This is a genomic window from Neotamlana sargassicola, from assembly GCF_020523965.1.
GTDB classification, from domain to species: Bacteria; Bacteroidota; Bacteroidia; order Flavobacteriales; family Flavobacteriaceae; genus Neotamlana; species Neotamlana sargassicola.
The window spans coordinates 1-57,671 of record NZ_JAJAPX010000006.1; the positions used below are offsets into that span (position 1 = coordinate 1).

Sequence of the window (57,671 nt, forward strand, 5' to 3'; positions counted from 1 at the left end):
CTACTGACCTTAATAATTGGTTAGCTTCTAATGCTGGGGCTAGTGCTTCTGATGACTGTGCTTCTATTACTTGGTCCAACGACTTTAATGCACTTTCTGATGACTGTGGATTAACTGGTGCTGCTACGGTAACCTTTACCGCTACAGATGCCTGCGGAAACTCCGTTTCAACTACCGCTACCTTTACCGTTGAAGATACTACAGCGCCGACATTGCCAACAGCTCCTGAAGATGTTACTTACGAATGTATCGATGAAGTTCCTAGCCCAGAATATTTAACGGCTAGCGATGCTTGTTCTGGTGAATATAATTCAATTGGTGTTGATACCGTTGATGATTCAGATTCTTGTAACATCATTATAACAAGAACTTGGACGTTTACGGATAGTTGTAACAATACAAGTTCTACTTCTCAAATAATTACTGTAAAAGATACAACAGGCCCTGTATTAGATTTACCTGATAATGTTTCAGCAGAATGTAGCGATGACTTAACACCAATCGCATTCGGAACTGCAACGGCAACGGATAATTGCGACCCTAACCCTGAAGTAACTTACAATGATGTTATAACAAATGGTGCTTGCAAAGGTACTTACACAATAACAAGAACTTGGACTGCTACAGACGCTTGTGGAAATATTTCAACCGCCGACCAAACAATTTCTACCTCAGATTCAACACCTCCAGTGTTTGATCAAGTTAACTTACCTGGCGATGTAGTTGTTGAATGCGATGCTGTTCCTCAAGCAATTACTTTAACTGCAACCGATAATTGTGGTAATGCAATTGTAACTGTAAACGATGAAATTACACAAGGTAACTGCGATCAAAATTATATTATTACAAGAACTTATACAGCTACAGACGATTGTGGATTAACAAACACACATATTCAAACTATAACTGTGCAAGATACTACTGCTCCAGAGTTTGTAGAAGCCTTACCGCTTGCAAATATTGTTGTAGAATGTGATGCTGTTCCTATGGCAGAAACATTAACTGCAACAGATACTTGTGGTTCAGCAACGGTTTCTGTTAGTGATGTAAGAACAGATGGAGATTGCTTAAACAGTTATACCATTGCAAGAACTTGGACTGCAACAGATGAATGTGGATTAACTACATCATTTACTCAAAACATACTAGTTCAAGATACAACGGCTCCAACGTTTAATGAAACAATGCCTAGAGATATAACTGTAGAGTGTGATGCTGTTCCTGATGCAGAAACAATTACAGCGTCGGATAATTGTGGAGACGCCACTGTAACTGTAACTGATACTAGAACAGATGGTAATTGTATTTCAAACTACACCATTAGTCGCGTTTGGACTGCAACTGATGAATGTGGATTAACCACAACTCATACTCAGACTATAACTGTGCAAGATACAACAGCTCCTGTTCCAGCTTCAACATACGATGAAGTACTAGATGTTAGCTGTACAGATATTCCTGATACGCCATCTCTTTCTTTTGAAGATAATTGTTCAGAAAATATTACTGTGTCTTTTGAAGAGGTAAGCACTTTTGTAGAAAATGTGTTCGAAGATTATCAAATTACAAGAACATGGACAGTAATGGACGAATGTGCTAACCAAGCCACCTATACACAAACCTTAAATGTAACTTTAGATGAAATTTATTCTGAAGTAGTTGCTGAAGACATCTGTTACAATAATGGCGCTATAAATTTAAACGATCAATTATCTAGCTCAATTAACACTAATGGTAATTGGGAAATTATTGAAGGTGATTTAAATGCCACATTAACAGGTAATATATTTGACCCAACAATGCTTGAGTTAAGCGAAGATTTCTTACCAGAAAGCGGTGGGATTGATTATAGATTTAGATACACAACAACAGATCAAGGTTGTTTAAGCATCATTGAAGTTGTTATGAATGTTCATGCCGACTGCGTGGTTTTACCTTGTGGAGAAAATGACATCAACATATCTAAAGCTATAACTCCTAATGGAGACGGAATTAATGATACATTCGATATTGAAGGCATTGATTTATGCGGATTCGTTGCAGAAGTAAAAATATTTAACCGTTGGGGGGCTTTAGTATACGAATCTAACAATTACACTTTAGGTAGTATAAAAACTAGTGGTGCTCAAGGTGATTGGGACGGTAGTTCTCCTAAGTCATCCGTTGGTAACGCAGGAAAATTACCTAACGGAACATATTATTACATTATTAAATTAAGAGATAGCGGATTAAATCCTTTAACCGGCCCTATTTATTTAGGAACTAAATAAAAAACCTTAACCTATGAAACTTTTAAAATTAAACATAATCGCAATTGCTTTGTTTAGCTGTACAATAGGTGTAGCGCAACAATTACCGCAGTTTACTCAATATATGTACAATACCATTTCTATTAACCCCGCTTATGCTGGTAGTAGAGAAGCATTAAGTATTGTAGGCTTACATCGCAGCCAATGGGTTGGGTTTAAAGGTGGACCAATTACACAAACCCTTTCTATTCATACGCCTTTAAGAAACGATAGAATTGGTTTAGGTTTATCTTTTATTGAAGATGATTTAGGACCACAAAATTTTTCATACCTATACGCCGATTTTTCATACGCAATACCAACAGGGCGTGAAGGTAAATTAGCCTTTGGTATAAAGGGAGGTTTTACCCAATTTAGCTTCGACTCAGATTTTAGATTAGAGAATTCTAACCTAACAGACCCTTTAATTTATGGAACTGAAGACAGGTGGACACCAAATGTTGGAGCTGGTATATATTGGAGTACGAATAGAATATACGCTGGACTATCTGCTCCTAGAATATTAACTCACGATTTTAGTAATAGAAATAACGATGTTGAAGCCTTAGAACGTATAAGCTATTACTTTACACTAGGTGGTGTTATCGATTTAAGCCGATCTGTAAAGTTTAAGCCTGCTGGATTAATTAAAGCAACAAATGGCGCTCCTTTGTCTTACGACTTAACAGCTAATTTTCTGTTTTTCGAGAAATTTTGGCTAGGTGGCTCTTATAGAATAAATAATGAAACTGCAGCCATTGGTGGTATTGTCGATTTTCAAGTTTCAAGACAATTACGCGTGGGTTATGCCTATGAAAAACCAATTTCTGAAATAGCAGATTTTACCACGGGAACCCATGAAATTTTATTGATTTATGAATTTAAGTTCTTAAATTCTAAATTAAAATCTCCAAGATATTTCTAATATAAGATTCTATGAAACATAAAAATCACATATTAGTTATTGTTTTCGTATTAATCTGTTCCACGTTATTCGCACAACAAGGAAGACAAAAGCGTGCAGATACTTTATTTAACAAGTTTTCATTTGTAAAAGCAGCAAAAGTTTACAGAGAACTTATACAAAAAAACTATAATAGAGATTATGCGACACGAAAACTTGCAGATTGCTATGCCTATTTAAGAGATCCTAGAAATGCTGCTCGTTACTATAAAAATGTCGTAAAACAAAAAAACGTACCTATAGAATATTACTATAAATACGCCCAATCCTTAAGAGGAATTAAAAAGTATGACGAATCTCAAGATTGGTTAAAGCGTTATAAAGATTCAGGAGGAGTTGTAAATGCAAATGATTTTTCTAAGGATATTAACTTTATTACCAGCGTTTTTGGTGCCGAACAACAATATTTTTTAGATCGTTTTCGATTTAACTCTAAGTTTAGCGATTTTGGCGCTTTCGAGCAAGATGGAAAAGTATATTTTACTTCTGCTAGAGATGAAGGCAGCGCAGTAAAACGAATTTACGGTTGGAATGAGCAGCCGTTCCTAGATATTTACGAAGCAGATGTAAAATCTAAAAAAAATGTAGATTATTCAGCTAAGATAAAAGGAGACGTTAACACCATTTTTCATGATGGCCCAATAACTTTAACCAAAGACGGAAAAACCATGTATTTTTCAAGAAATAACTTTAATAAAAACGTTGAAGTTAAAGATAATACAGGGCTTACAAACATGAAAATTTATCGTGCAACTTTGGTAGATGGAGAATGGACTAATATTGAAGATTTATCTATTAATGGCGATAATTTCTCAACTCAACATCCTGCATTAAATGCGGACGACTCTAAATTATATTTCGCTTCAGATAGACCAGGTACAAACGGAGGATCAGATATTTGGGTAGTTGATATTTTCCCCGATGGGACTTTACGCAACTTAAAAAATATGGGCAAAGTGGTAAACACAGAAAGTGCAGAAGGTTTTCCGTTTATTAATAACGAAAACGTTTTATTCTTTTCATCAGATGGACATACAGGACTTGGTTTATTAGATATTTTTGCCACTTTAAAGGATGAAGACAATAATGATGAAATTGTTGGTGTAATTAATGTCGGCGTTCCAGTTAACTCTAATGCAGACGACTTTTCCTTTAGTATGAATCCTGATGGTATTACTGGATATTTTGCTTCAAACCGTCGTGGTGGTAGAGGAAGCGATGATATTTATGCTTACCATAGAGTTCCTATTTTACATGTGGAAGGTGTTGTAACAGATGCCATAAATGGCAATCCAGTTGTTGGTGCTAATATTAAATTATTTGATGAAAAAGGTAATGAAATTGCTTTTATGGAAACCGATGAAAACGGTTACTATCAAATAAATATAGATAGAAACCAAGATTTTAAAATTATTGCTAATCAAGACAAATATATTGATGACTACAGAACCTTTACATCAAAAAAGATTCAAACAGAGCTAACATCAATAACTGCAAATTTACTTTTAAATCCCGTGCCTAATGTTGCTAAGTTAGCCGACCTAAACACCAATAACTTAGGTTACGAAACTTCAGAATCTATTATTAATTCAGATTCTACTAACGTTAAGGGAGCTAAATTAAAACCAATATATTTCGATTTTGAAAAATATAATATTCTTAAAGAATACGCTCTTGAATTAGATAAGATTGTTAAATTAATGACAGTATATTATCCTGATATGGTTATTAAAATAGAATCACATACCGATTCTCGAGGAACTACATTGTACAACGATGTGTTATCTCAAAACAGAGCAAAATCAACTTATGATTACCTAGTTTCAAAAGGAGTTAACCCTAATAATATATTAGAATATAAAGGTTACGGCGAACGCAGACTTATTAATGAATGTGCCGATGGTGTATCCTGTAGTAAAGCGAAACACCAACTAAACCGACGTACAGAGTTTGTTGTTGTAAAAATGGAATAAAATCTCTAGAACTTTTTAATAAATAAGACCCCATGAATACAAAATACTATATTTTTTGCCATTTTGCGTTGTTACTTAGCTTAGTAACATTTGCACAAACTGGTAAACAGAAAAAAGCAGATATACTATTTAATAAATTTTCATACTCGAAAGCTGCAGACGCTTATCACGATTTAATAAACAAAAAAAAGGATACTGTTTACGCATCGAAAAAATTAGGAGACACGTATTCTTTTTTAAGAAATCCAGACAGTGCTGTTGTATTTTATAAAAAAGCCATTGCTTCCCAAGAAAACATCGATCCAATTTATTATTATAAATATGCTCAAGCTTTAAGAGGGGTTGAAAATTATGATGAAGCACAAATTTGGCTTAAAAAATATTCCGAAATTAGTGACAGTTTAAAAACCGAACTGCCCTTAAACGACTCAAACTTTTTAGAGAATATTTCATCGGAAAAACCGGTTTATTTTTTAAATGACGTTAAAATAAATACCGAATTTAGTGACTTTGGCGCATACGAATTTAACGGTATAATTTACTTCGCTTCTTCTAGAGACCAAGGTGTACTTACTAAGAAAAAATACGGTTGGAATAACGAACCTTTCTTGGATATATATGTTACAGAAAGTATTACAGATAGTACTGTAAACCATAAAAACAAACTTAAGGGTAAAGTAAATTCAGTTTTTCATGATGGGCCTTTAACCATTACAAACGATGGAAAAACCATGTATTTTTCCAGAAATGACTTTATAAAAAACAAGCGAGGTAAAGATGAATTAGGTAGTACTAACCTTAAAATTTACAAAGCCTCTTTGGTTGATAATAAATGGACAAACGTTGAAGAATTGCCATTTAATAGCTCCCTTTTTTCTAATGGTCATCCGGCTTTAAATGCCGATAATACTAAACTTTATTTTACTTCAGACAGACCTGGAGGATTTGGTGGCTCTGACATTTATTATGTTGTTATAGGTGAAAATGAAGCCATAAGCGAACCTATTAATGCCGGAAACATTATAAATACTCAACAAAACGAAAGTTTTCCTTTTTTAAATTCTGAAGATGTACTTTACTTCTCATCAGATGGTCATTTAGGTTTAGGGCTATTAGATATTTTTGAAACCAAAACCGATGCAAATAACCATGTTATTGATGTAGTTAATTTAGGGTTACCTATTAACTCTAGTAAAGATGATTTTTCATACTTTATTAATTCTGATAACTTAACCGGATATTTTTCTTCTAACAGAAACGGTGGTGTGGGAAGCGATGATATTTACGCCTTTAACAAACTTCCAGAACTTTTCGTTACAGGGACTATTGTTGACATTGAAACAAAAGAGCCAATAAAAGATAGTAAAATTGTGTTGGTTACTCCAACTGGAGAAGAATTGGCTACTGCTATTTCTGACGAAAACGGTTATTATGAAATTAAACTAGACAGAGATAATAATTATGGGTTAAAAATATTTAAAGATGGCTACATAGATTTAACCTCATTAATTTCAACTAGAAATTTAGATAAAACCCTATCCAAAATCACCGAAAATATTGAGTTAAACCCTAAACTTATTGAAACCATTCAAGATGCCGAATTCTTCCCTATTTATTTCGATTATAACAAATCGAATATTAGAAAAGACGGATCTAATGAGTTAGATAGAATTGTGAATTACATGGTGAATAAATACCCTGAAATGGTAATAAAAATTGCATCGTATACAGATTCTAGAGGATCGAATAAGTTCAATTTAAAATTATCTGAAGAGCGCGCTATTGCAACTTTTAAATATTTAGTTGATCGTGGTGTTAGTCCTTCTAGAATACTTAACTATAAAGGTTATGGAGAAGATAACCTAACTAACAATTGTGACGATTCTACAAAATGTTCTGAAGATGAGCATCAAAAAAACAGAAGAACCGAGTTTATTATTATTAGAAATTAGAACGCAAACTTTAATACACTTAAAAAAAGCCTTGATTTCTCAAGGCTTTTCTATTTACTTTATTTGTTGTATTAACTCGTTAAGCGGTATTTTAAATTGTTCTCCTGAACTCATATTTTTTAAAGCATAAGTTTCAGATGCTATTTCCTGGTCTCCAACAATAACAACAAATGGTATGTTTCGCTTATCGGCATGCGCCATTTGTTTTTTCATTTTAGCAGCATCGGGATATAATTCTGCGTTTATGCCTGCTTCTCTTAATTTTTTGATGGCCTTTAAGCTAAATAAAGCTTCTTTATCTCCAAAGTTTATAAATAATACTTCAACGTTTTTATTTACAGTTTCTGGGAATAAATTCAACTCTTCTAAAACCAAATAAATTCTATCTAAACCAAAGCTTATACCTACACCACTAGTATCTGGTTTACCAAAAATATTAGTTAAATCGTCGTAACGACCACCACCACCAATAGATCCCATTTTTACACCTTCTGGAGCAGATACTTCAAAAATGGCGCCTGTATAGTAATTAAGCCCTCGAGCTAAAGTTACATCTAACTGTAATTTGGCTGTAGCTAAACCTAATTCTTTAATGGCTGCATCAATAAAACTTAATTCCTCAATACCTTTTTTTCCATCTTCTGATGCTTCTAAAATACCTTTTAAGCTTTCAATTTGAGACTCAAAATCACCAGATAAACTAAATAAAGGTTGTAGTTTTTCTATGCCACTAGCAGAAATTCCTTTACTCAACATTTCTTCCTTCACCTTCTCCTCTCCTATTTTATCGAGCTTATCTAAAGCCACGGTAAAATCGATTAACTTATCGCTAGCTCCTATAACTTCGGCTATACCAGAAAGAATTTTTCGGTTATTAATTTTTATAGTAACTCCGTTAAGTTTTAAGGCTGTAAACACGGTATCGTATAATTGTATAAACTCTACCTCTTGCCATAAACTTGTACTACCTACAACATCGGCATCGCATTGATAAAACTCTCTAAAACGGCCTTTTTGAGGTCTGTCGGCACGCCAAACTGGTTGAATTTGGTATCGCTTAAATGGAAACTCTATGTCGTTTTGGTGTTGCACTACGTATCGTGCAAATGGTACGGTTAAATCGTAACGAAGTGCTTTTTCAGTTAAATAAGTATCTTTAATATATTCCTTAATCTTGTCTTGAAATTCTTTAACATTACCATCAACATTATAAGTACCATCTTCTAAAGACGTTATGTTTCCAACTTTCTCTTCAAGCAATTCTTTTTTTAACTCTTGATAATCTATATTCTTTAAAAAATCACCTGAATTTAAGATTTTAAAAATCAATCTATCTCCTTCATCACCATATTTCCCCATTAAGGTTTCAGAGTTTTCAAAACTTGGTGTTTCAATAGGCTGAAATCCAAAGGTTTCGAAAGCACCTTTTATTGTACTAAATATATAGTTGCGTTTTGCAACTTGCTCTGGGTTAAAATCTCTTGTTCCTTTTGGTATACTTGGTTTTTGAGCCATTTTATAATTTTAATTTATCTGCGCAAAACTGCACTAAACACGACAAAAATAAATAATTACCTTCGTTGGTACTAATTTATAAGCTTATTAAAATAATTGTACAATTCGCCTTTTGTAATAATGGCGCCTTGTTCTATCATACTAAATTTATCAGCATTTTTATCTTCTGTATAATCTTTATCTGCTTGTAAAAACTCTACGCTATCATGCATCAAATTTTCTCGCAACCAATCGTAGCCTTCTTGTGTTGTAATATCAATTTCTTCGTTTTTTACATTAACAACAATAGCATGCATTTTGTCTTCCTTTAAATAAAATAAATACATGTGCTGCGGTGCAAAATGCTCCAAATACTCGGCTTTATTTAAAACGCCTTCCCATATTAAATCGCTAAACACATCTAATTCAGTTTCGGCTAATTCCGGTTTATTAACTTTTAAATTTTCCCACTCATCTGCAGTTATTGATTGTGTTGCTAAAAAATTTATAAACTCTTTATGCAACTCCTCGAATTGTTCTTTTGTAAGTCTTCTATATTTCATTGTAATCCTTTAAAAATTAAATTTCGTTTAGTTTTTTATAGCATTATAAGCCTCAAAAGGTCTGTCTGTTGCAATTATATCTATACCTTTTTTAGACCAAACCCTGTATAATGAATCGTTTTTTGCGCTCGCTTGTTTATCTAGGTTTCCTAATGTTCCTAAAATTGTTTTGATACCATAATCGTGTATTTTACTGTATAACGTATTTGGCGACAAACGTGTTCCTGTAAAGGCTAGCATATTTTGGGTAGGGATTCCTGAGTGTATTAACCAATCGAGTTCTTTTTCGTTTCTTGCTGAAACTGATAAAAGTAATTCTGGAGCTTCTTTGTAAGCAGCTGTGGCTTGATCTAAATTGTAAGTTATAATAATCGCAATATCTTCAGCTTTAATTTCCTTTATTTGATTTACTACTTTTTTTACTGAAACACCCCGTTTTATATCGACTGTTAAAATTACATTATTAGTTTTTGCCCACTGTAAAACATCTTTAAATAACGGAATTTTGAAAGATGTTTCATTTCCAAAATCATCTTTTAAATTATACTGTAAAAGTTCTTTATAAGTAAAATTTGATACTTTACCGTTTCCTGTTGATGTTCTGTTTATGGCATTATCATGCATTAAAACTAAAACACTATCTTTAGTTAGTGCAACATCTATTTCGTATATCGCACCTTTAATACTGTCGTTTATAAACTGAATTGTTTCTAAACAATTTTCAGGATAATTTTTTATGTTTTTTCCGCCGCGGTGAACACTTACTAAAGTTGAAGCTTCCGTAGAATAAGAAAACTTACTTAATAAAACAGATGGTTTAGTTTTTTCTGGTTGTTCTTCTTGTTTTGGTGCTTGTTTACATGATACACTAACAAGCAGAAATAAAACGAATAAATATTTCATATATAAAAAAATTGCGCCCCTGAATTAGGAGCGCAAATTTAAGAATATATAAGCTATTATTTTAGAAAATATAACGTAAACCTACTTGCATTTGCCATCTAGAAGCTAAACTAGAATCGTAGCCAAAAGTACTTGTACTTGCATCGCCATCAAAAGTGTAAGTTGGTGTGTTGGTATCATCAACCGTAACACCTAAAATTTGTACGTTGTTTGGTTGTTGAATTAATCCCCAATCTGAACTTAATAAATTACCAATATTTAAAATATCTAAACTAAATTGAATGGTATTTGTTTTATCATTAGATACCTTAATTTTATAATCTTGAAGAAATTTTAAGTCCCATTTTCCTCTCCAAGGCGCTAAAGCTCCATAACGCTCTGCATATTCACCACGACGGTCGCTTAAATAATCGTCTTGTTGAATGTAACTTTCAAAAGCAGCAGCATCGGCAGCATCGGCAAAATTCATTTGCGTAACCTCGGTTGCGGTTGGAATATAAATTAAATCGTTTAAAGAAGAACCGTCTCCATTAATATCGCCACCGTATGTGTAGTTAAAACGTCCGCCTTGAGCATACTCAAAAAATGTAGATATAGTTGTAGACCACTTATCGTTTCCGTAATTCCATTTTTTACTTGCAACACCAATAAAACGGTGTGTATCTCCATATTTAGAATACGCTAAAACATCATCATTAACATTTCCTAAAGCAGGGTTAGCAGCAAATGCATCACCTGTAATTTCAGCTTCAATAGAGTTTACATCTTTAGAGTTTAAATAGTTGTATGCTAACATAGTATAAAGCCCGTTGCTAAAGTTTTTCTGTGCTTTTAACGACACATTCCAAATTCTACCTTCATCAGAATTCGACATAACATAAGCGTTTGCATTAGCAGGAAAAGGCACATCTACTTGAACATAATCTGCAGCAGTATAAGTGGCTCTGTTATCTACACCTTCTAAAGTTCCTGTTGGTTCTATTAATCCCCAATTTTGAACATGAGCTGCATTTATATCTTTTGTATAAGATACATCGGCAGTTAATACAATACCATTTTCTAGTTTTTTATCTACACCTAAATTTGTTCTCCAAACTTGTGGGAACTTATAATCTGGATCTACAGCTTGGTGGAACCACCAGTTTGGGTTACCAATTTGGTTACCTAACCATACAAATGGGAAACGACCTGTAAATAAACCAGAACCACCACGTAATTGAAAGGTTTCATCGCCATTTACATCGTAATTAAAACCAACTCTTGGAGATATTAACCACTTATTGCTTGGCATTTCGGTATTATCGATATATTGTATTTCACCTGTATTTGGATTTACATACGGAGTACCCGGAGCATAATCTGTTGTACCGTCGATAACGTCTTGTGCTTTATCTGAAGAATCAAAAAATAATGGCTTATCAAAACGAACACCATATGTTAATTTAAACTTATCCGAAGCGTTCCACTCGTCTTGCATATAAAAAGATAATTGCCCTACGTTGGTTTCTGCAAGTGCCCAAGAATCGTTAGCATTGTTTGAAGCAAAAGTAGCTTCGGCAGCGGTAATAGCATCAGCAATTAAACCGTTATCCACAGCCGCTAAAAAATCTGCTACAGAAGCAAATGCACCAAATGCACCTACATAACCTCTGGCATCGCCATAACCGTAAGCTCCTAAGTTAAAAGAGTTATCAAATTCAAACTTCTCGAAGGAAACGCCTACTGTAAATGTATGATCGCCTTTGTAGAAATTTAAATTATCGGTAAATTGAAATACTTTTTGATCTAACTTATTATTAATAGAGAATGGCTCGTGACCAGCTATAATGTAGTTTGACCCATCTTGTTGTATGGTAATTGCAGGTGCTGGCGAAGAAAACGGCGTTCTAAAATCATCGAAATGTGTATAACCAACTTGTAATTTATTTGAAGATGATTCTGATAATGTTGAGTTTAATTCAACCTGAACAGATTTAATGTTGTTATTAATTTCGTAGCCAGAATTTTCAAACTGTAATGTTGATGCATTTGGGCCTCTAAAACCCAATGCTGTTGGGTGTGCTGGGTTTCCTTTTGATGCATTTAAAAAATTATAAATTACCGCTAACCTATGATCATCGTTAATATTCCAATCTATTTTAAAAATACCTTTTGTTGATTCTGATGCATAAGTAAACCCTTGATAAGCACCTGTATTATAACCAATTGAACCTAAGGCATCTTGCACTAAGATTAAATCGGATTCTGTAACACGAGACTCATTAATAGCTCCAGAGCCGGTATTTGGTACCCAGCCATTCGTTCCTAAATCGTCACGCTCATCACTTTCAAAATTAGCAAAAAAGAACAATTTGTTTTTAATAATTGGCCCTCCAATACTTACACCATATTGTGTTTGGTTTAAATCTGGACGAATAACTTCGTCTCCCTTAATTTTTTTACCTGTCATGCTTTCATTTCTATAAAAACCATAAACCGTTCCATGAAACTCATTGGTTCCACTCTTTGTAACGGCGTTTACAGAAGCACCTGTAAAACCAGATTGCGTAACATCGTAAGGCGCAGTAGATACAGAAATTTGATCGATAGCGTCTAATGAAATAGGTTGCGCTCCGGTTTGTCCTCCAGGAGTTGGAGAATCTAACCCAAATGGGTTATTAAAAATAGCTCCATCCAAAGAAAAGTTATTAAATTGATCGTTTCTACCTCCAAACGAATTACCACTTGCAGTAGGTTCTAATCGTGTAAAATCTGAAGCTGAACGCGAAATAGTTGGTAAACGCGTAATTTCACGACGTCCAACACTAGTTTCTGCACCCGTGCGATCGCTGCCAAAAGTACCAGTTCCTTGTCCGCCTTGAATAACAACTGCATCTAGCTGCTCACTATCGGACGCCATAACAATATCTAAATTTTGCGTTTTACCTAATGTTAAATAAACATCGTTAAAAGTTTGTTCCTTATAACCAACAAAACTTACTGTAATTGCATACGGCCCACCAACACGCAGGTTGAGTAAATTAAAACGGCCATCAAAATTTGTTGCTGCTCCGTACTTTGTACCTGTTGGCGTGTGTATAGCTACAACATTGGCTCCAGGAAGTGGTACGGAGGCGTCGTCTAAAATAAGTCCTTTAATGTTTGATGTAGTTACCTGCGAAAAGGTGAAAACACTAAAACATAAAAAAGAAAATAAAATTAATGTTTTTTTCATGAGTTAATTTTTAAAGTTAGTTTAAGCTTTTATTATGCACGCATAATTATTATTGACGTAAATTTAAGACAAAAAAAAGCCACTCGAAAGAGTGGCTTTACAATATTTAAAAGTTTTATTAACTTTTTGTTAACTATGCTTGAGCAATTACCTCAAAAGGTAAATCAACTATTACATCTCTATGTAAACGTACAGTAGCATTATACTTACCTAAACGTTTAACAGTAGTAACTGTAATGAATTTTTTCTCAATACTTTGACCTTCTTTTTCTAAAGCTTCAGCAACATCAATGTTATTTACCGAACCAAAAAGTTTATCACCAGCACCTACTTTAGCAGCAATTTTTACTTCTAGAGCTTTTAATGCTTCAGCAATAGCATTTGCATCATCAACAATTTTCTTTTCCTTAAAAGCTCTTTGCTTTAAGTTCTCAGCTAATACTTTTTTAGCAGATACAGTTGCTAAAATAGCTTTTCCTGTAGGAATTAAAAAGTTTCTACCGTAACCGTTCTTTACTGTTACAACATCGTCTTTAAATCCTAAATTATCAACGTCTTGTTTTAATATAAGTTCCATTGTTATCGGTATTTTATTTTAATAAATCTGCTACGTAAGGCATTAAAGCTAAATGACGCGCTCTTTTTACAGCAACAGATACTTTTCTTTGATATTTTAACGAAGTTCCAGTTAAACGACGAGGTAAAATTTTGCCTTGTTCGTTTACAAACTTTAATAAGAAATCTGGATCTTTATAATCAATATATTTAATACCAGATTTTTTGAAACGACAATATTTCTTTTGCTTGTTTGTTTCAATATTTAATGGTGTTAAATATCTAATTTCACCATCTTTTTTTCCTTTAGACTGTTGTTCTATAGATGTTGCCATGATTTACGCTTTTACTTTAAGTTTTTCTCTTCTACGTTCTGCCCAAGCCACTGCATGCTTGTCTAATTTTACAGTTAAATAACGCATAAAACGCTCATCACGTCTAAACTCAATTTCTAAAGCGTTAATAACTTCTCCTGGTACAGTGTACTCAAATAAATGGTAAAAGCCACTTTTTTTGTTTTGAATTGGGTAAGCTAATTTTTTTAAGCCCCAATCTTCTTTCGATATCATCTTAGCACCGTTGGAAACAAGAAAATCTTCGTATTTCTTTACTGTTTCCTTTATCTGATCTTCAGATAAAACGGGATTTAAGATGAAAACAGTTTCATAATGATTCATAAAAAATTTATTTAAAATTTAAAATTGGCTGCAAAAATATATAATATTTGTATATTAGACAACTATTCTCTCTTTATTATTGTAAAATAGAACAGTTCCCAATTGTTAAAAATTTGTTAAAAAACACATTTCACCGATGATTTTTGGTTTTTAGCGGAATTTATTGTAATATTGTCGATATCTTAACCGAAATAATTTAAAATGTTATGACTTTAAACTGTGTAGTAGTAGATGATTCAGCAATACAACGTCTTTCTATAGTAAAGCTTGTTGAAAATCATCCTTCCCTTAACTTAATCGCAGAGTACAGTAGTGCTCTAGAGACAAAAAATGGTTTAAATACGCATCAAGTAGATTTAATTTTTCTGGACATTGAAATGCCCGTATTAAATGGATTTGAGCTTTTAGACGTATTAAACAAAAAACCACAAATTATTTTTGTAACCGGTAAAACCGAATATGCTTTTAAAGCATTTAATTACGATGCTACCGATTATTTACACAAACCTATTACTAGAGAACGTTTTAACACCTCTGTAGACAAGGCTATTGAGCAGCATAGGTTAACCTTAGATTTTAACGAAGAAGAAGGTGAACACATTTTTGTAAAAAGTAACCTTAAAAAACGTAAAGTTTATATTAAAGACATTAAGTGGATTGAAGCTCTTGGGGACTATGTTAAGCTTGTTACAGAAGAAAACAGCTTAGTGGTTTTATCTACTATGAAGTCGTTTGAAGCTGAATTACCAGAAGGTAAGTTTTTAAGAATACACAAATCATATATTGTTAATTTAGATAAAATTGACAGATTTAACAGTAAAAATGTTGAAGTTGGTGCTTACGAAATTCCGTTAAGCAGAAACAAAAAAACGCAACTTGTTGATGCTTTAAATAATATTTAAACATCCAAGAAAAAAAAGGGTAAATTAAATTCCTTTTATAACTCTAGTATTAAAAAAAACACTTGACCCCAAATCAATTTATTTTTTTTTGAATTAAAAGTTATCGACATTTAAAATTACTCTAACCGACCTAAAATCTTTAACACTAAAGAAGCTATTATTAATTTTTGTAATAGCTTCTTTTGTTTTTTGCAAAGACTGCTCTTTTGGAATTTTTATTAAAATATTTTTGTGAAACTGGTTTCTAATACGAGCTACTGGCGGTGCTTCTGGCCCCAAAACATTATTTTTAAAAACCTGCCTTAATGATTTTGCTAACCATATTGATGCAGTCTCTACTCTATTATAATCTTTATGCTTTAATGTAATTTTTATTTGCTTATAAACCGGTGGATATTTAAAATTGAAACGTTCGTCCATTTGTTCCTTAAACATCTCCACATAATTATTGGTAGAAACCTGTTGCAAAATTTTATGATGCGGATTATAAGTTTGTATTAATACCTTACCTCGTTCTTTAGTTCGCCCTGCCCTACCTGCCACTTGTTGCATAAGTTGGAAACTACGCTCGTGCGCCCTAAAGTCTGGAAAATTAAGCATACTATCTGCATTCATTATGCCTACTAGTTTTATATTTCTAAAATCTAAACCCTTGGTTAGCATTTGTGTACCAACTAAAATATCTATTTCTTGTTGCTCAAGAGCCGTTATTATTTTTTGATAACCATATTTACCACGTGTGGTATCTAAATCCATTCTGGCGACTTTATGGTTTGGAAATAACACCTCGACCTCCTTTTCAATTTGTTGGGTACCCAAACCTTTACTGTCTAAATCTTGACTACCGCAGGCCATACAATCTTGAATCATAACAGTATTGTAACCACAATAATGGCAACGTAATTGATTTCTGTATTGATGATAAGTTAAACTTACATCGCAGTTTGGGCATTGAGGTGAATTACCACAAGTGTTGCACTCAATAATTGGAGAATAGCCACGACGATTTTGAAATAATATTACTTGGTAACCTTCGCTTAAAGCTTCAGTCATTTCTTCGATTAATCGGTCACTAAAATGACCTTTCATTCGCTTTTTTTTATGCTTATCTTTTAAATCTACTAATTCAATGTCTGGCATTAACACATTGTTATACCTATGCATTAATTCAACTAAACCATACTTATTTTGTTTCGCATTAAAATAGCTTTCTAAACTCGGTGTTGCCGACCCTAAAAGCACTTTCGCTTTATGTAAATTGGCTAAAACTATACTTGTATCTCTGGCTTGATAACGAGGTGCCGGATCGAATTGTTTAAAAGATTGCTCGTGTTCTTCATCTACAATTATTAATCCTAGGTTAATAAAAGGCATAAAAATAGAAGAACGTGCCCCTAATATTATTTGTGCTTTTTTTGAATTACTTAAAACGTTATTCCAAACCTCTACACGTTCGTGTGTTGAGTATTTTGAATGAAAAACTGCTACTTGCTCTCCGAAATAATTTTGTAATCTATTTACCAATTGTGTCGTTAGCGCGATTTCTGGAAGTAAATACAAAACTTGCTGTTTTTTACTTAATGCATCCTCTATTAATTTAACATAAATTTCGGTTTTACCAGACGATGTTACACCGTGTAATAATGTTACATTTTGAGTTTTAAATGATTCTAAAATTTCATTATATGCCTTATTTTGATGCGTATTAAGCTGTTTACTATCCTCTGTTTGTTCTCCCGAATAGCTAACCCGATCTGTTTGTATATGGTATTCTTCAAAAATTTCTTTATCTATTAAAGTTTTAATAATTCCCGAAGACGCATTTATTGCATTTGATAATTCTGAAACTTTAACTGGCTTCTTAGTTTTTGCAGCTAAAGAAAACAAGCTTAAAACAACTTCCTTTTGCTTATGTGCTCTTCCTAAATCTTCTAACAAGCCTTGAAGTGCTTCATCTGAATTATAATTTGAATGCAATCTTACATAACGAACTAGTTTAGGTATATATTTTTCGTAAACCTCTTCTTCAACAATAATAGCTTCTTTTTCTATTAAAGACTTAATTACAGGAAGTACATTTTTTTTGTTTAAAATATTTGAAACATCATGTATTTTTAATGATGATTGATGATGAAGTGCTTCGTAAATTAAGAACTCATCATCTTTTAAAACAGTTTCATTAATTACTTTTTTTGTGTTTTTAGTAATTAATGTCTCACTTTCTAAAATAAACGCACTTGGTAAAGCAGCTCGCATTATATCGCCTAAAGTACACATATAATATTTTGCCATCCATTGCCAAAGCTGTAATTGTGATGGTGTTACAATAGGGAAATCGTCAAGAATTTGATGAATTTCTTTTGCTTCGTAAGCAATTGGAGCTAGGTTGTGTATGCTAGAAACAATACCCGTGTAAATTTTGCTTTTACCAAAAGGCACAGCAACGCGCATACCAGGTTTTAAAAACTTGGCTTCAGCTTCTGATACACTATAGGTAAACAGCTTTTGTAAAGGAATTGGAATTATAACATCAATGAAATTATGCATAAATCAAAGGTAAACTGTTTGCCTAAAAAACCGAATTAAAATATATCGTTTTTTTATATTAAATAAAAAAAGACTGCATAAAACGCAGTCTTTTTTCTTTAAATATCTTAATTCTAAACCCTTTAATATTTATACCCGAAAACCAGAAATGTGGGATGTAAAAAGTAAACTTAATCTTCACAGTTAGCTTCCAGAGCATCGATATACTCTTGAATTTCTTCTTCATTTAGTGAACAAGATCCTTTAAGGCTTTTAAGTTCACTTATTAATTCATCGCAAGTATAGTCATCATCATTATCATTTAATTGATATAATTTATTTAAGCAACTAATACTATCTAAGGTGTCTTTTGCAGCTTCGGCCTCAGAACAATTTGTAAAAACTAGCATAACTAGTGCAATAATTGATACAGTAATTTTTTTTCTCATGATTGTTTATTTTTTAAGCAAATTAATTATTAAATAAACTATCAATTATTACACTTTTTTATAATCCTTACTATACAGAACTTTTAATAAAGTACATGACAACTTAAAGTGAGATTTATTTCAATCCTTCTCTTTAAATTATAAACTTATACTCCTATATTTTTTTAACTTTTTAAAAGATGCCACGCAACACTAAATAAATATAGTTGTTTAAAATAAAAGCATAGATAAAACAATTTCAACTTTTTGGTTTTTGAAAATTCGGACTAACTTAAGTTATTAATTAATAGCGATATAAATATAAATATTTACATTATATACATCATGTCGCATTAACGATTTTATCTTACCTTTTGTAGATTGAAAAGCTTAAAACAACTAAGAATTAAAGTTAATAACCTATAAAACCAGAGCAGAACAATAGCTTCCCATTTTTTTAAACCAAACATTTAAACTTTTTTTTATTTATAATTTTTTAGACACCTCAACTAGTTAGTTTTCTTTAACTTATTTAATGTTGCATTTAGCTCGTAACCAAGAAGTAAAATATTTGCATTAAGCCATAAATAAAACACTAGAATTAATAAGGCACCAATAGAACCGTAGAGCTTGTTATACTGACTGAAGTTTTCAATATAAATTCCAAATAAAAAGGAGGTAACAATAATTAATATTGTTGTAAACAATGCACCAATGGAGAAAAATTTAGATTGTTTTCCCTCATGAGTTCCAAAATAATATAAGGTTGATGTTGCAATATATACCATAAAAACAAAGAAGGCATATTTTACCACATTTGCCCAAAACACACCATTTACATCGACCTCTAACCTACTACCTTTCAAAGCATCAACCAAACCTTGTACCACATATAATTGAAAATATCCTAAAACGGCAATTGTTAGTATTAGTAAAAAGGCTAAAATTAAAGCAATTCCTAAGGCATAGATATATTGTCGAAATACATTTCGAGTAAGTTGTTCATGGTACGAATTTTCGAAACCCGAAAACACCGCGTTTACTCCATTTGCCATAAGTAACAGCGATAACACAAACACTGAAGATAGTAGACCACCTCGTTGAGAATTATCGATGTTTTCAAAAATATTAGTAAAGAAAAAATCGGAAGTAGTTGGCGGTAAAAACGATTCTAAAAAGCGTAAAAATTCTATTTTAAAATCATCTATTGGTATATACGGAATAATAATTAGTACAAATAGTAAAAACGGGAATAACGCCGTAAAAAAACTAAATGCAATAGCACTTGCACGCGTTGTTAAAGCTCCTTTTACAATGCCTGTTATATATAGCTCTAATAAATCGTAAAACGAAAGCCCAACTAAACCCGGTAGTTTAATTTTTTTTAAAAACCCAACCAAGACATTTACAATAGGAATTTTATTTAGTCTGTCTTCTATAGGTTTACTCATCAATTCTCGACATTAATTTATTACAAAGTTAATAAAAGTAAGCCATGAATTGTTTCTAAAAAAAATTGAAATTATAACCTAATATTATTTTACGGCTTTTAAGCTTAAATCCATATTATAAACCGAATGTGTTAAGGCACCACTAGAAATATAATTTACACCGCACTCTGCATAAAACCTAATTGTTGCTTCGTTAATATTACCAGAAGATTCGGTTAAACACTGGTTACCAATAAGTTTTACTGCTTTACGAGTATCTTCATAATCGAAGTTATCAAGTAGTATACGGTAAATACCATCGTTTTGTAAAATTTCTTCAACTTCGGTTAAGTTTCTGGCTTCAACCATAATTTGTAAATCTTTACCTGTTTCTTTAAGGTAATTTTTTGTCATTTCAACAGCCTTGGTAATTCCTCCAGCAAAATCAATATGATTATCTTTAAGCATAATCATATCGTATAAAGCAAACCTATGGTTTTCACCTCCACCAATTTTAACCGCCCACTTTTCTAAAATGCGAATGCCTGGTGTGGTTTTACGTGTATCTAGAATTTTAGTACCTGTACCTTCTATTAAATCTACAAACATTTTTGTTTTTGTCGCAATGGCACTCATACGTTGCATGGCGTTTAAAACAGTACGTTCTGCTTTTAATATAGATTGCGAAGATCCTTCGACGTACATAACCACATCTCCAAATGATACTGGTGTACCATCTTCTATTTTTACATCGAGCCTTAAATTTTTATCGACATAGGCAAATACCTTTTTCGCAAAATTAACACCACCAATTATGCCTTTGTCTTTTACTAAAAGCTTTGCGCGTCCTCTTGCATTATCAGGAATACAAGCCAATGAACTATGATCGCCGTCACCAACATCTTCTCTAATAGCATTAGCAATTATCATTTTAACTTCTGTATCGAACTGCTCTTGTGTAATCATTTGTACTTTTTGGGTTAGTTTTGAACAAAAATAAAAAAATGATCGACTTTATTAAATTTTAGTTTTATGAATTTGCTATTTATGATGAATTTAAATTCATTATTCATAATTTCGCACTACAAATTTTACCTTTATGACGATTAAACTTTTGTGTATTGGAAAAACAGACAATAAATCTTTAATTTCATTAATTACTGAATATGAGAAACGACTGTCCTTTTACGTTAAGTTTACTTTTGAAATTATACCGGACATTAAAAATTCGAAAAATTTAAGTGAAGCCCAACAAAAGCAAAAGGAAGGTGAACTTATTTTAGGTAAAATAAATACTACTGATGCTTTAATATTACTTGACGAAAATGGTAAACAACACGATTCGATTGCTTTTTCTAATTATTTACAAAAGCATATGAATTCTGGTATAAAGCAGCTTGTATTTGTTATTGGTGGCCCTTACGGATTTTCTGAAGATGTTTATAAAAAATCAAATGGGAAAATATCACTTTCTAAAATGACATTTTCCCATCAAATGATTCGTTTATTTTTTATTGAACAACTATATAGAGGTTTTACTATTTTACGTAACGAACCCTATCATCATCGTTAATATACCTTAAAAATTTCTTTTCGCTTTTTTAATTGACGCTCTAAATCGCTAATGGTTTCGCGAATAGAAACCTCGAAGTTGTGCGTATTTGAGGTTGCAAAAAGTCGAGGGCCGGGTAAACTTAACTCAATATTGCAAATTTTACCATTTTCGAAGTCTTTTTCATCTTTTTTAAAATGAACTTCTGCGCTTATTAAAAATTCAAATTTATTAAACAAACTGGCTAATTTGTTTCTAGTAAATTCTGATAACGATTCACTCGTTTTTAAGTCTACATACTGAATATTTACTGTCATAATCTTATAAAATTTAGTTTTTAATTTAGCCTAAAAGTAAAAGATTATTTTCTTAAAATTTCTGATAAAAGTCATAAAACATGGTTAATATTTTACGAGCTAAATTTTGCCTTCACGTTGCAATTTTAAAAATATGGCTTGTAACTCGCCACGTTTTACTGGTTTAATGATATAATCTGAAATATCTGCAATATTTTTAGCTTTTTCGATATCTGCTGGGTCTACAGAAGAAGAGACCATGTAAATTAATATTTTTTTACCAACCTTAGGTTTAATTTTCACATACTCTTCCATAAACTGAAAACCATCCATGATTGGCATGTTTATGTCTAAAAAAATGATATCCGGCAACTTACTGTCGTCATCAATATTATTTATTAAAAAATTATAAGCTTCTTCACCGTCATAAAAAGCCATGATATTTTTTTCTACACTTATCTTTTTTAGAGCTTGAAGTGTAGTAAATTGATAAATTTCATCATCATCAACAATACAAATGTTTACGGTTTTCTTCATTTATTATATTTAAGTTTGTGCATTGTAAAAATTAATTACAAATGTAGTGCCTTCATTAACAGTACTTGATACCATAATAGAGCCTCCCATACTTTCTATTTGAGCCTTGGTCATGAACAAACCAATACCTTTTGCATCTGGATGTTTATGAAAAACTTGGTTTAAACCAAATATTTTATTGCCATGACGTCTTAAATCTATTCCCAACCCGTTATCTTCAATAATTAGCTTTAAATTACCATTGGTATTTAATTCACTAGTTATTTTTATTTCAGGTATTCGATCTGGAGACCTATATTTAATAGCATTCTCAACTAAATTAAGTAAAATACTTTCAAAATACTGTTTGTTATATAAAATTTTATTCTGTTGCTTAAAATCACTTTTTATAATAACTTGATTTTCAGATATCTGAGATGACAACAATTGCTTTACCTGATGAAGCATTTCATCGAAAAATACAAGTTCTTGCTTAACTTCTGTGTTTTTAAGTTTTAATGCATCAACCAAAGTGTTTAATGTTAATGTTAAATGATTAATTACAATATTGAATTTATCGAAAACTAAATCTTTTTCTTCCTTTGTTTCTGTATCGTAATAAACATCTAGCAATGAGTTTAAGTTACTTACGGGGGCTCTTAGATTATGAGATGTAATTTGAGCAAAATCTGAAAGCTGTGTGTTTTGAACAGTTAAGCGCTCCGCTAAAACTTCTAGTCGTTTATTTATTTTTAAAATACGATTTTGCTCTTTAACTTGAGCTGTAACATCTTGCATAGTACCCCGCACAAGATCTAATTCTCCTTTCTCATTAAGAATAACTTCTCCTTGAATAATGACGTCTTTTACTTTACCTGAAGTTGTTATAACTCTATGTTGTAAGCTTTCAATGGCAATAGATTTATCTTTTATAGTTTTTTCAAATTTCCTTAAAATTTTATCTCGGTCGAGTGGGTGAACAAATTTTGGCAAAAAATAATTTAAAAAAGATATTTCTTCAGGAGGGCTTGTAACTTCTAAAATATTAAATAAGCCTTGAGATAAAACCATTTCATCTTTTGGCACATGTATTACCCAATTACCCATTACACCCAAATTTTCTGCACTACTTAATATTCTATTTTGCTCAAGTAATTTGCTTTCTATTTCTTTTTGCTGTGTAATATCTTGACAAGTTCCTTTTATGCAATTAATTTCCCCGTCGTTCGAGTCAACTTTTCCTTTGATTAAAATATGCTTTAAAATTCCCTTTTTAGTAATAATTCTATGCTGTAATGGTTTTTCGAAAAGGTTATTTTTTACAACTTCGTCTAAACGTTGTTTAACTTTTACATAATCTTTTGGGTGTACAAAACTTAAGTAATACTCTAATGTTATTGCATCAAGTGTTTCGTTTATATCCAATATTTTTTTAATACCATTGGACCAGGTTAAAGTATTGTCTATAAAGTTCCAATTAAAATTACCTATTAAAGCCAAATTTTCGGCATAATTAAGCATTTCATTTTTCTGTTCTATTAATTTTTGGGTTTCATATTGCTTCGTTACATCTTGGCATGTTCCTTTCATAAATTTTATTTCCCCTTTGGTATTAGTAACAACCTCGCCAAATAAATGAATAATTTTTACATTCTTATTTTCTGTAATAATGCGATGCTCGATAACCTCTCCAAAAGTTTTATGTTGAAATATTTGCGCCATTCTGCTTGTTACATAATCTTTATCATCTGGATGAACAAATTTATTAAGGTACACCTCAAAAGACTTTTCTTTTAAAGGTTTTTTTAATTCTAATATTTTATCTTTTCCAGAAGACCATGTTAAGTCATTAGTCTCAACATTCCAATGCCAATTCCCCATTAAGGCAAGACCTTCGGCATAACTAAGCATTTCATTTTTTTGCTTAATTAAAATTTCTGTTCTTTTATGACTTGTAATATCTTGTGCTGCGCCTTTTAATATTAAAACCTCGTTGTTTTCGTCGGTTATAACTTCGCCTATTACACTTATAACTTTTGTTTTGCCTTTGGTAGTTAAAACCCGAACTTCAATAGACTCACCAAAATATTTTTTAGAAATTGTTTCTTGAACATATTCTGCAAAATGTAATTTATCGTCTGGATGAATAAAATTCTCGAAATAATACTCAAAAGTCGGATTATCTATTGGTTTATCTATTTCTAAAATATTATTAAATCCCTGCGACCATACAACCGAATTTGTTTGCACATTCCATTGCCAATTACCTAATAAGGCAAGGTTTTCTGCATAACTCAACATACTATTTTTTTCAATAATATCTTCGGCTAATTTTTTCTGCTTGGTAACATCTTGAGTTGTACCATGTATTTGAATTAATTTATGTTTTTTGTTTGTAATTAACTTTCCCTTAGAATGAACCGTTTTAATTTTCCCTTTTGGTGTTATAACTCTGTAGACCAATGTGCCTGAGAACTTTTTTAAACGTATAGCGTTTTCGATATTTAGTGCAAAATATTCTCTGTCGTCTGGATGAATAAGGTTAAAGTAAAAGCCGTCTGGAATCGTTTTTATCGATTTTTTTAAATCAAAAATTTTATACATGTTGTTAGACCATTGTGTTGTTTTATTTAACACATCCCATTGCCAATGCCCAACCATTGCTAAATCTTCGGCAAAATTTAGCATATCGTTTTTCTTAGTTAGCTCTAATTCTAATTCCTTTTCTTTGGTAACGTTTTGCATGGTACCTTTAACCAATTCAATGTTACCATTAACATCGAATACAACTTTTCCTTTAGTTTCTACAATTATAGTATTGCCTTTTGCTGTAATTACCCGATAAATTATTACTTTTTCTTTCTTTTTTGTTTTGGATAGTTTGTTTATTTCTAATAACACATATTCAAGATCGTCTGGGTGAACAAATTTTAAGTAATAATCTGCATCTATAACTTTGGGCACGGTAGCTTTATCTAGTTCTAATAAGTTATATAACCCATCCGACCAATAAAACACATCGGCTTTAGCACTCCATTGCCAGTTCCCAATTTTAGCCAGATCTTCTGCAAAAGTTAGCATCTCTTGTTTTTTCTCAATCTCTTGCGCTATTTCTCTTGCTTTAGTTACATCTTGACTTGTGCCCTTTATGACGATTATACGTCCGTCGCTATTTTTTATTAATTCCCCTTTAGATTGTAATATTTTTATTGCACCTGTGTTACTTATAACTTTATATTCTTTAACATCGCCGTAAGATTTGGTTTTAAAAATATTTACAAATTCATTTTCTACATATTCTTTGTATTCCGGGTGAATAAAAGAATAATAATATTTTAATGTAATTGGAAAACCGGCTTCTTCAAAATCCAACAACTTATACATACCATTAGACCATTTTATGATATTGGTTTCTAGGTTGTACTCCCAACTTCCCATTTTAGCTAAATTTTCAGCAAAATTTAGCATTCTATTCTTATCTAAAATTTCCTGTTCTGCCTTTTTTTGGCTGGTAATATCGCGTATGGCAGCAGATACCAACTTTCCCTCTTCGGTTTGTATTGGGCTTAAGCTTATTTGTATTGGAAAAACTTCTCCATTTTTCTTCTTTCCAAATAGATCTTTATTTTGAAGATATTGTTTATGTTTAGGTTGTTTATGATATCCATCTCGTAAACTTTTGTGATGCCCCAAAAACCTATCTGGAACTAAAATCTCAACTGGTTTACCTTCTATTTCGTGAGGCTCATATCCAAATAGTTTTACAGCTTCTTTATTTACAATTTGTATTACACCGCTAACATTGGCTATTATCATGGCATCTGGAGCAGATTCTAGTAAACCTTTAAACTTTAATTCTGCAACACGTTGCTGGGTAATATCTTGGCAAGTACCTATAATCTCTGTTATACTTGAGTCTTCATTTGTTACAACCTCTCCTAAAACACGAATATATTTTAAATCGCCTTTTGGTGTTAAAACACGATGTACTAACTCTTCTCCAAATTGTTTTTCTGCAAGAGTTTTTTCAAAATGTTTATTTAATTTCTCACGATCTTCTTCAACAGTTAAATTAATTACGGTGTTAATAGAAATATCTTCAACACCTCTGCTCATTCCCATGATATTGTACAGGTTATCAGACCAGACAACCTGTCCTCCGGGAATTTTAATGCTAAAATGGCCTAACTTAGCAATTTTTTGTGCTTCATTTAATTTTTCATTTTGCTTTTGAGTCTTTAAATTTTCCTCTTTTATATGCGTTACATCTTGAAAACAACCATATAGCCTTATGCATTTATCGTTAAAAAACTCGCCTTGGCCAATATCTCGAATCCAAATTACCTCGCCAGTATAGGTTTCAACTTGAAGCTCAATATCAAATGATGTTTTATTTACAATAACTTCTTTTACAGCCTCTTCTAAACGTTTTTTATAATTATCGCTAAGAAAATTAAAGGTGTCTTTTCCTTTGGGATTGTAATTATCAGGTAGTTTTAATATTTCTTTTGCAACAGAATTTAGGGTGTAATTATCTGTAACTAAATCAAGTTCCCAAATACCTATTTTAGAAATTTTATTGGTACTATCCAATATTTTTTTTACCCTATCACTTTCTTTTTTTAGTTTGTATTGGTCTGTAATGTCGCCTGTAAACATTAATAATCCTCCAATGCTGTCGTCTTCATTATACCAAGGTCTAACATCCCAATAAATCCATTGTACTGTCCCATCATGCCTTACAAACGGTGCCTCATCGCAAACATCTATTGCTCCATTTAAACAAGCCTTATGCTTTTCTTTCCAATCGTCTCCTATTTCTGGAAAAACATCATAATGCGATCTTCCTATTATAATTTCATTTTCTTTTCTGTAGTCTTTACACCATTTGTTCGATACGGCAATATATACCATGTTTGTATCTAGCATGGCAATAGATACAGGAGCTTGTTCTACAATAAGCTTATGGTAATTTTTAATTAGGTTGGCTGTTTGATTCATTATTCTCTCATTAATTCATCATTGTAATTTATTCTTTGCTTGAAGCTAAATAAATTTCATTTTCATTTTATCTTTGATCTATAAATACAAATCTTAAGGTGAGAGAAAATCTTAAATAATTTATAGAATTGGGACTTGTATTGTAGTAAATATAGTTATTTTATATCAAAAAAACACGAAACCTTATGAAACTTGTTTTTGCAACCAACAATAAAAACAAAATTATTGAAGTTAAAAAATTACTTCCTAAGCATTTAACCATTTTGAGTTTAGAAGATATTGGATGTTTTGAAGACATTCCTGAAACTAAAAACACTATCGAGGGAAATGCCAAACAAAAAGCAAGTTATATAAAAAACAAGTATGGATACAACTGTTTTGCAGACGATACAGGCCTCGAAGTTAACGCATTAAATGGCGAACCAGGTGTGTTTTCTGCCAGATATGCTGGGTTACAAAAAAACGCAGACGACAACATGAATAAATTACTCACTAATTTATCTAAAAACAAAAACAGAAATGCCCAGTTTAAAACAGTTATTGCATTAGCTGTAGATGATACTATTTTTACATTTGAAGGCATTTGTAAAGGCATAATTACACACTCTAAAACGGGAGATAACGGCTTTGGATACGACCCCATTTTTAAGCCCGAAAATTTTGACGAAACTTTTGCCCAAATGGATTTAAAACTCAAAAATGAAATAGGACATCGCGGTAAAGCAACAAAAAAACTTATTACATACCTTAACAATAAACTATTAGCCTCGAATAAATAATGAATAATGTTGTTGCGAATTAAGCAATATTGTTTTAATTTTAATTTATGACTGAAGAAGCTATAGAAAAAGAAAATATTGCCATTACAAAAGCTTACAAAGAGTTGTTAAAAGTTAGTTACACTACACTAACAGACGACGACAAAAAACTAATACGTAAAGCTTTCGAAATTGCCGTAGATGGCCATAAAAACCAACGCCGAAAATCGGGTGAAGCATATATTTTTCATCCTATAGCCGTAGCAAAAATTGTAGCTCAAGAAATTGGGTTAGATGCCACCTCCATTGCTTCTGCTCTGCTTCATGATGTTGTTGAAGACAGTCCAGATTACGAAATTGAAGACATCCAAAAACTATTTGGCAAAACTGTAGCAACGATTGTTGCTGGATTAACAAAAATTTCTTCCCTTAGTAAGGAACAAGATATGGATGTTTCGCTACAGGCCGAGAACTTTCGTAAAATGTTACTTACGCTTAACGACGATGTACGTGTAATAATTATAAAAATTGCCGATAGGTTGCATAATATGCAAACCATGGACTCCATGAGAGCCGACAAGCAAATTAAAATTGCCTCGGAAACCTTATACATCTATGCGCCTCTTGCACATCGAATTGGGCTTTACAATATTAAAACCGAACTTGAAGATTTAGGGTTAAAATATACCGAGCCCGACACCTACAAAGACATTTTAGATAAAATAAAAGAAAGCAAGGAAGAACAAGATTTATATATTGAACAATTTAGTGAAGTAATCGAGAATTCATTAAATAAAGAAAACTTAAACTACACTATTAAAGGTCGACCGAAATCTATTTTTTCTATCAGAAGAAAAATGTTGAACCAAGGTGTATCGTTCGAAGAAGTTTACGATAAATTCGCTATTAGAATAATTTACCAATGCGATACAGATCCGAAAACCGAAAAATTCATTGCTTGGAAAATATACTCTATTGTGACCGACCACTTTAGACCAAACCCGACCCGATTACGCGATTGGATTTCCTCACCCAAAAGCACAGGTTACGAAGCCTTACATATTACAGTAATGGGACCAAAAGGGCGTTGGGTAGAAGTACAAATACGAAGTAATCGCATGAACGAAATTGCAGAAAAAGGTTATGCGGCACATTATAAATACAAACAAGCCAACGAAAAAGAAGATAATCTAGAAAGTTGGATAAACCGCTTACAAGAAGCCTTAGAAAGTCCAGAATTAAATGCAGTAGATTTTGTTGAGCAGTTTAAACTTAACCTTTACTCCAAAGAAATTTTCGTTTTTACACCCAAAGGTGAATTAAAGTCCTTACCCAAAGGAGCAACCGCTCTCGATTTTGCATTTAGCATTCATACCGAAGTGGGTATGCGTACTCGTGGTGCCAAAGTAAATGGTAAACTAGTAACGTTAAGCCATGGTTTAAAAAGCGGCGACCAGGTTGATATACTTACTTCAGACAACTCTAAACCAAATTCTAACTGGCTCGACTATGCCACAACAGCGCGAGCACGAGCCAAAATTAAATCTGCCCTACGAGAAGATAAAAAGCAAATAGGAGAAGATGGTAAAGAAATTTTAAGGCGTAAACTAAAACACCTTAAAATTAATCTTGATGAAGAAACGGTAAACGATTTAGTGCGTTTTTTCGATTTAAAAACAAGTTTAGACTTATTTTATAGAGTTGGTATGGGTTCCATAGATAATGGAATGATAAAAAACTTTGCATCGTCACGAAGCAATAGTTTTATGACCTATATTAAAAACAAAATATCTAGAAAAACCCCGATAAAAAAAGAAGAACTAGATAAACCTGAAATCACAGTAAATTACGATTCTATAGTTTTTGGTAAAGAAGAAGAAAAACTAGAATATAAATTATCTAATTGTTGTAACCCTATTCCAGGAGATTCTGTATTTGGTTTTTTAACAGTAAACGAAGGTATAAAAGTACATAAATACAATTGCCCAAATGCGGTAAGCTTGCAATCGAACTACGCCTATCGCATAATGCAAGCCAAATGGATAGATTCAACCCAACAAGAATTTTTAGTTAAAATTATTATTACAGGTATTGACCATATTGGTTTAGTAAACGATATTACCAAAATAATTTCAGAAAACATGCATGTTAATATGCAAAGTATAAGTTTTAAAAGTAACGATGGCTTATTTTCAGGAAAAGTAAGCGTAATTGTTAAAAATAACACAATAATTAAAACACTTCTTCAAAAACTTAAAAAAATTAATGGTATAGATAAGGTTACAAGAGTATAAAAGTGTAAATTTGCCACGATATTATGGAGACAACAGCAGATAAGAACCAAGAAATAGTAAAAAGCGTTTTTACAAACTTTTTAGAAAAAAAAGGACACCGTAAAACACCAGAGCGTTACGCTATACTTCAAGAAATTTACAACAATAACGAGCATTTCGATATAGAGTCTTTGTATTTAAATATGAAGAATAAGAAATATCGGGTATCTCGCGCTACACTTTATAATACCATAGAGTTGCTTTTAGAGTGCGGTTTAGTAAGAAAGCATCAATTTGGGCAAAACCAATCGCAATACGAAAAGTCGTATTTCGATAAACAACACGATCATGTTATTTTAACCGATACAGGTGAAGTTATTGAGTTTTGCGACCCAAGAATTCAATCTATAAAAAAAACAATCGAAGAAGTTTTCGATATCGAAATAAATAACCACTCACTTTATTTTTACGGAAACAGAAAACCTAATACAAACAACTAACTTTTTACAATGGCAGTAGATTTACTACTAGGACTTCAATGGGGAGACGAAGGCAAAGGAAAAATTGTTGATGTGCTTACCCAAAATTACAATATTATTGCACGTTTTCAAGGTGGCCCAAATGCAGGACACACATTAGTTTTTAACGGCAAAAAGCACGTTTTACACACCATTCCTTCAGGAATTTTTCACGATAATGCTATCAACCTTGTTGGTAACGGTGTAGTTATCGATCCTGTAATTTTTAAAGGGGAATTAGATAAACTTGACGAGCATAACATCGATTACAAAAAATCGTTACTTATTTCTAGAAAGGCTCACATCATTTTACCTACTCACCGCCTGTTGGACGCCGCAAGCGAAGCCTCTAAGGGAAAAGCTAAAATTGGATCTACCCTAAAAGGAATTGGCCCAACATATATGGATAAAACCGGACGTAACGGTATTCGTGTAGGAGATTTAGAACTTAGCGATTGGAAAGAACGTTATCGTAATTTGGCCGACAAGCACGAATCGATGATTGCCTATTACGACGTTGATATAGAATATGATTTAAAAGAATTAGAAGACGCTTTTTTTAAAGCTATCGATGTTTTGAAATCTTTAACCTTTATAGATTCTGAAGAGTATATTTACCAAGCCCAAAAAGAGGGTCAATCTATTTTAGCCGAAGGAGCTCAAGGTTCTCTTCTAGATATCGATTTTGGCACATACCCATTTGTAACCTCTAGCAACACAACCGCTGCAGGTGCTTGTACTGGTTTAGGGGTTGCTCCAAACAAAATTGGTGATGTATTTGGCATTTTTAAAGCTTACACTACCCGTGTAGGTTCTGGCCCCTTCCCTACCGAGTTATTCGATGAAGATGGCGAAACAATGGGACGTGTTGGTAACGAATTTGGAGCAACCACAGGTCGTCGTCGTCGTTGTGGATGGTTAGACTTGGTCGCTTTAAAATACGCATGTCAAGTAAATGGTGTTACCCAATTAATGATGATGAAAGGCGATGTGCTTTCAGGTTTTAAAACCCTTAAAGTTTGTACCGCCTATAAATATAAAGGTGAAGAAATTGCACATTTACCATATAATATTGAGCCTGAAAATGTTGAGCCTATTTACACAGAATTTAAAGGCTGGAATGAAGATTTAACTGGCATGTCTGAAGCATCACAACTTCCAAGCGAGTTAAACGATTATATTGCATTTTTAGAAAAAGAATTAGAAATTCCAATTACTATTGTTTCTGTTGGTCCAGATAGAAAACAAACTATATTTAGAAATTAAATATTTAATAAAATTTCTTCTAAACGCTTCAATATAAATTTGGAGCGTTTTTTATTTACAAGCAATTAAACATCATATTTATCGTTATTTTTGCGACAAACTTTTAATATTTTGAAGACACTACAAGTTCTATTTTTAGCGTTCGTTTTTAATTTTATTTCTGTTTCAAACACATTTTCTCAAGAAAACAAAAAAATTAAAATTGAATACGCCGGTAAATTAACTATTGATGAAGCCAACTACCCAGGTGCTAAAATTTTAACACGCGATGATGCCCAACAAGTTCAAATATATCATCAAGGAACACACATGTGGTGCGACAAAGCCATTCATTACAGTAAAGAAGATTTTATTGAAGCTTATGGTAACGTAAAACTAATTCAAGGTGATACTATTAATATGACTTCAAAATATATAGAATATAGTGGTTTAACCGAATTGGCATTTGCTCATGGCGAAGTGGTGTTAAAAGACCCTAATTCAACTATTTCATCAGATACTTTGTATTACGATAAACTCAATCAACAGGCTTTTTATAGAACTGGTGGTACGGTAGTAAAAGATTCATCAGGAACTATTACCAGTAAAATTGGACGCTATTTTATGGATATGAAAAAGTACCAGTTTGTAGAAGATGTGGTTTTAGTAAACGACAGTACAACCATAAACTCAAATTACTTCGATTTTTATTCCGATTCTGGTCATGCTTACCTTTTTGGTCCTTCAACCATAACAAACCCAGAAAGTAAAACCTATTGCGAAAAGGGTTTTTACGATACCGAGAATAAAATTGGATACACAGTTAAAAATTCTAAAATTAACTACGACAACCGTATTGTGGAAGGCGATAGTTTATATTTCGACAACAAAATAAGTTTCGCATCGGCAACTAATAATATAAAAATTACCGACACACTAAACAACAGCATAATTAAAGGCCATTATGCCGAAGTATATAAAGCAAAAGACTCAGTATTTATTACTAAACGAGCTTTAGCCATTTCGGTACAAGAAAATGATTCTATTTATATGCATGCCGATAAAATTATGGTTACTGGCAAACCCGAAAACCGAATTATAAACGCCTATTATAATGCTAAAATATTTAAGTCCGACATTAGTGGAAAGGCCGATTCTATTTACTCCAACCAAAAAACTGGGTTAACTAAATTAATTAATATTTCTAAGTTAAATTCCAACGATAAATTTTCAACAAAACGGAAACCTATTTTATGGAATTATGAAAACCAAATGACTGGAGACACCATTCATTTAATATCAAATAACCAAACCGAAAAACTCGATTCGCTATTGGTGTTTAATAATGCCTTTGTTATTAGTCAAGATACAGTAAGTAAAACAGGTTTTAATCAAATTAAAGGACTTAGTCTAGTTGGGTTATTTAATGAAGAAAACCAACTACGCCAAGTCGATATTACCAAAAACGCAGAGTCTATTATTTGGGCTAGAGACGAGCAACAAGCGCTTATTGGTATAGATAAGGCAAAATCGGGCAGTATTTCCATGCTTTTTGCAAATGGAGATATTGAAGAATATACCAGATTTAATCAAGTTGATGGCACTTTGTCACCTGAATCAAAATCACCCGAAAAAGAGCGTATTCTTAAAGATTTTGACTGGAGAGAAGACGAAAGACCACTGAGTGTTGATGATTTATTTAAGGACGATCCTTCTCTTGAATTACCAATTATTAAAGGTTTAGAAGATTATATTCCGCAAGATGTATTTTTTGATGATGAGATGCTAGCCCGTGTTGAAATGGCCGGATATATGTCGCCCGAGTTAATACTTAAAGAAATCGAATCTGAAAAGAAAAGTTTAAGTATGAATTTACTCGTATTTCCAAACGCATTTGAAAATCCCAAATGGCAAAAAATTAAAGTAAAAATTAAGCCAAATACTCTAGACTCTCCTAACGGAAATATGGAAGCCGACGAAATTATTTGGGATGGAAAAAACAATGAAAAAGGTCAAATTGTTCAGTATATTTCTTCCCCTGTTAAAAACTTAACTTTTTCCATTTGGCTTAAAGGCTCTGGAACCATAAATTTATCTGCCCAAAAAACAGGAAAACCATGGACAACTTATAAGACAGTAGAAATTAAACTGGTAAATTCCTGGAAAAAATATAGTTTTACTACGGAAATTTCAGACAAAGGAAATCAATTTAAATTTTTAATCTATAATATTGAAGCCGACGACAAAATTTTCATTTGGGGGTCATCGGTATTAAATTCAAAAAATTAAATGCTGAATTATTTCCAAAAATACCAAGCACAAACTTCACCGCATCCTTTAGGCTTAGAAATTTCGCATGCCAAAGGTTCTTATATTTATGATATTGAAAACAATGCGCATTTAGATTTTGTTGCGGGTGTTTCGGCTACACCATTAGGGCATAATCACCCCAAAGTAGTTGAAGCTATTAAAACGCAATTAGACAAATATATGCACGTCATGGTTTATGGCGAATACGTGCAAAAACCCGCTGTAGAGCTTGCTAAATTATTAGCAGAAAATCTTCCAGAACCATTAGAACAAACCTATTTAACTAATTCTGGTACAGAAGCCATCGAAGGAGCATTAAAACTTGTAAAACGGGCTACCGGTAGAAGCGAAATTATTTCCGTTAAAAATGCTTATCATGGCAATACAATGGGTTCCATGAGTGTTATGGGTTACGAGGAACGCAAACAAGCTTTTAGGCCGTTGCTGCCAAACGTTACGTTTATTTCATTTAATAAGTTTGAAGATTTAAACAACATAACTACAAAAACGGCTGCCGTTATATTAGAAACTATTCAAGGTGGAGCAGGTTTTATTTTACCTCAAAAAAACTATCTCGAAGCCGTTCGAAAACGATGCGACAAAGTTGGCGCCTTATTAATTTTAGATGAAATTCAGCCAGGTTTTGGCAGAACTGGTAAACTTTTTGGTTTCCAACATTATAATTGTACTCCGGACATTTTAGTTACCGGAAAAGCACTTGGCGGAGGTATGCCAATTGGTGCTTTTACGGCTTCAAAAAAACTTATGCTTTTATTACAAGATAACCCCAAACTAGGACACATAACAACTTTTGGCGGACATCCGGTTATTGCAGCCTCTGCTTTAGCTACACTTAAAGAAATTACAGAAACCAATTTAATAAATGAAACTTTAGAAAAAGAAAAATTATTCAGAAAACTGCTGGTTCATCCCTTAATAAAGGAAATTCGAGGCAAGGGACTCATGCTTGCCTTAATAATGGAGAATGCCGATATAACAAACCAACTTATTTTAAAATGTAAGGACCAAGGCTTAATACTTTTCTGGTTATTATTTGAGCCAAAAGCAGTGAGAATTACACCACCACTAACAATTTCTAAACAAGAAATTAAAAAAGGCTGTAATATTATTTTATCAATTTTAAATGAAATCATATCATAATTTTCACATTTTAAAATTATTAGTCTACACATTATCAATCATATATTTATAGACATTTTTAACAGAGTTGTTGATTACTTTGTTAAAAACATTTCTTATTTTTTTGTTAACAAAGCAAAATAGAATTTAACTTTAGTACAGAACAAATCACAAATTTGCTTATGGATTTTAGTCCGGAAGACAACAATAACTTACCGCTAACAAAATTTGAATCAATGCTTAAAACCAACCATGTTTTATTTTTTGATTCTGAAGAATTCGAGAACATTATTCATCACTATCTTAATCAAGGTAAAATTGCTTTGGCCAAAAAAGCCATTAAATTAAGTTTAGACCAACACCCAAGTTCGGTTAACTTAAAGCTTTTTAAAGTAGAAGTTATGGTTTTTGAAGATAAGCTTAAGGAAGCCGACGATATGCTAAACGAGCTTCATTTACTCGATCCTACAAATGAAGAAATTTACATTCAAAAGGCAAATATTTTTTCTAAACGCGACGACCATCTCCAAGCGATTAAAGTGTTAAAAAAAGCCGTTAGTTTAACTGATGATGCAGTTGATTTATACTCGTTAATTGGTATGGAGTATTTATTTTTAGATGAATATGAAGATGCCAAAACCTATTTTATGAAATGTTTAGAAGAAGATCAAACCGACTTTTCTTCCTTATATAATATTATTTATTGCTTTGAATTTTTAAATCAATACGAAGAAGCTATTTCGTATTTAAATATCTTCTTAGACACCAACCCATATTGCGAAGTGGCATGGCATCAATTAGGTAAACAATATTTAGTTTTAAAAGACTACAAAAAAGCACTTGCAGCTTTCGATTTCGCAATAATTTCAGATGATACCTTTGTTGGCGCATATCTAGAACGCGGTAAAGTTTTAGAAAAATTAAAACGATACCAAGATGCCATCGAAAGTTATACTATTACCTTAACATTAGACGACCCTTCTGCTTTTGCTTTGCTCCGCATTGGTAATTGTTACGAAAAACTAAAAAAAACAGATTTAGCGCTTCAGTTTTATACCAAAGTAACTCGTGAAGATCCATCGTTAGATAAGGGCTGGATCGCGCTTACACGATTTTTTTACAAGAAAAAAGATTATAACAAAGCCTTGTCTTACATAAAATCTGCTTTAAATATAAACTCCGAAAATGCAACAATCTGGAAATTATATTCTCAAATTAACCAACGATTAAAGTTTTATGAAGAAGCCGAAAAAGGCTTTAAAAAAACATTAGAATTAGGAAACTACGAACTTAATACCTGGTTATCTAGAGGCGATTTATTAATAAAACTAGGTGAGCCAGAAGCAGCTATTTTTAATTTTGAACAAGCTATAGACTTTTATCCAGACAATGCCGAATTAGAATACCGATTGGCAGGATTATTCTTTTCGTTAAACGAAAACAATAAAGGTGTATTTTATTTAAAAAATGGACTAAAACATGACGAAGATTATGCCTTTATTCTCGAAGAGTTGTTCCCAGAAGTAGTTAGTAAAGTACAAGTAAAAAACATTCTAAAAACAAATCTTTAACACAAGGTTTAATTAAATTGTATACCTTTGGTTTTTACTTAAAAAGTCATGTATGCAACGAAATTTTAAAGACTATCTTATTATTTCCTTAAAAGGATTAGCTATGGGAGCTGCCGATGTTGTTCCGGGAGTTTCTGGAGGTACAATTGCCTTTATTTCTGGCATTTATGAAGAATTAATTACATCATTAAACAACATTAATTTTTCATTAATAAAAACCTTAAAACGCGATGGGCTAAAAGCCACTTGGGTACAAGTAAACGGAAACTTTTTAGTCGCTCTTTTTTTTGGAATCGGGATTAGTGTTTTATCACTAGCCAAAGGTATAGAATGGTTACTCCACCATCACCCAATTTTACTTTGGGCTTTCTTTTTTGGTTTGGTTTTAGCTAGTATTATTTTTGTTGGAAAACAAATTACAAAGTGGAAAATCTCAACCATTTTTGTTTTAATTTTAGGAACTTTTATTGCGTTTTATATTACCCAATTACCATCATTATCGGCAAATCAAAGTCCTTGGTTTTTATTTTTAGCAGGCGCATTAGCTATTTGTGCCATGATACTTCCTGGCATCTCGGGCGCATTTATTTTAGTTTTATTAGGTGCATATCAACCAATATTATCGGCTTTAAACAATAAAGATTTTAAAACCATTGCTATTGTTGGTTGCGGTGCTGTTATTGGTTTGTTAGCCTTTTCTAAACTTTTAAAATGGTTATTTAAAAATTATAATAATTTAACATTGGCGGCACTAACCGGATTTATTTTAGGCTCTTTAAATAAAATTTGGCCATGGAAAAAAGTACTTTCGTTTAGAACCAATTCTAAAGGAGAACAAATACCCTTTCTAGAGCAAAGCATCTCACCATTTTCTTTTGATGGCGATAACCAAATTATTTTTGCATTGCTACTCATGGTAATTGGCTTTTTAACCATTATTACATTAGAAAAAATTGGTAATAAAAAACCTTAATGGAAAGTACACGAACACTTACTGATAAAATTTTCCTAGTATTAAAAGGATTAGGTATGGGAGCAGCTAACAAAGTTCCTGGTGTTTCTGGAGGTGTTGTGGCTTTTGTGGCAGGTTTTTACGAAGAATTTATTTATTCTTTAAAAAAAATAAATAGAACGGCGTTTAAACTACTTTTAAACGGCAGATTAAAAAGTTTTTATAGATATATAAACGGCCGTTTTTTAAGCCTACTGTTTTTTGGAATGCTTATTAGCTACTTTAGCATTTCAAAAGTTTTAGATTATTTAATTATTCATTACGAACTTTACGTTTGGAGCGTGTTCTTCGGGATGATACTTGGTTCTATTTATTATATTAATAAAGATTTTAAGGTCTGGAACTACAAAACCATTTTAGCATTAACCATTGGAGCACTAGCAGGTATTAGTATAAGTTTTTTAAACCCGGCAAAAGAAAACGATAACCTTTGGTTTGTATTTTTTTGTGGTATAATAAGCGTTTCTGGTATGACTCTTCCAGGTTTTTCTGGATCTTTCATTCTTATTTTACTCGGTAATTATGTATTGCTCTTAGTCGATTCTGTAAATGCTTTGTACGATACTGTTACAAATGTTTTTAAAGGTGATTTTTCTTTTATTGAAAACCAAGAACGTATTAAAATGTTAAAAGTACTTGCTGTTTTCACCTTAGGTTCTGTCACAGGGCTAGTAACCTTTTCACATGTTTTAAGTTATATTTTAAAACATTACAAAAACATTACCACCGCAACTATTTTAGGATTTATTATTGGGTCCTTAGGCGTCGTTTGGCCTTGGAAAAAAACTATTTACAAATTAAATAGCAACGGTAACTACCTGCTTGATAGTTCTGGAGAAAAAATTATAGAATTTTATAAACGCTATATACCACAATTTAATACAGAAACTTACTTTGCCATTGGTTATATTATTTTTGGGGTTGCTATAGTGTTGGGATTAGAATGGTACGGACAAAAAACACGACAAGTAAAATGAAAAAATTAGGACTTTTAGGGAAAAATATTTCGTACTCGTTTTCACGAGCTTATTTCAAAGAAAAATTTGAAAAAGAAGGGATTAGCAATATTTCTTATGATAATTTCGATTTAGAAGACATTAAAATTTTCCCCGAAATTATTAAAAACACTAAGGATTTAAAAGGGTTAAATGTAACCATTCCTTACAAAGAAGATGTCATGCCTTTTCTTCATAAAATTAAAAAAAAGGCAAGAGAAATAGGTGCAGTAAACACCATAAAAGTAACTAAAAAAGGTAAATTAATTGGTTACAATACAGACTATTACGGATTCTACAAATCTATAAAACCAGCTATTAAACCTTACCACATGAGCGCTTTAATTTTGGGTACAGGAGGCGCCAGTAAAGCAATAGCCTATAGTTTAAAAAAACTAGACATTCCCTATCACTACGTTTCAAGAAAAAAAACAGACGGAGTTACATATACGTACGAAACATTAACAAGTAGTATAATTAAACAACATAAAATAATAGTTAATTGTACACCATTAGGCACTTTTCCCGATGTAGATGCTTGCCCAAATATTCCATACGATGGCATAACAAATCATCACGTTTTGTTCGATTTAATATACAATCCAGCTGAAACCGCCTTTTTAAAACATGGCAAAGCCAAAAATGCAACAATAATTAACGGTTCTAAAATGTTAGTCTATCAAGCCGAAAAATCTTGGGAAATTTGGGGTTTAATTAAATAATACCACATATTTCTATAAAAGTTTACTCACGGCGTTTTGTAAATAACATACAGGTTATTATCTTTATATCAATTCAATTGAATACGAACCTTAACATTTTATAAAATGTCTGACGAAAAAAACACATCGAATCCTGAGGAATTAGAACATTTAAATTCTAATGAAACACCTTCTGAAGCCAACGTTGAAAATAACGAAAATGCATTAAATGTAAAAACTTCGGAAGACGATGAAGTTTTAAATGAGATTGAAGAATCGAATGCAGAAGATGCAGAAGATGAAGGCAATAAAGAGCGACATACCATTGAGGTAAAGCCTTACGATACCATGTCGCTAGAAGCTTTGGCTATTGAACTTGAGCGTTTGTTAAAATCAGAAAAAATTCAAGCCATTCGTTCGCATGTATCTAGTATAAATGCAGAGTTTAAAAGTAAATTCGATGCTCTTCTTGAAGAAAAAAAAGAAGAATTTATTAATAATGGCGGGAACGAAATTGACTTTTATTATTCCTCGCCTGTACATAAACGTTTTAAAACAGCCTACCGCGAATATCGTCAAAAGTTAAACGACCATTATCAAAACATTGAAAAAAACTTAAAGCAAAATTTAGAGCAAAAACTCGAAATAATTGAAGAATTAAAAGGATTAATCAATTTAGAAGAAAATATAAACTCTACCTACAAACACTTTAAAGAATTACAAGAACGCTGGCGAAATACCGGGCCAATTCCAAGAGATAAATACAATAATGCATGGAATAGCTACCATCATCATGTTGAAATATTTTACGATTTTTTACACTTAAATCGAGATTTACGCGACCTTGATTTTAAGCATAATTTAGAAAAGAAATTACTAATTATCGAGCGTGCCGAAGCCCTTGCAAAAACCAACGACGTATTAATGGCGTTTAGAGAATTGCAAGAACTTCATAAAATGTGGAAAGAAGAACTTGGTCCTGTTGCTAAAGAACACCGTGAAACTATTTGGGAACGTTTTAAGGCTGCAACAAAAACGATAAACGATAAACGCCAACTCTATTACAAAGAAATAGATAAAGTTTACGAGAAAAATTTAGAGAATAAACTTGAAATTATAGAAAATATAAATGCTATTCATCAACAGGACATTACTTCTCATGGTGCATGGCAGAAAAAAATAAAAGAAGTTGAAGCACTTCGTGAAGCATTTTTTAACGCAGGAAAAGTTCCTTTAAAGGTTAACGAAGCAACTTGGGCCAAATTTAAAGAAGCGGTTAGAACTTTTAATCGTAAAAAGAATGCGTACTACAAAGGCCTTAAAAAAGAGCAATACAGTAACTTACAAAAAAAGCTTGATTTAATTCAAATTGCTGAAGATAATAAGGATAGTGACGATTTCGAGGTGACCACACCACTAATGAAAAAAATCCAAAGCGATTGGAAAAAAATTGGACATGTACCAAGAAAAGATAGCGACAAAATATGGAAACGCTTCAAGGCCGCTTGTAATTTTTATTTTGATAAGCTTCATGCATCTAAAAATGCTGCAAATAAGGAGTTTACAGAAGCTTACAATAAAAAAAGTGACTTTTTATCAACGCTTAAGGATATAAAATTAAGCGGAACCAAAGACGAAAAAATTGCCACTATAAAAGAAAAAATTGCCGAATGGCAAACTATAGGTAGAGTACCTAACGATAAACGTTATATAGAAGGTAAATTTCAAAAAACCATCGATGGTCTATTGTCTGATTTAGACATGGAAAAAAATGAAGTTGAAATGATTAAGTTTGAAAATAAGCTTGATACTTTATCGGCTGCATCAGATAATAATAGAGACTTAGATAACGAACGTGCATTTATTCGTAAAAAAATAGATGAAGTTAAAGCGCAAATAAATCAACTTGAAAATAACCTTCAGTTTTTTACTAATGTAGATGATGACAACCCTTTGGTTAAGGAAGTTAAAAACAATATTAAAGCGCACAAAGAATCGTTAAATCTTTGGAAAACAAAGCTTAGTAAAATTAAAGAATTGTATTAAAAGAAGGTATTACTTCTCTTAATTAGAAATAACCTCGATGCGTATTAGTTTACTTATCGAGGTTATTTATATAAATTAATAATTATTAAGTTTAGCCTCTTGCCAAAACACATCCATTTCTGCAAGTGTCATATCTTTTAAGCTTTTATTTAAAGCTTTAGCTTTTTCCTCTAAATACTTAAATCTTCCCGAGAATTTTTTATTAGTACGCTCTAAAGCATTTTCTGGATTAATTTTTAAAAATCGGGCATAATTAACCATAGAAAATAAAACATCGCCAAACTCACTTTCCATAGCATCTTTATTTCCAGAATTTACCTCTACTTTAAACTCTGCAAGCTCCTCCTCTACTTTTTCCCAAACTTGTTCTGGTTTTTCCCAATCGAAACCTACACCAGCAACTTTATCTTGAATTCTATTAGCTTTTACCAAAGCTGGTAAACTTTTGGGTACACCTTCTAAAACGCTTTTTTTACCTTCCTTTAATTTCAAGTTTTCCCAATTACGCTTTACATCTTCTTCATTTTCAACTTTTACATCGCCATAAATGTGCGGATGTCGGTGTATTAACTTATCGCAAATAGAGTTACAAACATCTGCTATATCAAAATCTTTTGTCTCGCTTCCTATTTTAGAGTAAAATACAATATGTAATAATACATCGCCTAATTCTTTTTTAACTTCATTTAAATCATTATCTAAAATAGCATCTCCTAACTCGTAAGTTTCCTCAATAGTTAAATGCCTGAGTGTCTCCATGGTTTGTTTTTTATCCCATGGGCATTGTTCTCTTAATTCGTCCATTATAGTTAATAACCTATCGAAGGCCTTCAATTGGGTTTCTCTTGAATTCATAAAGTAATTAAAATTAGGTTTCGAGGAAAATACGATAAACAAAATTAAGATTATTTAAAATTAATTTACCGGTTCTTGTTAACTACTTTGTTCTAAAATATATTCAATTATACAAATCACAAATCAAATACCGTAAGAAATATCATCTTATTAAAAACATAAAAACGTTCTAAAAATAACATTTAAACGATTTTTTATGTATTTAATCTTGAAAAACAATAAATATTAACTATTTTAGTAGCGTAATTCTTTATCAATAATAAGAAATAACCGTAAAATGAGATTATATGAAAAAAAAGTATGTTTTAATATTATTTACATTTTTAACAATTAACATTTTCGCGCAAGTTGGTATTGGTACAACAACACCTATGGCAACTCTCGATATAAACGGTAACTTAAAGATTAATGTCACGACTTTAGAAACAACAGAGCAAGTTATTCGTGATTCTATTTTAGTAATATCTCAAGATGGTGTAGTTAACAGAACAAAGGCAACTAATATTTTAAATGCATCACTACCTACAATGGTTAAGGCTTCTATGTCTGGTGGTGGTAACATTTTACATGTTTTAGTATTAAGTGCTCCTGAAACAATTAAATATGATACTGAAACTGTTGATAATAATAATGAATTTGATACCACAACACATACTTATACGGCTAAACAAGATGGTATTTATGCCGTAAATGCACAAATTAAAATAAGTTCTGCAATTTCCGTTAGCACCAATTTTGGAATTGGTATATATAAAAATGGTGTATTAATAGCCGAAGAAGAATATTTAAGCGTACATACAGGTGTTTTAAGCGTATCTTCTCCTATTAGAAGGGTATCTACAGTAATAGATTTAGTTACTGGCGATGAAATAACTTTTAAACTATCTTCCAGCATCGCAAGTGTTGATTTACTTGGTAACCCAACCGAATCGTTTTTTACAATTTACCAACTACGCTAATGTTAACCTGTTTTAATTAAAAAAGAATTTGAATAAAATAATTCGTAATACAATTATAAGAAGCGTTTGTTTATGAAAAGTTAAGAGAAATATCAATAGTTAAAACAAATTAAAAAAATTTAGTCATTAAATAATAAGCAAAGTATAACAAGATAATCAACATAAATATATCTAATCATCTTCATTCAAGGGTAAGTTTTTGTTACTCAATACACCAGCAACGTTGTTAGTCTAAAAAAGAGTTAGTTTAAATTTATTTAAATTAAATTAAAACAATATTAACTTCTTAAATAATCTCTTATGACTTCAACAATTACTTTTTTTAAAAATTATTATTTCCGTTTTGCTATCTCTGCAAATAAAAACTTAAAGGCGCAAACCTAACTGGCTCTAATCAATCCGTAATTTAAAAACAACAAACTGTTTTACGATACGGTTGTTCTGCAGCCTATATAACGCTGTATTCTATTAAAGTTCGTAGAAAAAACAAATTTGTAAACTTAAAAATTGTAAAAAAGTAACCTAAAATAAACTTTAAGTTAGCTTATTTATAATACTTGTTATTTATCTATTTTCTTTAAGCCTCAATTTATAAGCAAACAAAAACCTTCATAGAATTGGTAATTTTTTTTTAAACCCTCATAATTTATTTTAAAATTATTCAAAATGAAAAAAACAATACACATAAGCTTATTATTTCTTTTCGTAATATTTATTTCATCGAAAAGTTTCGGACAAGCTAGTTTTAATTTTACCAATAAGCCCGCAGAATTGCATCCAGATGGAACTTTAGCTACATCTTCTCCTTTATCTTTTAAATTAAGTAACGTTCCTAATGATGCCGATAATATAGTACGCGTTCGTTTTCACCTATATGCCAATGGTATATCTACTACCGATGCCAACGGAGATCCAATTGATGATGGTGTAAACTGGACCGCTACTAATGATAAAATGAACTTGTATTTAGGTTTAATTAATGATCCTGATGTTAATAATGGTTACTATAAAACAGAAACCGTTGATAATGGTGATGGCACATTTACAAAAGATTATACAATATTTAATGTTTCGAATGATGGTAGTAATGAAACATACAGAAATGGAGGAATTGTAGACGGAGAATATTATGCGCCAATAGTATTATTAATTCATGCCAATGGACAACCAAGATATAATGCTTCTGGAGCATTGGGAACAGGCAATGGTAATAACCCGCTTGAAGTAGACCAAGCCACTTTAGATCAAAGTCCTGATATTATTGCAACGCATTTTGCTTTTTCATATTACCCTCCAGAAGAAAATGAAACTACAGGAAATGGAGAATTTCCTCATATTTATGCTAATTCGAATATAGATTTATTTGGAACCGGAGATGGTTCTGGTAAACAAAACCAAATCTTAACTTTTGAAACTGTAGGTAAAAAAAGTACTACTGCAAATCCCTTTAGTGTACAAGCCACATCTTCATCTGGCCTAACCAATATTTCTTATTCTGTCCAGTCTGGCCCTGCTACAATTAATGGTAATACCGTTACCTTAAATGGTAGTGTTGGTATTGTAACTTTAAAAGCAGAACATAGCGGTGATTCAAATTATAATGAAGCTGAAACTTTTCATCAATTCGAAGTTATTGATTTAAGTACATTCTCACCTTCCATAACTACAAAACTTACCGAAGATTACCCCTTAGAAATGCCTTCTCTATATGCTTATCCCATTTATGTAACCACAGCTATTGAAGAAGCCGATTTAATAACTATAAATAATATAGAAATTTCTGTAGATGGAACAGCTATTAATGTAACCGGTAACAATAATTTATATTATGCCTTATGGACACCAGATTCATACGGTTCTCATACTGTAAATATAACGGCTTACGGATCTAATGGTAATAATACAACCATAATTAAAACCATTGAAGTTACAGATACTATCGAAACTCAAAATGTACAAACTTTAACAGATGTTGTAATTGAGTATGGTACAACAAATAGTCGCAATTATTATGGAACCTATACAATGCCTCAACATATTGGAAGTTACGATCAAATTATTGCTAATTTAATGGTTGAATGCCCTTCTACAACCGGAAATTGCGACGATTGGGATCGTAGAGCCTATATTGATATTATGGGACCAGACGGTAATTGGATACAAATAATTCGCTATATAACACCATACGGTGTTGGATGTAGCCATTCCATTGATTTAACTGATTATGCAAACCTACTTCAAGGTGAAGTTGAATTTAGAATGTTTATTGATACTTGGGGTTCTGGTGGCTGGCAAATATCACTAGATTTTGATTATAGAAAAGGCACACCAGAGTATTTATACTCAAGTGTCGACGAAATTTGGGATGGCAATTGGGAATTAGGAAATCCAAATAACCTGCAACCAGTTGATGTTGTAAATTATACATACAATAGCAATATTATAAGTTCTCACCTACGTTTATCTACTACAGGGCATGGTTGGGGAAGCAACAACTCACAAAATGCTGCAGAATTTTATGAAGCGACAAATTATATTGATGTTGATGGAACTCTTAATTATACACAAAATTTATGGAACAACTGTAATCCAAATCCAGACAATTGTACTGGACAACAAGGTACATGGACATATAGTAGAGCCGGATGGTGCCCTGGAGCGATTGCCCCACCAAACATTATTGATATGACAGATCAAATTTCCAAAAGCACAGTAGATTTTAGTTATCGCTTCGATCCAACTTATATTGATTACTGTCACCCTAACAATCCTGAATGTGTTTCAGGGGTTACGTGTAATGACTGTAATGACACTTTTATTGCACAATATTATATAGACGCTCAACTTATTAATTATAGCAATACACCTCTAATACAAGGAACTTTAAATGTTGCAGAAGTTAATAGTATTGCAAATTATGAACTAAACGTTTACCCTAATCCATCAAATGGTGTTTTTAACATTTCTGCTAAAAATATTAGCGGCAAATCTATTATGCAGGTTGTTACAATTTCAGGTCAAGTTTTAAAAACTTACTTTTTTAACACTCCAGAGGAGATTAATAATACTTCATTTAATTTTTATTCTCTTAATAAAGGTATCTATTTTATATCTATATCTACCAAATCTGGGCAAGGAACTTTAAAACTTATTCTTGAGTAAACATTAAAAAAGAAATATAAAAAAATCCAGTCGATATCGACTGGATTTTTTTATTACAAAGTATACCTAATTAAGCATTTTGCTTTTTAATTAAATTTAAAGCAGAACCTTCTTTATACCAATCTATTTGGGCTTCGTTATAAGTATGATTTAATTTAATAGTGTCTTTAGTACCATCGGCATGAACAACCTCTAGGGTTAATTGCTTATCTGGTGAAAATTCATTTAAATCTAAAAAGTTAAATGTATCATCTTCTTGAATTAAATCGTAATCACTTTCATTATCAAAAGTCAACCCAAGCATACCTTGTTTTTTTAGGTTTGTTTCGTGTATACGTGCAAATGATTTTACAATTACAGCAGCTACACCTAAATGGCGTGGTTGCATAGCAGCGTGCTCCCTAGAAGAACCTTCGCCATAATTATGGTCGCCAACTACTACAGTCTTAATACCTTCTGCTTTGTAGGCACGTTGTACATCTGGCACACCGCCATAATCTCCTGTTAATTGATTTTTAACAAAGTTTGTTTTTTTATTAAATGCATTTACAGCTCCTATTAAAGTGTTATTTGCAATATTATCTAAATGTCCACGGAAACGTAACCATGGCCCAGCCATACTAATATGGTCGGTTGTACATTTACCGAAGGCTTTTATTAAAAGTTTGGCTCCTGTAATAGAATCTCCTAAAGGCTCAAAAGGTGTAAGTAATTGAAGTCTTTCTGAATCTGAAGCTACAACAACATCAACGCTGCTACCATCTTCTTTTGGTTCTAAATACCCATTTTCTTTAACCTCGAAACCTTTTGGAGGTAACTCCCATCCTGTTGGCTCATCGAACATAACCTCTTCACCATCTTCGTTAATTAACTTATCTGTTAACGGGTTAAAATCTAACTTACCTGAAATGGCAATTGCAGCAGTTAATTCTGGAGATGCAACAAAGGCATGAGTGTTAGGGTTACCATCGGCACGTTTAGCAAAGTTTCTGTTAAATGAATGCACTATACTATTTTTTGGTGCATTTTTAGGATCGGAATACCGCGCCCACTGACCAATACATGGTCCGCAAGCATTAGTAAATATAGTAGCATCTAAATCTTCAAAAACCTTTAAAATACCATCACGCTCTGCTGTATAACGTACTTGCTCGGAACCTGGGTTAATACCAAATTCTGCTTTAGTTTTTAATTTTTTATCTAGGGCCTGTTGTGCTATAGATGAAGCTCTAGACAAATCTTCATAAGATGAGTTTGTACAAGAACCTATTAATCCCCATTCTACTTTTAATGGCCAATCGTTATCTGTGGCTTTTTTAGTCATTTCGCTACCTGCTGGTGTTGAAAGATCTGGTGTAAACGGACCGTTTAATAATGGGGTTAATTCTGATAAATTAATTTCAATAACTTGATCGAAATACTGCTCTGGGTTTGCATAAACTTCAGGATCGGCCGTTAAATACTCTTTTACTTTATTAGCCGCTTCTGCTACATCTACTCTATCGGTTGCTTTTAAATAACGCTCCATAGATTCGTCGTAACCAAAAGTTGAAGTGGTTGCTCCTATTTCTGCTCCCATATTACAAATAGTACCCTTACCTGTACAAGACATACTTGTAGCTCCTGGACCAAAATATTCTACAATTGCTCCAGTTCCTCCTTTTACAGTTAATATTTCAGCTACTTTTAAAATGACATCCTTAGGCGCTGTCCAACCCGATAATTTTCCTGTTAATTTTACACCAATAAGTTTTGGAAATTTAAGTTCCCAAGCCATACCTGCCATTACATCAACTGCATCTGCCCCACCAACTCCAATAGCAACCATACCTAAACCACCGGCATTAACTGTGTGAGAATCTGTACCAATCATCATTCCTCCTGGAAACGCATAATTTTCTAGAACTACTTGATGTATAATTCCTGCTCCTGGTTTCCAGAAACCAATTCCGTATTTATTTGAAACTGACTCTAAAAAGTCAAAAACTTCACTACTTACACTGTTTGCTTGTTTTAAATCTTTAGCAGCTCCTTCTTTTGCTTGTATTAAATGATCGCAATGTACTGTTGTTGGTACAGCTACTTTAGGTTTACCCGCTTGCATAAATTGCAGCAATGCCATTTGTGCTGTTGCATCTTGGCATGCAATTCTATCTGGTGCAAAATCCACGTAGTCTTTTCCTCGAACAAATGCTTTGGTAGGAGTTTTATCCCATAAATGATTGTATAATATTTTTTCGGATAATGTTAAAGGTTTACCAACTACTTCGCGTGCTTTATCTACACGCTCTACCATTGTTGAATAAACACCTTTTATCATTTCAATGTCGAATGCCATATATTCTATTTTTATTTTTAAAATTAATTAAATATGCTTTTATTTAAAATAACTCTAAATAAAACCATTTTTCCTTCTTGAATTTAACAAAATTTGGCCAAAAACTATCATAATAAAAGGTTAATAAAAAAAGCCCGAATGAAACACTCGAGCTTTTAATTTTATAATTGAATTCTATGAGATTATAGAACTAATTGTTTTTGAGATGGTTTGAATTTAGTTAATACAATACCGTCTACAGCTTTTTCATATTCTTCCACAGTTGGTGTTCTCCCTAAAATTGTAGATAACACAACAACTGGAGTAGATGACAATAAAGATTCTCCTTTTTTCTCGTCTGTATCTCTTACAACTCTTCCTTGGAATAAACGTGTAGAGGTTGCCATAACCGTGTCTCCTGGTTCTGCTTTCTCCTGATTACCCATACATAGGTTACATCCAGGACGCTCTAAATATAACATGTTTTCATATTTTGTACGTGCTAAACCTTTAGGTGCGCTATCATCGAACTCGAAACCTGAGTATTTTTGTAATACTTCCCAATCGCCTTCAGCTTTTAACTCGTCTACAATGTTATATGTTGGAGGTGCAACTACTAATGGCGCGTTAAACTTAACTTCACCTTGTTGTGCTTCTATATTTTTAAGCATTTTGGCTAATATTTGCATATCGCCTTTATGAATCATACAAGAACCAATAAATCCTAAATCTACCTTTTTAGTACCACCGTAATAAGATAACGGACGAATAGTATCGTGTGTATAACGTCTTGATGGATCGTCATTATTTACATCAGGATCTGCAATCATTGGTTCAGCAATTTCATCTAAATCAATTACAACCTCTGCATAATACTTAGCATCTGCATCTGGTTTTAATGCTGGTTTAGACCCTAATTTTAGCTCTTGTATTCTGTTATTAGCTTTATCAACTAAACCTTGTAACATTTGCTTTTCGTTATCCATACCTTTCTTAATCATGATTTGGATACGATCTTTAGCAATTTCTAAAGATTCAATTAAGGTTTCTTCTTCCGAAATACAGATTGAAGCTTTGGCTTTCATTTCAGCAGTCCAATCTGTAAAAGTAAAGGCTTGATCTGAAGTTAATGTTCCAATATGAACCTCGATAATTCTTCCTTGGAATACGTTTTCACCTCCAAATTGCTTTAACATTTGTTGTTGTGTAGCATGAACAACATCACGGAAATCCATGAAGCTCTTCATTTCTCCTTTAAAGGTAACTTTCACAGACTCTGGAATTGGCATAGTAGCTTCACCAGTTGCTAAAGCTAATGCAACGGTTCCTGAATCGGCCCCAAAAGCAACACCTTTAGACATACGTGTGTGAGAATCTCCACCTATAATAATATCCCAATCATCAACAGTGATATCATTTAATACCTTGTGAATTACGTCGGTCATGGCGTGATATTGTCCTTTAGGATCGCGCGCTGTAATTAAACCAAAGTCATTCATAAACTTCATTAATCTAGGAATGTTAGCTTTAGACTTATCATCCCAAACAGAAGCCGTATGACATCCTGATTGGTATCCAGCATCTACAATTGGCGATACAATAGTTGCTGCCATCATTTCCAACTCTTGTGATGTCATTAACCCGGTAGTATCTTGAGATCCTACAATGTTAACTTCAACACGAACATTAGATCCTGCATGTAAAGTTTTTCCCGGAGTAGTTCCTACAGCATTCTTATTAAAGATTTTTTCAACGGCTGTTAAACCTTGTCCCTCAATAGAAACTTCTTTTGATGCTGCATATACTTGAGGTACTTCTATACCTAAAGCTTTACACGCAAAAGTTTGTAATTTTTTACCAAAAACAACAGCATAAGATCCGCCTGCTTTAATAAACTCCATTTTTGGAGGTGTTAATGCAGCAGAAATGTCTTTTACAGCTTTTCCGTCTTTATATAATTTTTTCTCTTTTGTATTAATAGTAAGCACTGTACCTGTATCTACAGAATATACTTGCTCTAAAACTGGCTCTCCATCTTTATCGACAATGGTGTTACCGTTTTCATCTTTCTTCTGAACCCAGTTTTTTAAATCGATTCCAATACCACCAGTTACACCAACGGTAGTTAAGAAAATTGGTGCAATACCATTTGTTCCTGCAATTACTGGCGCAATATTAATAAATGGCACGTATGGAGAAGATGAAATACCTGTCCATAACGCCACATTATTTACACCAGACATACGAGATGAACCAACTCCCATAGTTCCCTTTTCAGCGATTAACATAACCCGTTTATCAGGGTGTTGCTCTTTTAAAGCTAACACTTCCTTTTGCATGTCTTTGTTATGCTCAAAAATACATTGTCCGTGTAATTCACGATCTGATCTTGAATGCGCATCGGCACCAGGCGATAATAAATCTGTAGAAATATCACCAACACCAGCGATGTAAGTTACTATTTTAATTTCTTCGTCTACCTCTGGAAGTTTAGTAAAGAATTCTGCTTGAGCATAACTCTCTATAATGTCTTTAGATATAGGACATCCATTTTTCATGGCAACTTCTAATCGCTCTGTATCTGCTTCGTATAAGAACACTTGAGTTTTTAAAATCTCAGCTGCTTTTTTAGCAATATCTATATCTTTTTGCTCTAAAACTAAATCTAAAAGCACCTTAATTGATGGCCCACCCTTCATGTGCGATAATTGTTCGAAAGCAAAATCAGATGAAATTTCTTCAACAACAGATTCACCAAGTATTAATTCTTTTAAAAACTTTGCCTTAACACCTGCGGCACTTGTTGTACCAGGTAAGGTGTTGTAAATAAAGAATTTTAGTGAGTCTTCTCTATTAGGATTGTTTACATCTTTAATTTGTGCGATAATTTCGCTGGTTAATTCAGCGCCATCAATTGGTTTAGGATGCAAACCTTGAGATTTTCTCTCTTCAATCTCCTTGATGTAGTCATTGTAAATGCTCATAGTTAGTTTTTCAATTAATAGTTTTTAAACTTCTACAAAATTCATCTATATAAAGTTTAAAACAAGATAAATTTTAAGTATATAATTTTAGATTATTTTAGCGTTGCAAAATACTAAATAAATACAAAATTTTAAAAATAAAACCTTGAATACAATAAGCAATGATATTAAATTATTATAGTGTTATTATAATTTAAAATGATTACATTTTTTCTATAAAAATAAAAGGATTGCTGAATATTTTATAAACTAAAACCTTTTCGTAATGCTAAAATAAGCCTCTAATTAGCTGTTCTTCGGTAATTCCTTCGGCTTCGGCTTTATAGTTTTTAATAATTCTATGGCGTAAAATGCCAATTGCAACGGCTTGAACGTCCTCAATATCTGGTGAAAATTTACCGTGAATCGCGGCATGCGTTTTAGCTGCTAGCACTAAATTTTGTGAGGCACGCGGACCTGCTCCCCAATCGATATAAGTTTTTACCAATTCTGGAGCTGTTTCGCTATTAGGTCTTGTTTTTCCAACTAAAGTAACCGCATATTCAATAACATTATCGGTCACAGGAATTTTACGTATAAGTTGTTGGAAAGCAATAATTTCTTTTGCCGAAAATAAAGCATTTACTTCTGGCTTAAGATTAGAAGTTGTTGCTTTAACAACTTCAACTTCTTCCTGATAGGTTGGATATTCTAAATTAATAGCAAACATAAAACGGTCTAATTGCGCTTCTGGTAACGGATAGGTTCCCTCCTGCTCAATTGGGTTTTGAGTTGCTAATACAAAATATGGTAAGTCTAATTTATAATGATGTCCTGCAACGGTAACCGCACGTTCTTGCATAGCTTCAAGTAAAGCTGCTTGCGTTTTTGGTGGTGTACGGTTAATTTCGTCGGCTAAAATAATATTTGAAAAAATTGGGCCTTTTATAAATTTAAATTGCCTGTCTTCGTCTAGTATTTCACTTCCTAAAATATCACTAGGCATTAAATCGGGCGTAAATTGTATACGTTTAAAGTCTAAACCTAAAGCTTGCGAAATGGTATTTACCATTAAGGTTTTTGCTAAACCAGGAACACCTATTAAAAGTGAGTGACCGCCTGAGAAAATGGATATTAATATTTGAGTAACAACTTCGTCTTGACCAATAATTACTTTTGCAATTTCTGTTTTAAGACCTTGAAATTGCTTTACAAATTTCTCGATAGCAGCTACATCGGACATATATTTACTTTTTTAACCAGTTACTTGAAAATTCGCAATCTTTACGCTCGCCACTTATTTTAATATAAGTATCCATTATTTTTTCTTTTTGCCATTTTTCAACAGCTCTAATTTTCTTCTCGTCAAGAGCTAGTTCTTTTATTTTCAAGAAGTCTTTTGCGTAATCTGCAGTATGCTCGTCTACTCTATCGGTAACCATTAAAATTTTAAATTTAGTATTACCAGTTCTGTCTTGCTCACTTAATACTAAACTAACTTCCCCATCTTTTAAATTTTGAATTTGCGAATATAATTCTGGATCCATTCTGGTTAACTCAAAATTATAATCTTGTGTTGTTGGATTAATTAATTGCCCACCATCGTTACGTGTTTCTTTTTCGTCGCTAGCCTCACGTGCGGCATCTGCAAATGTAATATCTCCAGATACAATACGTTCTCTTACTTTTTCTAAGCGCTCTTTAGCTTCAACAACAGCTTCGCTGGCCACTTTAGGTGTTAATAAAATATGCGCAACATCGTATTCTTGACCTCTAATTTTTTCTAAAGTTATAATATGATATCCGAAATCGGTTTTAAAAGGCTCTGATATTTCGCCTTCTTGCAATGCAAAAGCAACTTCGCGAAATTCTTTTACCATTTGTGGTTTCTTTTTATTTAAAGTATACTTTCCTCCTCTACTTGCAGAACCTGGATCTTCTGAATATAAAACGGCCTTAGAACGGAAACTTGCTCCATTTTCAATAATATCGGCCTTAAATTGTTTTAACCTATCAATTACGCGTTGCTCCTCTTCTTTTGATACTTTTGGTTCGGCAACAATTTGAGCAACCTTTAATTCTGTACCAAAAGTAGGGCGCTCGTCCTTTGGAATATCATTAAAAAAGCTACGTACTTCTTCTGGAGTAATTTCAACTTCTTCAACAATACTAGCTTGCATGCGTTGAGCTAATTGATTCGATTTGTTTATTGCAAACATTTCTTCTCGAAAACTTTTTTCATCTTCTTTTTTGTAGAACGCTAATAAACGATCCATGTTACCATTTACTTGTTGTAAAAATTGTTCTATTTGGTAATCTACTTGTCTTCTAATTTCAGCATCCGAAACAACTATACTATCTTGAATGGCATGATGCGCGTATAATTTATTTTCCAACAGCTTACCAAATAACTCACAATCGGTAATATCTTTTGTGCTGTAACCGCCAGCCTCTAATTGTAAACGTTCTTTTTCAACATCTGAGTCTAGTACGATAAAGTCACCAACTACAGCAGCAACACCATCAACCTTTACAGCTTTTTGTTTATTTGTTGTATCTATAACTTTTGAAGCGACTTCCTTTTCATCTTCAATTATTTCTTGCGCCGACATAACATTAACTGCTAAAACGCTTATGCAAATGGGTAAAATGTATTTCAAATTAATTGTAAATTTCAAATTGTTTGTTTTTAATAGCATCTTTTGTGATATCCTTTTCTAATTCTCGAATTAACTCTAGCTTACGTTTATTTATTACAATTTGGTTTATGGTAGGTTTAACATATTCCAAAGGTGCCATATCATTTCGCAATAACACATCGTTAATTTGCATCAAATATACTCCTAATGAATCTTTGAGTTGTATAAAATTAGATTTTTTTAACAGTTCGCTTGAGTTTTCGGCAGTTATTGCCGGAATTTTTTGAACCACTTGATTAAACTTTATCCAAATTGAGTCGTTAAGCGAATAAGATTTAAACTGAATAGAAATAGAATCTAAAACCTTTTTATCCTCGCTGTTATAGCGTTTAAATCGCTCGTTAATTGTTTTAAAATCGATAATATTTTCATCTAAATGAATGTATCGAAATTTAATTAACTCTTCGTTTAACTTAAAAATTTCTTTATTGTTTTGATAATATTGTTCGGCTTCAGTTAATTTAACAATGGTATCGATATTTCGTTTTACAAGCGCCTCTACATAAGCTTTTGCATATAAATCATTTTTATACTGATTTACCAATTTGTTAAACGTTTCTTGTTTTTTATGACTTAAATTAAGTTTTGCTCCGTCTACAAAAAGCTGTTGGGTTGCCCATTTATTTATAAAATTCTGCACAAGAAGCGTGCTATCTTCTACCGAGGCTTCCTTAGGGACCAAATCTTCAATATCGCTTAAATACAAATACGATTCGTTTACTCGAGCCACAGGAATTCCTTCTTGCTCGGTTTTAAAAAACTGACAAGACTGAGCTACAACTACGATTACTAATATGATGAGAAAACGCTTTTGCACTTAGTTGTTTTTTATTTTATTTTTTACTTCTTGCAATACTTTTTCATCAATATCAACTTCGTATTTTTCGTGCAACCCGTTTACCCAATTAATTTCTTTTTGTTGCTGATAATCGCTAATTACAGCTCCTTTTGCTTCGACAAATTCGAGCTGCTTTTTAGGTAAAACTTCTTTAATTTTCACCACAACATAAGAATTGTTATGGCTTAATATTTTTGAAACCCCTACATTAAATGGTAAGTTTTCTGGTAATGTTTGATGAGTTTTTTCTAAAACACCAGTAGAGAACAACACTTCAATTTTATCTTCCGAATTCACTAAAGGTTTTATTTTTTCGACATCGTAACCTTTTTCAAACCATTTGGCTACCTTTTTTAAAGCCTTTTTATTTGATGATGATGCCACGACAGCATCAATTTTTTCATTTGAAATGTAATTCGCTTTATGCGATTCGAAATATTCTTTTACCGCTAAAGTATCATTACTAGCTGCATTCCAAATGGTATTTTCCATTAAATCGAAAAGCAACAATCCGTCGCGATACTCTCCAACTATATTTGCAAACTCTTCGTTTTCATCTTCTAAATTATTTTCATGATAACGAATTAAGTTTTCGTTTAAAAAGTTGTTGTAAACGTTATTTACTATAGTTTTAAAAGACGCTTTTGCGGTTGGGTTTCTTTGCGACTTCATTAAATAATCGGCAAAATGCTTATACGAAAATGATCGTTTACCAATAACTACTAAGTTTTTTTTACCAATAAAACTTGGTGGCAAAAACCATGTTTTAGTAAAATAACTATCGTTTAAAATAGATTCGAAATAACTTAAATCTGGAGTAGATGCAATCCTATAGTGCTTTTTTAATTTAGCTATTAAAGCTTCGTCGATGAGTTTGGAGCGATCATCGCGTTTTACCTTATTAATAAGTTCTGGTTTTATAGTTTCGAATTCGGGAGTTGGTTTTGCATTATATAATTTTACAATGTGCCAACCGTAAGCCGACTTAAAAGGCTGAGAAAAATCTCCAATATTTTCTAATGAAAAAGCCACGTCTTCAAACTCTTGCGAACGTAATTGGCCTCCAACTATTGGTGCTAATTTACCGCCATTTGAAGAGGTACTCTTATCGTCTGAAAATTGTTTCGCTAAAGCTTCAAAATCTTCTCCTTGTTTTAATTTTTGATAAATATCTTGAATTTTTACCTCTGCTTTTTCGGTATTATTGTTATTATCAACCAACATAATGTGTGCTACGGTTCGCTCACCGCGCGATTCTCGTTTATCTAACACATTAACTATATGATAACCAAAACGTGTACGAAATGGTTTTGATATATCGCCGACCGGTGTATTGAATGCAACGGTTTCAAAATCGTAAACCATTTTAAATCCAGAGAAATACCCTAATTTTTCACCATAAACAGTTTGCCCATTATGCACTTCTTGCCTTACTTTTTCGAAACCTTCTTTTAGTGCTCTATCTCGCAATTCACTAATTTTATTAAAGGCTGCTAACGTATCTTTTGGGCTTGCGGTTTCGGCCAATTTTACAAGAATATGATTCGCATTAACATCGAACGAAATACGCTCGTAGGCCTCTTCAACCAAAGCATCGGTTACTTTAGTTTCTTTCATAAAGCTATTTGCTAATTGCTTTTTATAACTCGATAATTCGCGTAAATAACTTGGATTAGTATCGAAACCCAAAGCATGAGCTTCTTTTAGTTTTAATTTATAGTTTATAAAAAGTTCTAAATAATTATCTACTTCTTTTTGTGATTCGTCTTGAACTAAATCTAAATTTTTATTATAAACTCTTAAAAATTCTGAAGTGTAAACAGGCTTATTATCTATAGTAAAAAGAACTTGATCCTGTTTTGTTTGGGCATTTAGTTTTACCAAAAAAACTGAAAGAAATAAAATTAAAACTCCGCTAACGCGCATGTGTGTTATTTTTTTAAGAATGATTACAAAAATACTAATATAAAGCTATTAAACAAGTTGTTTTTGAAACGGTTTATACACCAAAATATTATAATTGTTTAACTTTGATTTTTAAGAATATTTAGTCTGAAATTAAAGACAGTAAAACA

41 protein-coding genes (1 of these 41 running past the window's edge) are annotated in these 57,671 nt (G+C 32.3%); 20 read left to right on the forward strand and 21 right to left on the reverse strand.

The features are described 5' to 3' along the window. The 4 genes from LG651_RS13455 to LG651_RS13470 all read left to right on the forward strand — a co-directional run. The coding region (locus tag LG651_RS13455) for a gliding motility-associated C-terminal domain-containing protein (protein WP_226696639.1) at nt 1-2,270 on the forward strand (2,270 nt) is incomplete at its 5' end. A gap of 13 nt (nt 2,271-2,283) precedes the next feature. Beyond that, a complete protein-coding gene (locus tag LG651_RS13460; protein ID WP_226696640.1) occupies nt 2,284-3,213 on the forward strand; it encodes a PorP/SprF family type IX secretion system membrane protein in 930 nt (309 codons plus the stop codon). A gap of 11 nt (nt 3,214-3,224) precedes the next feature. Then, nucleotides 3,225-5,225, forward strand: a complete 2,001-nt coding sequence (locus LG651_RS13465; RefSeq protein WP_226696641.1) for an OmpA family protein — start codon at nt 3,225-3,227, stop codon at nt 5,223-5,225. 32 nt (nt 5,226-5,257) lie between these two features. Beyond that, entirely contained in the window at nt 5,258-7,177 is a 1,920-nt protein-coding gene (locus LG651_RS13470) for an OmpA family protein (protein ID WP_226696642.1), read from the forward strand. 54 nt (nt 7,178-7,231) lie between these two features. On the opposite strand, the gene hisS is transcribed toward LG651_RS13470, so the two are convergent. The 7 genes from hisS to rpsF form a co-directional block, all read right to left on the reverse strand. After that, nucleotides 7,232-8,692 (reverse strand): histidine--tRNA ligase, encoded by a 1,461-nt coding sequence (hisS, locus tag LG651_RS13475; protein WP_226696643.1) that lies wholly within the window; start codon nt 8,690-8,692, stop codon nt 7,232-7,234. Between the two features lie 71 nt (nt 8,693-8,763). After that, nucleotides 8,764-9,234, reverse strand: coding sequence for a DUF6495 family protein (locus LG651_RS13480; protein WP_226540066.1), 471 nt, complete (start codon nt 9,232-9,234; stop codon nt 8,764-8,766). Between the two features lie 27 nt (nt 9,235-9,261). Next, entirely contained in the window at nt 9,262-10,137 is an 876-nt protein-coding gene (locus tag LG651_RS13485; protein WP_226696644.1) for a glycerophosphodiester phosphodiesterase family protein, read from the reverse strand. Between the two features lie 61 nt (nt 10,138-10,198). Beyond that, entirely contained in the window at nt 10,199-13,351 is a 3,153-nt protein-coding gene (locus LG651_RS13490; protein ID WP_226696645.1) for a TonB-dependent receptor, read from the reverse strand. Between the two features lie 133 nt (nt 13,352-13,484). Then, nucleotides 13,485-13,928 (reverse strand): 50S ribosomal protein L9, encoded by a 444-nt coding sequence (gene rplI / locus LG651_RS13495; protein WP_226696646.1) that lies wholly within the window; start codon nt 13,926-13,928, stop codon nt 13,485-13,487. A gap of 13 nt (nt 13,929-13,941) precedes the next feature. After that, the gene (gene rpsR / locus LG651_RS13500; protein ID WP_042245715.1) at nt 13,942-14,241 is read right to left on the reverse strand and encodes a 30S ribosomal protein S18; all 300 of its coding nucleotides are present in this window, start codon (nt 14,239-14,241) and stop codon (nt 13,942-13,944) included. A 3-nt stretch (nt 14,242-14,244) separates the two neighbouring features. Continuing rightward, on the reverse strand, nt 14,245-14,583 hold the full coding sequence (rpsF, locus tag LG651_RS13505) for a 30S ribosomal protein S6 (RefSeq protein WP_226540062.1): 339 nt from the start codon (nt 14,581-14,583) through the stop codon (nt 14,245-14,247). Nucleotides 14,584-14,789: 206 nt separating this feature from the next. On the opposite strand from rpsF, the gene LG651_RS13510 reads away from it, so the two are divergent. Then, nucleotides 14,790-15,485: a LytR/AlgR family response regulator transcription factor gene (locus LG651_RS13510; protein WP_044626026.1), complete on the forward strand. Its 696-nt coding sequence runs from the start codon at nt 14,790-14,792 to the stop codon at nt 15,483-15,485. A 93-nt stretch (nt 15,486-15,578) separates the two neighbouring features. On the opposite strand, the gene priA is transcribed toward LG651_RS13510, so the two are convergent. The 4 genes from priA to nadC all read right to left on the reverse strand — a co-directional run bounded on the left by priA (nt 15,579) and on the right by nadC (nt 20,835). Further along, a complete protein-coding gene (priA, locus tag LG651_RS13515) occupies nt 15,579-18,032 on the reverse strand; it encodes a replication restart helicase PriA (RefSeq protein ID WP_226696647.1) in 2,454 nt (817 codons plus the stop codon). Between the two features lie 170 nt (nt 18,033-18,202). Continuing rightward, nucleotides 18,203-18,460 carry a hypothetical protein gene (locus LG651_RS13520; protein ID WP_226696648.1) on the reverse strand — a complete coding sequence of 86 codons (258 nt, stop codon included), beginning with the start codon at nt 18,458-18,460 and terminating at the stop codon, nt 18,203-18,205. Between the two features lie 488 nt (nt 18,461-18,948). Then, entirely contained in the window at nt 18,949-19,890 is a 942-nt protein-coding gene (locus LG651_RS13525) for a YihY/virulence factor BrkB family protein (protein ID WP_226696649.1), read from the reverse strand. 84 nt (nt 19,891-19,974) lie between these two features. Continuing rightward, nucleotides 19,975-20,835 (reverse strand): carboxylating nicotinate-nucleotide diphosphorylase, encoded by an 861-nt coding sequence (gene nadC / locus LG651_RS13530; protein WP_226696650.1) that lies wholly within the window; start codon nt 20,833-20,835, stop codon nt 19,975-19,977. Between the two features lie 133 nt (nt 20,836-20,968). On the opposite strand from nadC, the gene rlmH reads away from it, so the two are divergent. Continuing rightward, nucleotides 20,969-21,442 carry a 23S rRNA (pseudouridine(1915)-N(3))-methyltransferase RlmH gene (rlmH, locus tag LG651_RS13535; protein ID WP_226696651.1) on the forward strand — a complete coding sequence of 158 codons (474 nt, stop codon included), beginning with the start codon at nt 20,969-20,971 and terminating at the stop codon, nt 21,440-21,442. Here the strand turns inward: rlmH and LG651_RS13540 are convergent. From LG651_RS13540 to LG651_RS13550, 3 genes are all read right to left on the reverse strand, one after another. Beyond that, the gene (locus LG651_RS13540; RefSeq protein ID WP_226696652.1) at nt 21,439-21,738 is read right to left on the reverse strand and encodes an HPF/RaiA family ribosome-associated protein; all 300 of its coding nucleotides are present in this window, start codon (nt 21,736-21,738) and stop codon (nt 21,439-21,441) included. The two genes, rlmH and LG651_RS13540, sit on opposite strands and share 4 nt — an antisense overlap. A 99-nt stretch (nt 21,739-21,837) precedes the next feature. Then, nucleotides 21,838-22,254: a response regulator gene (locus LG651_RS13545; RefSeq protein ID WP_226696653.1), complete on the reverse strand. Its 417-nt coding sequence runs from the start codon at nt 22,252-22,254 to the stop codon at nt 21,838-21,840. 9 nt (nt 22,255-22,263) lie between these two features. Beyond that, nucleotides 22,264-27,234, reverse strand: a complete 4,971-nt coding sequence (locus LG651_RS13550) for a PAS domain-containing protein (RefSeq protein WP_226696654.1) — start codon at nt 27,232-27,234, stop codon at nt 22,264-22,266. A gap of 185 nt (nt 27,235-27,419) precedes the next feature. Here LG651_RS13550 and LG651_RS13555 point away from each other — a divergent pair, with 185 nt between their 5' ends. The 11 genes from LG651_RS13555 (at nt 27,420) to LG651_RS13605 (ending at nt 41,803) form a co-directional block, all read left to right on the forward strand. Beyond that, the gene (locus LG651_RS13555; protein WP_226696655.1) at nt 27,420-28,013 is read left to right on the forward strand and encodes a non-canonical purine NTP diphosphatase; all 594 of its coding nucleotides are present in this window, start codon (nt 27,420-27,422) and stop codon (nt 28,011-28,013) included. A 47-nt stretch (nt 28,014-28,060) separates the two neighbouring features. Further along, nucleotides 28,061-30,286, forward strand: a complete 2,226-nt coding sequence (locus tag LG651_RS13560; protein WP_226696656.1) for a RelA/SpoT family protein — start codon at nt 28,061-28,063, stop codon at nt 30,284-30,286. A gap of 23 nt (nt 30,287-30,309) precedes the next feature. Next, nucleotides 30,310-30,765 carry a Fur family transcriptional regulator gene (locus LG651_RS13565; protein WP_044626013.1) on the forward strand — a complete coding sequence of 152 codons (456 nt, stop codon included), beginning with the start codon at nt 30,310-30,312 and terminating at the stop codon, nt 30,763-30,765. A 9-nt stretch (nt 30,766-30,774) separates the two neighbouring features. Beyond that, nucleotides 30,775-32,049: an adenylosuccinate synthase gene (locus LG651_RS13570; protein WP_226696657.1), complete on the forward strand. Its 1,275-nt coding sequence runs from the start codon at nt 30,775-30,777 to the stop codon at nt 32,047-32,049. A 111-nt stretch (nt 32,050-32,160) separates the two neighbouring features. After that, complete coding sequence (locus LG651_RS13575; protein ID WP_226696658.1) at nt 32,161-34,317, forward strand: OstA-like protein; 2,157 nt, start codon at nt 32,161-32,163, stop codon at nt 34,315-34,317. Then, nucleotides 34,318-35,499, forward strand: a complete 1,182-nt coding sequence (locus LG651_RS13580; protein ID WP_226696659.1) for an aspartate aminotransferase family protein — start codon at nt 34,318-34,320, stop codon at nt 35,497-35,499. Between the two features lie 161 nt (nt 35,500-35,660). Further along, nucleotides 35,661-37,049 (forward strand): tetratricopeptide repeat protein, encoded by a 1,389-nt coding sequence (locus tag LG651_RS13585; protein ID WP_226696660.1) that lies wholly within the window; start codon nt 35,661-35,663, stop codon nt 37,047-37,049. 52 nt (nt 37,050-37,101) lie between these two features. Beyond that, nucleotides 37,102-38,022, forward strand: coding sequence for a DUF368 domain-containing protein (locus LG651_RS13590; RefSeq protein ID WP_226696661.1), 921 nt, complete (start codon nt 37,102-37,104; stop codon nt 38,020-38,022). Beyond that, a complete protein-coding gene (locus LG651_RS13595) occupies nt 38,022-39,038 on the forward strand; it encodes a DUF368 domain-containing protein (RefSeq protein ID WP_226696662.1) in 1,017 nt (338 codons plus the stop codon). The genes LG651_RS13590 and LG651_RS13595 overlap by 1 nt, the downstream gene beginning before the upstream one ends. Beyond that, a complete protein-coding gene (locus LG651_RS13600) occupies nt 39,035-39,778 on the forward strand; it encodes a shikimate dehydrogenase family protein (protein WP_226696663.1) in 744 nt (247 codons plus the stop codon). Before LG651_RS13595 ends, LG651_RS13600 begins: the two co-directional genes overlap by 4 nt. 105 nt (nt 39,779-39,883) lie before the next feature. Further along, nucleotides 39,884-41,803 (forward strand): DUF349 domain-containing protein, encoded by a 1,920-nt coding sequence (locus LG651_RS13605; RefSeq protein ID WP_226696664.1) that lies wholly within the window; start codon nt 39,884-39,886, stop codon nt 41,801-41,803. Between the two features lie 75 nt (nt 41,804-41,878). Here the strand turns inward: LG651_RS13605 and mazG are convergent, their stop codons facing one another. Next, complete coding sequence (gene mazG, locus LG651_RS13610; protein ID WP_226696665.1) at nt 41,879-42,658, reverse strand: nucleoside triphosphate pyrophosphohydrolase; 780 nt, start codon at nt 42,656-42,658, stop codon at nt 41,879-41,881. 287 nt (nt 42,659-42,945) lie between these two features. On the opposite strand from mazG, the gene LG651_RS13615 reads away from it, so the two are divergent. Beyond that, nucleotides 42,946-43,617: a hypothetical protein gene (locus LG651_RS13615; protein ID WP_226696666.1), complete on the forward strand. Its 672-nt coding sequence runs from the start codon at nt 42,946-42,948 to the stop codon at nt 43,615-43,617. Between the two features lie 666 nt (nt 43,618-44,283). After that, the gene (locus LG651_RS13620) at nt 44,284-46,779 is read left to right on the forward strand and encodes a peptide-N-glycosidase F-related protein (protein ID WP_226696667.1); all 2,496 of its coding nucleotides are present in this window, start codon (nt 44,284-44,286) and stop codon (nt 46,777-46,779) included. Nucleotides 46,780-46,849: 70 nt separating this feature from the next. On the opposite strand, the gene LG651_RS13625 is transcribed toward LG651_RS13620, so the two are convergent. The 6 genes from LG651_RS13625 to LG651_RS13650 all read right to left on the reverse strand — a co-directional run bounded on the left by LG651_RS13625 (nt 46,850) and on the right by LG651_RS13650 (nt 57,522). After that, nucleotides 46,850-49,117 (reverse strand): aconitate hydratase, encoded by a 2,268-nt coding sequence (locus LG651_RS13625; protein ID WP_226696668.1) that lies wholly within the window; start codon nt 49,115-49,117, stop codon nt 46,850-46,852. A gap of 182 nt (nt 49,118-49,299) precedes the next feature. Next, the gene (locus LG651_RS13630; protein WP_226696669.1) at nt 49,300-52,080 is read right to left on the reverse strand and encodes a bifunctional aconitate hydratase 2/2-methylisocitrate dehydratase; all 2,781 of its coding nucleotides are present in this window, start codon (nt 52,078-52,080) and stop codon (nt 49,300-49,302) included. 268 nt (nt 52,081-52,348) lie between these two features. Next, entirely contained in the window at nt 52,349-53,302 is a 954-nt protein-coding gene (locus LG651_RS13635; protein ID WP_226696670.1) for an AAA family ATPase, read from the reverse strand. A 4-nt stretch (nt 53,303-53,306) separates the two neighbouring features. Further along, nucleotides 53,307-54,758 (reverse strand): peptidylprolyl isomerase, encoded by a 1,452-nt coding sequence (locus tag LG651_RS13640; RefSeq protein ID WP_226696671.1) that lies wholly within the window; start codon nt 54,756-54,758, stop codon nt 53,307-53,309. After that, entirely contained in the window at nt 54,721-55,575 is an 855-nt protein-coding gene (locus LG651_RS13645; RefSeq protein ID WP_226696672.1) for a peptidyl-prolyl cis-trans isomerase, read from the reverse strand. Before LG651_RS13645 ends, LG651_RS13640 begins: the two co-directional genes overlap by 38 nt. Then, on the reverse strand, nt 55,576-57,522 hold the full coding sequence (locus tag LG651_RS13650) for a peptidylprolyl isomerase (protein ID WP_226696673.1): 1,947 nt from the start codon (nt 57,520-57,522) through the stop codon (nt 55,576-55,578). Nucleotides 57,523-57,670: 148 nt separating this feature from the next. Between LG651_RS13650 and LG651_RS13655 the strand changes: the two genes are divergently transcribed. Continuing rightward, nucleotide 57,671, forward strand: partial view of a hypothetical protein gene (locus LG651_RS13655; protein WP_226696674.1) — a 1-nt sliver only. 233 nt of this gene lie beyond the right edge of the window; a 1-nt sliver of its 234-nt coding sequence is all that appears in the window; its start codon straddles the right edge of the window (only 1 of its three bases is visible, at nt 57,671); its stop codon lies off the right edge, out of view.

Excerpts from the sequence above, each read along its gene's own strand:
- LG651_RS13460 (WP_226696640.1), top strand. The coding sequence starts at position 2,284 with ATGAAACTTTTAAAATTAAACATAATCGCAATTGCTTTGTTTAGCTGT.
- LG651_RS13465 (WP_226696641.1), top strand. The coding sequence starts at position 3,225 with ATGAAACATAAAAATCACATATTAGTTATTGTTTTCGTATTAATCTGT.
- LG651_RS13470 (WP_226696642.1), top strand. The coding sequence starts at position 5,258 with ATGAATACAAAATACTATATTTTTTGCCATTTTGCGTTGTTACTTAGC.
- hisS (WP_226696643.1), bottom strand. The coding sequence starts at position 8,692 with ATGGCTCAAAAACCAAGTATACCAAAAGGAACAAGAGATTTTAACCCA.
- LG651_RS13480 (WP_226540066.1), bottom strand. The coding sequence starts at position 9,234 with ATGAAATATAGAAGACTTACAAAAGAACAATTCGAGGAGTTGCATAAA.
- LG651_RS13485 (WP_226696644.1), bottom strand. The coding sequence starts at position 10,137 with ATGAAATATTTATTCGTTTTATTTCTGCTTGTTAGTGTATCATGTAAA.
- LG651_RS13490 (WP_226696645.1), bottom strand. The coding sequence starts at position 13,351 with ATGAAAAAAACATTAATTTTATTTTCTTTTTTATGTTTTAGTGTTTTC.
- rplI (WP_226696646.1), bottom strand. The coding sequence starts at position 13,928 with ATGGAACTTATATTAAAACAAGACGTTGATAATTTAGGATTTAAAGAC.
- rpsR (WP_042245715.1), bottom strand. The coding sequence starts at position 14,241 with ATGGCAACATCTATAGAACAACAGTCTAAAGGAAAAAAAGATGGTGAA.
- rpsF (WP_226540062.1), bottom strand. The coding sequence starts at position 14,583 with ATGAATCATTATGAAACTGTTTTCATCTTAAATCCCGTTTTATCTGAA.
- LG651_RS13510 (WP_044626026.1), top strand. The coding sequence starts at position 14,790 with ATGACTTTAAACTGTGTAGTAGTAGATGATTCAGCAATACAACGTCTT.
- priA (WP_226696647.1), bottom strand. The coding sequence starts at position 18,032 with ATGCATAATTTCATTGATGTTATAATTCCAATTCCTTTACAAAAGCTG.
- LG651_RS13520 (WP_226696648.1), bottom strand. The coding sequence starts at position 18,460 with ATGAGAAAAAAAATTACTGTATCAATTATTGCACTAGTTATGCTAGTT.
- LG651_RS13525 (WP_226696649.1), bottom strand. The coding sequence starts at position 19,890 with ATGAGTAAACCTATAGAAGACAGACTAAATAAAATTCCTATTGTAAAT.
- nadC (WP_226696650.1), bottom strand. The coding sequence starts at position 20,835 with ATGATTACACAAGAGCAGTTCGATACAGAAGTTAAAATGATAATTGCT.
- rlmH (WP_226696651.1), top strand. The coding sequence starts at position 20,969 with ATGACGATTAAACTTTTGTGTATTGGAAAAACAGACAATAAATCTTTA.
- LG651_RS13540 (WP_226696652.1), bottom strand. The coding sequence starts at position 21,738 with ATGACAGTAAATATTCAGTATGTAGACTTAAAAACGAGTGAATCGTTA.
- LG651_RS13545 (WP_226696653.1), bottom strand. The coding sequence starts at position 22,254 with ATGAAGAAAACCGTAAACATTTGTATTGTTGATGATGATGAAATTTAT.
- LG651_RS13550 (WP_226696654.1), bottom strand. The coding sequence starts at position 27,234 with ATGAATCAAACAGCCAACCTAATTAAAAATTACCATAAGCTTATTGTA.
- LG651_RS13555 (WP_226696655.1), top strand. The coding sequence starts at position 27,420 with ATGAAACTTGTTTTTGCAACCAACAATAAAAACAAAATTATTGAAGTT.
- LG651_RS13560 (WP_226696656.1), top strand. The coding sequence starts at position 28,061 with ATGACTGAAGAAGCTATAGAAAAAGAAAATATTGCCATTACAAAAGCT.
- LG651_RS13565 (WP_044626013.1), top strand. The coding sequence starts at position 30,310 with ATGGAGACAACAGCAGATAAGAACCAAGAAATAGTAAAAAGCGTTTTT.
- LG651_RS13570 (WP_226696657.1), top strand. The coding sequence starts at position 30,775 with ATGGCAGTAGATTTACTACTAGGACTTCAATGGGGAGACGAAGGCAAA.
- LG651_RS13580 (WP_226696659.1), top strand. The coding sequence starts at position 34,318 with ATGCTGAATTATTTCCAAAAATACCAAGCACAAACTTCACCGCATCCT.
- LG651_RS13585 (WP_226696660.1), top strand. The coding sequence starts at position 35,661 with ATGGATTTTAGTCCGGAAGACAACAATAACTTACCGCTAACAAAATTT.
- LG651_RS13590 (WP_226696661.1), top strand. The coding sequence starts at position 37,102 with ATGCAACGAAATTTTAAAGACTATCTTATTATTTCCTTAAAAGGATTA.
- LG651_RS13595 (WP_226696662.1), top strand. The coding sequence starts at position 38,022 with ATGGAAAGTACACGAACACTTACTGATAAAATTTTCCTAGTATTAAAA.
- LG651_RS13600 (WP_226696663.1), top strand. The coding sequence starts at position 39,035 with ATGAAAAAATTAGGACTTTTAGGGAAAAATATTTCGTACTCGTTTTCA.
- LG651_RS13605 (WP_226696664.1), top strand. The coding sequence starts at position 39,884 with ATGTCTGACGAAAAAAACACATCGAATCCTGAGGAATTAGAACATTTA.
- mazG (WP_226696665.1), bottom strand. The coding sequence starts at position 42,658 with ATGAATTCAAGAGAAACCCAATTGAAGGCCTTCGATAGGTTATTAACT.
- LG651_RS13615 (WP_226696666.1), top strand. The coding sequence starts at position 42,946 with ATGAAAAAAAAGTATGTTTTAATATTATTTACATTTTTAACAATTAAC.
- LG651_RS13620 (WP_226696667.1), top strand. The coding sequence starts at position 44,284 with ATGAAAAAAACAATACACATAAGCTTATTATTTCTTTTCGTAATATTT.
- LG651_RS13625 (WP_226696668.1), bottom strand. The coding sequence starts at position 49,117 with ATGGCATTCGACATTGAAATGATAAAAGGTGTTTATTCAACAATGGTA.
- LG651_RS13630 (WP_226696669.1), bottom strand. The coding sequence starts at position 52,080 with ATGAGCATTTACAATGACTACATCAAGGAGATTGAAGAGAGAAAATCT.
- LG651_RS13635 (WP_226696670.1), bottom strand. The coding sequence starts at position 53,302 with ATGTCCGATGTAGCTGCTATCGAGAAATTTGTAAAGCAATTTCAAGGT.
- LG651_RS13640 (WP_226696671.1), bottom strand. The coding sequence starts at position 54,758 with ATGCTATTAAAAACAAACAATTTGAAATTTACAATTAATTTGAAATAC.
- LG651_RS13650 (WP_226696673.1), bottom strand. The coding sequence starts at position 57,522 with ATGCGCGTTAGCGGAGTTTTAATTTTATTTCTTTCAGTTTTTTTGGTA.